The organism is Asticcacaulis sp. AC402 (genome assembly GCF_000495835.1).
In the GTDB taxonomy this organism is placed as follows: domain Bacteria; phylum Pseudomonadota; class Alphaproteobacteria; order Caulobacterales; family Caulobacteraceae; genus Asticcacaulis.
This window is the reverse complement of sequence record NZ_AWGC01000006.1, coordinates 1-57,456: the sequence shown is the minus strand read 5'-3', so window position 1 is coordinate 57,456 and position 57,456 is coordinate 1. Positions and strand designations below refer to the sequence as shown.

The following is a 57,456-nucleotide window of genomic DNA, read 5'->3' as shown; positions in this document are numbered from 1 at the left end:
TTTCGCCGACAAGATCGGCCTCATGCTGGCCCGCGACCTGTCGGCCATCTACCCGAACGCCACCTTTGTCGTCGACGTGAAATCCACAGGGCTTTATGCCACCGACGAGGTGCTGAAGGCCAATGGCGCGACCACCGTCTACTGGAAGACCGGCCACAGCTACATCAAGCGCAAGACCTCCGAACTGAAGGCCCTGGCCGGCTTCGAAAAGTCCGGCCACTTCTTCCTGGCCAGCCCGATCGGGCGTGGCTATGACGACGGTCTGGTCGCCGCCGAAGCCATTCTGTCGATGCTGGACCGCAATCCGGACAAGACCCTGTCGCAGCTCAAGGACGCCCTGCCCCCGGCCTTCACGTCGCTCACCATGTCACCCCATTGCGACGATGAGCTCAAGTACGAAGTTCTGGAGCGCATCGTCAAGGAATACGAGGCCCTGGGGGCGGCTGGCGGCGAGATCCTCGGCCGCAAGATCAAGGAAGTCATCACCGTCAACGGCGCCCGCGTCCATCTCGAAGACGGTTCGTGGGTCCTGGTCCGCGCCTCGTCCAATAAGCCGGAACTGGTGGTGGTGGTCGAGTCCCTGCGGTCGGAAGACGACATGCGCGACCTGTTCCGCAAGGAAGTGAAACCGCGCCTGGCGGCCTACCCCGAAATCGGCAGCTACAATCAGGAAATCTAGCAGGGCCTCGGGCCCTGCACCCGGCCTCGCGACAGCGTTTCCAGCGCGCAATCCCAAGTGATGACGTTATTCTCGCCCTATGTCTTCAATGGGGAGCGGGGTGGCCCGTGCCATCTTAACACACCCTGTGAGGCGCCAAGGTGCGGAAACTTGCTTCCTTTTTGCGCCTCAAACGCTCTCCATGCCCCACGGTACAGCAACTGGGGTCCATAAGGGGTCAGAAACAATTCTGCCCCCCTCCGGATCGCCCCCGCACCTCCAGTCACCACACCATATGGCTCAGCACATCGGCCTGGCTGGCGCCCACCACGGTGATCACATTGCCCCCACCGAAGTTGATCACGACATTCACGCCAGACTGAACCACCAGCCCCGCATTCGCCACGCCACCGGTATAGGCGTTGACATTGATCAGATCGCCATCCGTCGCATTGAAATCTTCGACCTGATCCGCACGGCTCCCCGCCTGGAACAGGAAGGTATCCGCCCCCGAGCCCCCGGTCAGGGTGTCATTGCCCCCTAGCCCATTCAGAACGTTCGCACCGGTATTGCCAATCAGCAGGTTGTTGACGCTGTTCCCCGACGCATCGATGTTCGCAGCCCCGGTGAGCCGCAACTCCTCAGCATAACGCCCCGTCAGCGTATAGGTCGCCGACGCGTAGATCACGTCATAGCCTTGTCCAAGGCTCTCAACCACCTTATCGCCGGTGCTTTGCACGTAGTAGCTATCGTCACCCAGCCCGCCGGTCAGCGTGTCATTCCCTGCCGCACCATCCAGAACGTTTTTGCCCGAATTGCCGTTCAGTTTGTTACCGACGCCATTGCCCGTTGCGTTGATATCCGCCGTGCCTGTCAGTGTCAGGTCCTCCACGACCGCTCCGGCCAGGGAATAGCTAACCGATGCAACGGCCAGGTCTGTGCCTTGACCGGCCAGTTCGACAATCTTGTCTCCGGAACTGTCGATATAGTAGGTGTCGTTGCCCAGCCCGCCGGTATGGGTATCGTTGCCAACCGCGCCGTCCAGGACATTGTTGCCGCTGTTGCCGGTCAGTACATTGTTCAATCCGTTGCCGGTTCCGGTGAGATTGGCCGCTCCGCTCAGCGTCAGGTTTTCGACGTTTGCGCCAAGCGTGTAGTCAAACGCGGCTTGCAGTGTGTCAGTGCCTTCGCCGGCCGCCTCCATGACGACGTCGGCCACGACATTGATAACGAAGGTGTCGTTACCCAGTCCGCCGATCACCGTATCGACGCCGCTGCCCCCATCCAGCAGGTTATTCCCAGTATTGCCGGTAATGTCATTGGAGAGCGAATTCCCCCAACCGGTGAGATTGTCCGTTCCGGCCAGAACCAGATGCTCGACCAGCTTTCCGACCATCGAGTACGAAATGGTCGAAATCACCGTATCGATGCCTGCACCCGAATTTTCGTTCACGGTATCCGCAACGGAATCGACGTAATAGGTGTCGTTGCCGAATCCGCCGGTCAGGTTGTCACTGCCGGCTCCGCCATCCAACTGGTCGTCACCGTCATCCGCACTAATCAAGTCATTGCCATCGCCCCCGCGGAGCGTGTTGTTGCCACTCCCGCCACCTAGTCGGTCGTCACCCGTGCCTCCATCAAGATCATCGTTGCCGGAATATCCATACAACGAATCGTTGCCGGCGCCGCCGCTAAGAATGGCGTTGCCAACGTAATTCACTTGAAGCGTGTTATTGAAGCTGTCGCCGATCAAAGTGACAAGGGCAGTAGCAATGTTTTCGTGGAAGTTGTCGGGATTAACGAACATTTCCGTTAGGTAAATATATACGTTTTCGACATTGAGAATGGTATTGGTGCCTGCACCAATGCTGAAAACCCCTGTGGCCAAATTAACGGTGATATCGCCGACCGGCGTAATACCCTCACCGAGAGCCGACGAAAAATAGGTTCGGTTGTAAATGTCCAACCGAAATGTATCAATTCCGCCTTTACCGTCAATCATATTGCCTGAAAGGTTCAGGCTAGTGTTCCCAGCCTGTCCGTCTTGCCCACGCGCGCCGTCCCGTTCTCCTGAATACCCCGGAGTGTCAGTACTGACGACACCGCCATCGTTCCCTCCTGCCGCCTTCGTTGACGTTAGCGTGAAGTTCAGCGTCAAAGCTTCCGACGCGGAGCCACCGATCAAACTGTTGGAATTGAAATTTATGGCGGCGGAGCCTGCATCTCCGCCGTCACCTCCTTTGCCGCCATATCCGAAACCCTCACTCCAGTCGGAGGCACCTCCCCCTCTTCCTCCCGCATAACCGTGACCGCCAGAAACCGACAAAGTATTCGTCGTGTTGAATTTCAGCGCAACGCTTTCAACCAGAATCGCCGCATCGCCCCCGTAACTACCTTTTCCACCAGCGCCCCCGGTGCCGCCGAGTCCACCTGTTCCGCCTGGTCCGCCCGAAAAATAGGGATAGGAAATGTTTTGGGCAGCAGCGTACAATGTCAGCGAACGAAATGTTGCGTCGATCACCTCAATTGAGGCGTTTCCCACTGCCCCACCGTCACCGCCGCGACCACCGTCACCGCCCCGCTGAGGTATGTATGCCCAAAAAACACCTGGGGCAGAATATGAGTCTCCGTTCTGTCCCGACGAGCCAGCGCCGCCACTACCACCCACGCCTGAGTAACCATGCGTAACGGAATAAAGGTAAAGGTCCTGCGTAGAGCTTAGCCCTGTAGCACGAATTCGGCTATCGCCGCTGGCGCCTCCGGTCCCGCCATCGCCGCCGTTACCCGATCCAGACATTTTCCAGACTTGGGCTGTAGAGATAATGTTACCGTCACTGTCGCGGGTGACTGAAACAATGTGTAAAACTGCGTTAGCACCGGCATTTCCGGCTGCGCCGCCTTTGCCACCAGGACCGGAAAGTTGGTAAATGCTGTCACTATTGCCGACCAGATCGGCGGGCGTTACGTTGGTGTCCAATGTCTGGCCTGCACCACCGACCTGACCGGCTTCACCGTCTTCCGCTGGGACAGACACAGAGATATCTACCCAGTCTCCCGGGGCGCCATTTTCGCCGGCCGCGCCATCTGCGCCCGCCAGCCCGGTGTAGTTTCGAATTGCCATGCCAGCTTCCTGTGAAAGTTTGCGCCCCAAGCGATGAGAGGCAAGCTGCGGATTTTGGATGAAAAATCTACCCTTGGGGGATTTTAATGGTTAATTTTGTAAGGAAGTTACACATTGGCAACACTCAGGCCATGTTCCCGCAGGGTCAGGCATTATCTGCGTTCAGAGCTTATTCGTCACAAGACAACATTTAGCCACGCAACCGCGCTTGAGCGCAATCCGATAAAGTGGACACCACCGCACGGGCGCTCCCGTTTTCGGATAAATTGCGCGACAAAACAAAAACTTAGAGCGGGGTTTTGATTCCACCAAGACACATCCCGCTCCAGGGCCGCCACTGGCGGAGAACAATCGCCCTCGTTGCGAATAGTCAGTTTTGAAGCGATATTTGACTATTTGGCAGGGCGATTGTCGAAAGAGATATCATCGATGAAAAAGCTGTTGTGCGTATCGGGACCGACAGTCAAGTCCAATTGAAGCTGGCTAACGACGCGTGGATTGAAGCCTTCGGACTCAATCAAATCCCGGAGAGGGATTCGGACTTCATGCCAGTGGCCGTCAAAAATGTTCGGCGCATAGGACAAAACGTCAACGCGCGCGGAGTGTTGTTCGGGCGTATCAAGTACAGTCCCGTTGCATTGCAAGTTTATCCTGAACTGCACGGGCTTGCCCTGGACCTTGATCCAGAAACTGAAAGTGCTCAGCCCCGTGACATCGGTACCTATGTCATCGCCGGTCTTGAAGTTGAACCAATTCCATCCCGCGCCGATCCATTCGCTGTTGCCGGAGAATTTCAACTCGAGCGCCGACGCCCCGCTATGGGCTTGCGATGTTTGCGCTGCAAAGGTTGACCGCGTCGGATTTACCCAACCGCTACCCACGTTTGCGGTTTCGCCATCCCAAACAACGACCCGCGCATCATGCGTGACTTGCGTCAACAGCGCTGGATCTTCAGCAAATGCCGGCGTGCTGGCCGCCACAGGACCCGCCCCCAAGACCAGGGCAAATGTCGCTGCGGCGGCGTAACTGTGCATCGTCATTTCGCGGGACACTCTGCACCTGACTTCGTCTCTGTCAGCCGGATATCCGCAATCGAGACATCCAGTGTACCGTTGGTCTCCATCCGCATAATGGTCGGTGTCGCTGCGAGATCCTGCGTCTTAAAGCATGACAGAGGGACAGCGACGGTAGCGTAACTACCTGCCGGGAGATCCTTCAAAACGCCGGTTATGGGTACGGTCGCCCGTCCTACCCCGAGCCTGACATCACCCGAGGGCACGCTGTTGACCCGGACACTTAACGACAAAAGCATGGCGCCATTGGCTTCTCTCGCGATATCCGACGGCTTGTCCGCCCCCATTTCAACCCACGCCAACGACTTGCCGTTCCAGACCAGATGCAAGGCCCCGTCGCCTTGTGGTTCGACCATCAAGGCCGCGGTACCGTAGAGCGTGGTCCTGGTCCCGACATAGTCCATACGCGGGGCATTGGAATCACCGATCCAGAGCTTGTAACCATTCCACGCCTCACCCTTGGTGTAATAGACGTTCTTTTCTCCGTAGCGGGTCGTATCGGCAACCTCAACCAGGGCCGGCGTTACCCGAGGCGACGCGTAAGTCAGGCCAAAGCCATAGGCAAATTGCGGATCGTAACCGGTATCGCCGACGTTAAGCGGTGTCTGGTCGGGGCGCCTGGGCCACGAAAAACTCAAACGACCGTGAAAATCATACTGCGGTGATCCATCGACTTTCGCGAGGAGAACGTCCGCGATTCCCGCCCCCTCAGAACCGGGTAACCAGGCCGCGACAAAGGCATCTGCCCCATTGATGTGCGGGTTCACATACAAGGGCCGCCCCGACATCATCACGGCAACAACCGGAATACCCTGGCTCTTGAGTTTTCGAATCAGTTCAAGGCTTTGCGCGCTCTTGTGTTGAAGTGCAACATCAGCCTGATCGCCCATAAACTCGGCATAGGGCTCTTCTCCAAAGACGACGATTGCGACGTCAGGCTTCTGAGGTGACGAACCGTCGGGACTGAGCCAAGCCTGTCCGCCGGCAGCCTCGATCTGGGCTTTCAGTCCCTCATAGATCGATGTCGCCCCGGGAAAATCATTCGGCCCGTTGTCAGCCCCCTGCCAGCTCAGGGTCCAGCCCCCCGACTGCATGGCGATGTTGTCGGCGCCGGTGCCGGCGACAAGAACCGTCGCACTGGGACGAATCGGCAGAACGTCATTGTTCTTGAGGAGTACCAGGGATTTACGCACCGCCTCGCGCGCGACCGCGCGATGCAGCGGCGTACCGATCGGCTTCAGGGTTGTTGCGCGCTTGGCAGGAGACGGTGCATCAAATGCGCCCATGCGAAACTTGACGCGCAGGATGCGACGGACGGCATCGTCCAGGCGGGCCATCGGAATCACGCCCGACTTCACCTGTTGCACCAGATTGCCGTGAAGCGCTTTCCAGTCCTGAGGCTGGTTGTAAATGTCCAGACCCGCATTGAAGGCCTGGGGACAATCCGAATTCGTACAGCCAGGAATTTGACCGTGCGCCAGCCAGTCACCCATGATGAATCCGTCGAATCCCATCCTGCCTTTGAGAACATCCGTCAGCAGGCCCTTGTTGGCATGCAGCTTGACGCCATGCCAGGAGTTGAAAGAGGCCATGACGGACTGCGTGCCGGTATTGATTGCATCGACATAGGGGGATCCGTGCAGGCGCGCCAGTTCACTTTCGGAAACCGTCGAATCGCCCTGGTCGCGACCGCCATCCGTGGCGCCATCCCCCAAAAAATGCTTCGCTGTCGCGATAACGTGGTTGGGACCAAGAAAGTCAGACCCCGTCCCCTGAATTCCCGCCACCATGGCGGCCGCATACTGCGAAGCGATGCGCGGATCTTCAGAGTAGCTTTCATAGGTGCGCCCCCAGCGGTCATCGCGCGCCACAGCGATGGTTGGCGCAAACGTCCAGTCCATGCCGGTCGAGCGTACCTCGGCCGCCGTCACCTCTCCGATCCTGCGCAGCAGATCAGGATCGCGGGCGGCTCCCAGGCCGATATTGTGCGGGAACAAGGTCGCGCCATAAACATTGTTATGACCGTGAACCGCGTCTGACGCATAGATCAGCGGAATGGTCACCTTCTTGCCGGGCACAACGGACGCCTGGTAGTAGGGCTCAATCAGGTCTACCCAGTCCTGGACGGTGGCGTGCTTATTGCCCCCAGGCACGGAGCCGCCACCATTCCCGATAGAACCGATATGATATTGCGTCACCTCTTCCGGCTTGATCGCTTTCCATTCGGGCTGAATGACCTGGCCGACCTTTTCCTCGACGCTCATTTGCGACAGCATGCGCGTTATTCTTGCCTCGACCGCCTTGTCGACGCCGAAAGGCGACATGGCCTTGGGCCACAGCTTGGGGTTAACGGCGGCATTACCGGCCTTGACCCGCCCGTCTGCAGCGGCGACGCCACTGGCAAGGGCCACAGATGATACCAGGGCCAGACAAAGCCATGCGCTGCGCCCCCGACCTTCCTTGCGCTTCAAAGCCATCCAATTTCCTCCTGAACTGCGCACCAAAGCGCATGGTAACGTTTTCATATTTTTAAACCATTGCATGCCGTTTTGGCAAGACATTTTATATTCCTTATCAGTTCTGAGCCGCAAAAAAAGTTGACATCGTTTCCATTTTTCAGTTAAGCGCTTGAAACGCAATCTGCAGGAAAACACGCACATGCAATCCAGCCTGGACCTTGGCGAAGACGAAGCACGACTGGCGATCGACGCCTGCGTCGCGGAACTGAAGGCACGCAAAAAAACAGGCAGTGTCGCGGTCGCCGACCGCCATGGCGAACTGGTCGGGCTGTTGCGCATGAATGGCGCCGGGCTTGCGACCGCGACCATTGCCACGAACAAGGTGTACACCTCATCCCGCCTGCGTCAAGCCAGTGGCGACCTGGGCCGCGCCGCTGCCGAAGGCGGCTGGGATGTCCACTATCATGGTGACGCGCGTTATCTGGGATGGGAAGGCGGGGCGCCCGTTTTCTACCGGGGCGACTGTGTTGGCTCTGTCGCCGTCAGCGGACTGACCGGCGAGGAAGACTTCGAAATCGCTCAGATCGGCGTCACCGCCATTCTCAATTCGCTGGACTGAAGACCTATGGCCTTTCCCCTCCCCTACACCGCCCAACCTTCGCGCTACGACACCATGCCCTACAGGCGCTGCGGCCGCAGCGGATTGAAACTGCCGGCAATTTCGCTTGGGCTGTGGCAGAACTTTGGTGGCGACGATGTCTTTGAAACGGGCCGCGCCATTCTGCGGCACGCCTTCGACAAGGGCATTACCCATTTTGATCTCGCCAACAACTATGGGCCGCCCTACGGGTCGGCGGAAGAGAACTTTGGCCGCGTGATGGCCACCGACTTCCGGTCGCATCGCGACGAACTGGTGATTTCGACCAAGGCGGGCTGGGATATGTGGCCGGGCCCCTATGGTGACGTGGGGGGCTCGCGAAAGTATCTGATCGCCTCGTGTGACCAGAGCCTCAAGCGCATGGGGCTGGACTATGTTGACATCTTTTATTCCCATCGCGTCGACGCAGAAACCCCGCTTGAGGAAACGATGGGCGCCCTGGCCACACTGCACAGGCAGGGCAAGGCCTTGTATGTTGGCATCTCTTCCTACTCGCCAGATCTGACAGCACAGGCGGCGGAGATCCTTGAATCCCACAAGGTGCCACTGCTGATCCATCAGCCGTCCTATTCGATGCTGAATCGCTGGATCGAAGCCGAGCTGCTCGAAACGCTCAGCGACCTGGGCGTCGGCTGTATTGCCTTTTCTCCGCTTGCTCAGGGCCTGCTGACCAAAAAGTACATCGACGGCGTCCCTTCGGATGCCCGGGCCGCCAAGGCCGGTTCCTTCAGCCCCGACCTCGTAACGCCCGAAAATCTGCATCGGATACGCGCCCTGAACGCCATCGCGGAAGGCCGGGGGCAAACCCTGGCCCAGATGGCCATCGCCTGGGTTCTTCGCGACCCACGGGTCACGTCAGCACTGGTCGGGGCCCGTACCGTGGCTCAGCTTGACGATACGATGCGCGCGTTAGACAATCTTGCCTTTAGCGAAGAGGAATTGGCCCGCATTGAGGTTTACGCCAGCGATGGCGGCCTTAACATATGGCGCGTTTCTTCAGACTTGTAATCTTTCGTCTGCACCTTCTCCGCCCGCCTAAAGTCATCGCCGCCTGATTGCCAACAGACCTACGCTTCGAGGACCACATGATGAGACGCAAACCTTACCTCCGCTCGTTCGCCTCCCTTGTTGCCCTTGCAGGACTTGCCATTACGCCCGTCGCAGCCTTGTCGGAGCCGGCGGTGACTGGCGCGCCGACACTCGCAAAATCCGCAGGCGCGCCCCCGGCGGCGCGTCCAATGACGCGGGCGGAAATCCTGCTTCTGGCCGAAAAGGTGGCTGATCACCAGATCGCCATGCTGGCCGCCGGCCAGGTGCACCCAAGAAATGCCGCCGATTCCACCGACCCCAGGGGTTGGGTCCAGGGCGCTTTCTTCATCGGACTGATGCACCTGGCTGATCGCAGCCAGAGCCCGCAGTATCGGGATTTTTTGATGGCCCGCGGCGAAAGCAATCGATGGGAACTGGGACGTCGCCTGTACCATGCCGATGACCACGCTGTCGGCCAGGCCTATCTGTGGGCCTCGCGACACGGCGCCGGGCCTGAGGCACTCGCCCCTATGCGTAAAGCCTTCGATCTCATCCTTGCCAATCCGCCGCATGCCGATTTTGCCTTTATCGAACGTCCGGCCGGCGCCGGGGATCCGCTTTGCTTTGATCGCTGGTGCTGGTGCGACGCACTGTTCATGTCGCCACCTGCCTTCATTGAACTGAGCCAGGTCACCGGGGATCCACGTTATACCGCCTTTGCCAAGGCTGAGTTCTGGGCGGCAACGGACTATCTCCTGGACACGGACAGCGGACTCTATTTCCGCGACAGCCGCTTTTTCGATCGGCGCGGCGAAAACGGAGAAAAGATTTTCTGGAGCCGGGGGAATGGCTGGGTTTTCGCAGGCCTGGCCAATATTCTGACTCACCTCCCCAAGGCCGACCCTGACCGCGCCAAATTCGAGGCGCTGTTCAAGACGATGGCGGCCAGGCTTATCTCCGTTCAGAAGCCCGACGGCTACTGGAATTCGTCTCTGCTGGGCGACCCCAAGGGATCCTTGCCGGAATCCAGCGGCACAGGCTTCTTTGTCTACGGACTGGCCTGGGGCATAGAGAACGGCCTGCTCGATCCCGCCGCCTACGGCCCCCATGTTGACCTGGGCTGGCAGGCCCTGACCCGCTCCGTCCACGATAACGGCAAGCTGGGCTGGGTGCAGCCGATCAGTGATCGCCCTGAACTCAACACATTTGACGACAGCCAGATCTATGGCGTCGGCGCCTTTCTCCTGGCGGCCACGGCCGTAGCAGATCTTCAGGAGAAGCCAGGCGCCCAACCCAAAACCCGGCGCAAGCGATAGACCGTGGTAAAGCCGATGCCGAAGGGCTTATGTGGAAGGCCGTACACGGGTTTGATCCACACCATGTCCCAACGCCGAACGAAGCCTCATGCAAGGATTGGCGCCGCAATGCTGGCGTTCATGGTCAGCCTTTGGGCTTACGGCCCCCAGCCAGCCCACGCCGCGGATGCGGTTTCCGCCTTTCGACACCCGGGGGCGCTGAACACGGAGTCCAGTCTCGACAGCGTAAGATCACGGATCGCACAGCATAAGTCACCTTGGGCCAGCGCCCTGATCGAGGTGAAACGCAAGGCTCAGCCGGCCGGCCCGGCCCTGACAGTCGTGGACGCCAGGGACCGGAACCAGGACTCAGCCTCCAGGCTAGAGGCGGAAAAAGCCTACGCCAATGCTCTGGCCTGGCGCCTCACCGGCGACCAGACCTATTCGCGCCAGGCCATTGCCATTCTGAACCGATGGGCGGATTTCCGAGGTTTCGTTGGTGGAACAGATCAGGACCGGTTACACGCGGGGTGGATGGGTGTGCTGTTTGGCGAAGCGGCCGAAATCATGCGATCATCACCCGACTGGACGTCTGACGACATAGCCGCTTTTCAGGCCATGTTTCGTCGCGCCTTCTACCCCCAACTCGCCGTCGCCAGCCGCTGGAACGGCAATGTCGACCTCACGCAGATCGACGCCCTGATGACTATTGCCGTGTTCAACGACGACAAGGTCGAATTTGAACGCGGCCTGCAACGGCTACAAACCCGCCTCCCCGCCTATATTTACCTCGAGACCGATTCCGCCATAGCGCCCATCGCTGGTGACGGGGGCAATGTCGACGTCTTCTGGTTCCGCCCGACAAAGTGGGTCGATGGCCTGACCCAGGAGACCTGCCGCGACAATGGTCACCACGCCCAGTTCGGCCTCGCCTCGGCCCTGCATGCGGCCGAGATCGCCTGGAATCAGGGCGTGGACGTCTATGCCACCCACGCAAAGCGGTTCACATCAGCCATGGAACTGATGTCCCGCCAACTGCTGACAGGTGATATGCAGGGGACGTGCGGAAACGCGACGGCGACAGCTGTGGTGTTTGACACCTTCGAAGTCGGTTTCAACCACTATCACAATCGGCTGGGCCATGCGCTTCCGTACACCGAACGGCTCATCATCGAGCGCGTGAGGCCGCATGGCCGTTCGGAATTGAACATTTTTTACGAATCTCTGACCCATGCGGGCCCCTCGGATACGACGCCAGTCCACATGGGGGAATCCGAGAGCGCAATCCGATAAAGTGGACGCCACCGCACGGGCGTTCCCGTTTTCGGAAAAATTGCGCTACAAAACAAACACTTATACCTATCAACGAAAAGATTGACACTTTGACAGTAGGTAGCCCCCTCCGCCTCGAGCCTCGCCGGCAGGCAGCGCTTCGCCCTTTGGGCTCGCTTGCTCGGCACCTCCCCATTTGAAATGGGGAGGAGAAGAAACCATTGAACATGTTCTTTTTTTCTCCTCCCCATCCCTTCGATGGGGAGCGGGGTGGCCCGTGCCATGGCGAGCAAGCGGAGATCGGAGATCGTAGCGCTGCCTGCCGGCGAGGCTCGAGACAGAGGGGGCCCCTTGCGGAAAGAATGTCAAAGTCAAAGTGGCTTGGTATTGGATCGGGACTTCTAAGCGTTGTTCACCGGCGTGGTGCGGTCGAATTGCGAATGACAAGCCGGTGTGGCAAGATCTCAGCCTTCACAGCGCTATCGTCGGGCGAATCTATCGCGCGCAGGAGCCGTTTGGCAGCGCTGATGCCGACATCCCGTGCCGGCTGAAGCACCGTCGAAAGCGGCGGATTGGCGATCGCTGCATATCGCGTATCGTCAAAACCCATTATGGAAAGATCTTCCGGAACCTTGATGCCGCGCCTTGTCGCGAAACTTAACACACCGAGCGCCATATCATCGTTGGCGCAAAAGATGGCCGTTGGCATATTGGTTCGGGCGCAAATCTCCATGCCCGCATTCACCCCGCCATTGGACGTCAGGTCGGAATGCAGGATGGCGCCTTCCTCAAGCTTTAGTCCGGCCGCTTGCATGGCGTCGGAAAATCCCACTTCGCGGTCCTTGGTGGCGTAGGAGTGCTTTGGCCCTGAAACAAATACGATATCGCTGTGACCAGAGGTGATCAGATACTGGGTGGCATCATGCGCGGCCTGGTAGTTGTTGATGTGGACGCTTGGAAACTGCCTGAGATCGTCACTGATGGGCTCCAGTCCGATAACGATCGGCAGGGTCTTCGACTTGTTGACCTCAATCAGCTTCTTGCTGAACGGCAAGGTCGAGCACAGGAGGATCACACCCTCAACCTGTTTGGCGACCAGCATGTCGATAAAGGAATTGGTGTCTGTGACCCCAGGGCGGGACTCGGTCAGCACAATAGAGTATCGGCTATCAAGGACGCCCCGGATACCTTCGAGAATTTCCGCAAACAGCGGATTTCCGATTTCATGAACGACAACCAGGATAATGTTGGTCTTGCCGCGCCGGAAGCTTTGGGCCAGCATGTTCGGGCTGAAATTGATCTCTTCGATGACCCGGCGAACCTTCGCAAGTGTCTTCTTTCCCACCTTTTCCGGCGCGTTCAGACATCTCGAAACAGTCGTGATGGAAACCCCGGAAAGCTTGGCCACCTCAACGATCGTAGGGTTTGTCAACAGGATCTCCCGAAAGCGCATGGACTAGAGCGGGATGAATTTTGATGAAATCAAAACCCCGCTCTAAGTTTTTGTTTTGTCGCGCAATTTATCCGAAAAGTACGACACACTTTATCGGATTGCGCTCTAGGGGCAACGCCATAAACCAAGTCGCCGCTCAAGAGAACCCCCGGCCGAGTCAAATGACCCACCGGGTATACTTCGCCAAGAGGTTTTTCACTGCGCGCCCCGTTCGGCCTTGGCCTCTGTCCAGTATTCAAGGTTATCGGCGATTTCCGCCTGGATTTCGGCATCCTGACACAGCGACTTATCCGCCTCCGACAAAGCCTCAGCCTCGAAGAAGCACTTTTGCGCCGCGATCCTCGCCCCGATCATATCGATCGGGTCAGCCGACCGGTCCTGGCGTGCGATGACCACTTGCAGGCGGCGCACGAAGTCGAGAAAGTACCAGATATCGAGCTTGCTTCTGTCCCCGAGCCTTTCAGCCTCGGCTTCCGTCGCCGGGAGCCCTTGCGCCAGTTTGGCCAGAGGTAGAGCCTCCAGCGCCGCCGTGGCGCCGGCGAAATCGCCTAGCTCCCGGCGGGCATTGGCCACCCGCACGGCGAGCATGCGCCAGGCCTCGTCTTCCGGCTGGGGCGGAAGAGCCGCAGCCGCAACAGCGAACTCCGCCTGATAACGCGCCTTCTGCCCCGAACCGTCCTCAGCCTCCCATGATGCCGTCAGCAGCATCCAGGCGTGGTTCTGGTTGGCGCCCGACAAAGCCTTCTCCAGCCACGCCGCGCGGTAATAGGGCATTTCGACGCCGGTCATGGCCTTGTAGTCCGCAGACTCGATCAAACCCTTGAGGCGGACGACCTCGTCCTTGGTGAATTCGCGGTAGACGACGAGGTGATTGTCCGGACATTCGGGGATAGGCCCGACCGGCGTCGGCGAATAGCGCTTGCCGTCTGGCCGCGCGCCCCAGGAGGAGTTGGACGCCATGGCCTGATAGCTGAATTTTTTGCCCCCGACCGGGCATTTCATCTCCGCTGGAACATAGGTGGTGGCGAAGGCCGGCACGGCCACCATCGCCAGCCCCATAGCCATCACACTCGCAGACAACCGTTTCATGATCTCGCCCTCCGTGGATAGGCAAGCATAGCCTTGCCACGTCAAAGCGTACAGGGTCGCTCCGAGATGAAGGAACAGCCCTTCACGCCAAGGCTTTGCGCGACAATAGCGGCATGGCTCCGTGCTCCGGGAAGCAGGCTCTGCGACGGATAGGTGTCCGTTTTTGACCACTTCGCAAGTACCCGGAATAAGGCTGACACCCTATGTATGAAAAACGCGGGGACAGGGCAATATTCCCCAACCGAGCGGTATCAAACTTGAAGTGCAACACCTGGTTCGGCGCTTAAGCGCCTGGTGTGGGCGCATTCCCTTCGCGCCTTTGCGTCTTCGCGTGAGACCTCTTGAAGGTCTTTGTCCACCGCCACAGGCTGTCCGAACTGTCCCAACATTTCACGCGAAGACGCGAAGAAGAAAGGAGCTAAAGCGGTCGGAATCATTAAACGACCAACCGCTTTGCTTATCACAAGCAACTTTCAGGACTTCCCACAGACGCCGTTTCTCCGCACCTCACCGGCACATGTGATATAGCACGATCCCGCTGGTTGTTGCCACATTCAGGCTGTCGAACCCGCCGTGCATATCGATCCGCACGGACATGCACGCCGCCACGACGTCCGGCGCCAATCCCGGTCCTTCAGTTCCAAACAGGAAGGCCGACCGTTCTGCCGGCACCACCGCATCGAGCACAACCGCCCCCGACGGACTCAAGGCATACGGGGTCAAGCCATGCGCCGACAAGGCCTGAACCAGGTTCGGCACCCGGACATGCGGCACCTGAAACACGCCGCCGACGCTGACGCGGATGGCCTTTCGGTACAACGGATCGCAGCAGGCCGCATCGAGAAGCACCGCGTCGACTCCGAAGGCCGCCGCATTGCGCATCAACCCGCCCATATTGTCGGTATTGGCAATCGCCGACAAAGCCAGCACCCGCGCACGACCCGGCTTCAACACCGACGACAGATCCGCAGGACCGGCATACCGCCCCAGTGCAAGGTAGCCGCGGTGAATGGCAAATCCGGCAATCGCATCCATCATCGCCTGCTCGACAACATAGACCACGACATCTCCGGCCTGCGAAATATCCAGCGTTTTCAATCGCTCCGGCGTCGTTAGCACACTTATACAAACGCACCAGGGCGAAACAAACAGACGTTCGATTACCACCTTGCCCTCGGCCATGAACAGTCCTTCCCGGCCGGTCAGGTCGCGGTCCCTGACGTCGCGATAGAGACGCATGCGCTCATCGCACGGGTCTGTTATCTCGATGATTTCTGCCATGGCTTGCCTGTCGTCTTTCGATCTGGCATATTGTGATCACAATCCTCACGATACTCCGGCAGCGAACTCTGCGGACCTTGGGTCGTATTTGGTTTTCCAAATGCTTGGCTGCCAAATGCTCGGAAGAGTGTCATGATCATCTTCACACCTGAGTCTCGAGATGAAAATGTCGCACGACAGCTATATGAAATCCAAGAACAAACGCCACAAGATGACGTTCGCCAAACGCGGCGCCCGTGACCTGGAAGAGGCCCGGGGCTGGCTGATGAACCAGAACATCGAAGAGATCGAATGCATGATCCCTGATCTGGCGGGTGTGGCGCGCGGCAAGATCATGCCGTCGAAAAAGTTCCTCAGCGCGCCTTACATGAACCTGCCCCTGGCGGTTTTCTACCAGACGATCACCGGCGATTACCCCGATCTGGAAGGCGTGGTCGGCACGGTTCAGTCGGACACTGACATCTTCCTGAAACCCGATTTCAACACCCTGGCCGCCGTGCCGTGGGCCCACGACCCGACGGCCCAGGTCATCCACGACGCCTACCATCCCGACGGCCGGCCGGTCGAGGAAAGCCCGCGCCAGGTGCTGCGCCGCGTCCTCAGCTATTACACGGCCAAGGGCTGGAAGCCGGTCATCGCGCCGGAACTCGAGTTTTACCTGGTCGAAAAGAATGTCGACCCGGACTATCCGCTGAAGCCCCCCATCGGACGCTCGGGAAGGCCGGAAACCGGCCGCCAGGGCTATTCGATCTCGGCGGTCAACGAGTTCGACGCCCTGTTCGAGGACATGTACGAATATTCCGAGAGCCAGGGCCTGGAGATCGACACCCTGATCCACGAATCCGGCGTCGCCCAGATGGAAATCAACCTGCGCCACGGCGATCCGCTGGAATTGGCCGACCAGGTGCTGATGTTCAAGCGCACGATCAAGGAAACCGCGCTCGAGCACGACATCTACGCCACCTTCATGGCCAAGCCCATGGCCCAGGAGCCCGGCTCGGCCATGCACATCCACCAGTCGATCGTCGACGCCAGGACCGGCCAGAACCTGTTTTCCGATCCCGCTACGGGCGAGCCGACCGAAGCCTTCTTCTCCTTCATCGCCGGCCAGCAGAAATACATGCCGGCCATCACCGCCTTGCTAGCGCCCTATGTCAACTCCTACCGCCGCCTCGCCAAGGGCTCGGGGGCGCCGGTCAATACCCAGTGGGGCTACGACAACCGCACCGCCGGCCTGCGCGTTCCGCCGGCCGACCCGGCCAACCGCCGCCTCGAAAACCGCATCCCGTCGTCGGACGCCAATCCCTACCTGGCCATCGCCGCCGTTCTGGCCTCGGGTTATCTTGGCATGGTCGACAAGCTCAAGCCCGCAGATCCGGTGGGCCATGACGCGTCGACCTTGCCGCAAGGCGACCTGCCCTACTCTCTGGTCCAGGCCATCATCAAGCTGGAACGCGCCCAGCCGATGATCGACATCCTCGGGCCGCAGTTCGTCACCGCCTATTCGCGCGTCAAGCTCTTTGAATACGAGACCTTCATGCAGACCATAAGCCCCTGGGAACGCGAATTCCTGCTGCTGAACGTGTGATGACGCTGAATACCGGTCACCCTGCCGGGTCATGGTATGCCGAGACGGTCGACCTGCCCACCTATCCTTGCGTCGAAGGCGAAGTCGAAACCGATGTCGCGATTGTCGGCGGTGGCTACACTGGTCTGGGCGCCGCCCTGGAACTGTCGCGCCTTGGTGTGGACTGCGCCGTTTTTGAGGGGGGACGAATCGCATCGGGTGCGTCAGGACGCAACGGCGGGCAGATCCATACCGGCCAAAGGATGGATCCCGAAGCGCTCGACAAGCTGTTCGGTTCAGACGTGGCGCGCCAGTTCTGGGACATGGCGATGGACGCCCGCGACCATCTCGATGGCCTGATCCGCCACCACCGCATCGACTGCGATCGCCGGCATGGCCTGATCCATGCCTGGCACAAGCCGCGTTTTGCTGCCGATGACCACGCCTATGCCGACTTCGTCCACCGCGCCTATGGCTACAACCAGTTGTCCCTGCTGAGCCAGGGCCAGGTGTCCCAGGAACTGGGTACCAATGTCTACCATGGCGGCCTGCTCGACCGCGGCGGCGGGCACCTCCACCCACTGAAACTGGCCCTGGGCATGGCGCTTGCGGCCGCCGGCCAAGGCGCCAAACTGTACGAGAACAGCCGTATCCTGCGCTTTGCGGCACACGGTGACGGCATACGCCTGTTTCTGTCAGGCGGCCACACGGTGACGGCCAAACGTCTTTTGCTCTGCGGCAACGGCTATATGGAAGGCCTGAGCGAACAGGTGGACGCCCGGGTCATGCCGATCAACAACTTCATCCTGGTAACCGCACCGCTGCCGGACAAGGCTGATCTGCCCCCCATCCTGCCGGATGGTCAAGCCGCCGCCGACTCGCGCTTTGTTGTCAACTACTGGCGCCGGACGACAGACAACCGGCTGTTGTTTGGTGGCGGTGAGAACTATACGCCCTGGTTCCCCAAGGATATCAAGGCCTTCGTCCGCCGCAACATGCTGAAAATCTATCCACAACTGGCGGATCTCGAAATCACCCATGGCTGGGGTGGCACCCTGGCCATCACCATGAGCCGGGCGCCGTTCGTGCGGCAACTGGCGCCCAATGTCTTCGTCAGCGCCGGTTACAGCGGCCAGGGCGTCGTTCTGGCGCCCTATTTCGGCAAGCTGCTGGCACGCGCCATCACCGGCGATGCCCGCGATATCGACCTGTTGAGCCGCCTGCCCACCCCGGCCTTCCCCGGCGGCCGCAGGTTGCGCTGGCCGGCCGTGGTGGCGGGCCTGAGCTACTACGCCCTGCGCGATCGACTTTGAACAGCGGCTTGCAAGAACAACGGCAGTTTGTTCCCGGCAACTACGAGCGACGGGCCAGCGCCACCAGGAGAGAACTCACAAGGAGTCCGAAGGCAACAGGCGCCCACAATAGCCGTTCTTCGGCACTGGGCGTTATCAGGTTTAGCCCAAAACTGAGCGCCATCAGAACAATGACGCCCCAGATCAGGCGCAGAAAAACCCTTGGCACCTCGATCACGCCGGCCCGGCCAAGTACGATGGCGATCATCAACCCAAACACGGCGGCCTGGGCGACGGCAGCTATTCGCATTTCGATCGGGAACACGCCGGGGTAGACGCCCGCCATAGCGAGGTGTCCCCAAGGCATACCAGCGGCCAGGGCCAGTTGAAAGGCGATGACAGTAACGCCAAGGCCGGTGAACAGCCAGGCTGACAGGCTGGCGACGCGCGTTGAGATCATGGCCTGGATGCCTCCACCTGGCGGGCAAAAGTCCTGACCTGATCGAGGAACCACGCGCGGGCGTCATTATGGACATAGTGCCCGCCTTTGGGCGCGACAACGCGTTGGGCGTTCGGGCAGCGATCGGCAAGTCGCTGCTGCTGAGCCCCCCAGAGGCCTTCAAATCCCGTCTTGTCCGGCCTGGCCGTCGATCGCACGACGACCAGGACCGGCACGGATGCACACCTGGCCTCTGCCGCCTGGTCCTCCGCCCGTTGGACATCCCGGGCTTCAGCACGCCCGCCACCGGGCAACAGGGCCTGGAGGAAAGGCGGAATGCGGCAGCTCTTCAAGGCTTGCTTCAAGCAGGCCTCGGTGAAGCCTGGCGGCCGGGCATCGATCAAAACGACGCCGGCGACGCGTTGCGGTTGAGTCGCCGCGTAATGGTAGGCATAGGTTCCACCCAGAGAATGGCCCACAACAAGAACCGGATCATGGATGTCGAGATGGTCGAGAACGGCCGTCATTTGCCTGCCGGCGGACCACGCGTCATGCGGCCCGGTGACCACCGGCGTAGAGCCATAGCCGGCGCGGTCGTACAGTATAACGCGAAATTCTGCCTCGAGCGTCCTGGCGATCGGGGCCATCGCTTCCATGTCGTCCCCCAGTCCGGTCAAGAGAACGATACGCGGTCCATGGTCGCCGTAGACGCGATACGCGACCTTCCCGGACGCATCCGATGTTGTGCCGGTCACCTCAGCCTGCGCAGGCGCCGCCAGGACGATCACCCCCAACAAGCCCAAAACCCAACCATGCATGAGAGTCCTCCCTTGTGCCTAATACCAAGCCTCATACAGAATGACCCTTGGTATTCGCATTTTTTCAGCTCAAACGCCGCGTGGCTCCTCGCAAAAGCTCGGGCGCGCAGTCGCGCTTGCCAACCCGCGATGAGTCAAGGTCTTCGAGGGTTGGTATAACACACTGACCATCACAAAGTGACAAGCTGACGACACTGCAGCGTGCAGTCACAGCCCGCAGCGACGCTATAACCTATGTTATCACCAACATCCCCCTCCCCAATGACCTTGACTTGCCTGGGGTTGGCAGGGGCGACTGCCTGCCCGAGCTTATGCGAGGCGCCACGGGGGGGGGGCTGGTCCGGCGTTTGAGCTTAAAAAAAGCGAATGCCAGGAGTCATTTTTTATGAGGCTTGGAATTCGTCCTTTTGGGCCTTGGTACAGGTGGCGAGCCGCGCGCTCCGTCGCTGGTTTTCACCTTTGGCTTCGGGCCGCGTTTTTGCGGCGTCACCGTGTAACCGAGCCTGTCTTCCAGTGCCCTGAGCCAGGTGGGCGAACCGACCGGGCGGCCAGTGACTTCCGACTTCAGGACGGCATTCCACAAGTCGTCAGTCTCATCAGCTGCCCCAAGGAAGTCGGCAAAGGCGCCGACACGGTCCAGTGCCGGTTCCACATCGACATACTTCGTGCTTTTGCCTGCAAGGTGAGCCCTGACACTTGACCACAGCCAGTCTTCTGCCGAGCCGACCAATTGTGCCATGACCGGCTTCAGGGCAACAGATCGCAAGGCGGCCAGGAGATGGTCTTCATCCATGGCGACAGAACTGAATCGGCCCTGAAACAGGTGGCCGGTCCAGCGATTGCGGCTGCCGATGAAAGAGGTATAGCGGCGATGCGCCTCTCCCAACGCCCGCGACAGACCTGTTTCGTCCGAGGGCGTAAGGATCAGGTGGACATGGTCCTTCATCAGGCAATAGGTCCAACAGGCAACGCCGCAGCGACGTAGCTGTTCTGCCAGCAGATCAAGGTAAATCTCCTGATCGCCAGCCTCAAAAAAAATCGCTTCGCGACGATTGCCGCGTTGCATGACGTGGTGTGGAACACCCGGGACCGTAATCCGCGCTCGCCGCGCCATGACGCCTCCTGCAAACCTGGAGCGCAATCCGGCAAAGTGGACGCCACCGCACGGACGTCCCCGTTTTCGGAAACATTGCGTGAAAAAACAATAACCTAGGGCGAGATGGCGATTCTACCGAAAGCCATTCCGCTCTGGGTTGCTGATACTACAGATCCCAAACAATTATGCAAATATTATCACGTCACCGTATTATACTCCGTCTGTTTCGGAGCAAAACAAATCATCTCCATTGACCTGACGAACGCCAAAAGATCACTATGAAACTGTCAGGTATGTCTCCGAACACCTGTCAGGCATGTCCCCGGTCCATACAAAGGGATGGGGAGGTGCCGAGCAAGCGAGCCCAAAGGGCGCAGCGCTGCCTGCCGGCGAGGCTCGAGGCGGAGGGGTCTACCCACTGTCGATGTGTCAATCTTTTCGTTGATAGGTATTAGACCCGATAAATGCGGCGCGCTTAACCGTATGGCGCCGAGGACCCGCTTTTCCAGAATTGGAAGCGCTCAAGGCCGGAAGACACCGTCGTCATGTCGACCCCCAGGAAACCCGTTATGGCCAGCATGATCGGCATGATAATGCGGTAGCCGAAAAAGAACACCAGCAGCAACAGGCCAATCATGATCACGACGCCAGCCCTGGGTGGGATTGCCCTGCGTACATATTCCGGAAGATAGGGGCTGATGGCGGCAAAACCGTCAAGACCCGGGATCGGCAACATATTGAGGACGAAGGCCATGAGCAGGAAGAAAAACAACGCCATCAGGGCCTGGAACAATTCCGGAAGGCCAGCCAGGCTAAGCGCCACAATGTAGACAAGAACGGCGCAGACCAGAGTCGCTGCCGGTCCAGCCAGGGCGATGGCGGAATGCTGCCATGCCTTGCGGACCAGGTCTGTCCGAATCATGACCGCGCCACCGGGCAGGGCAATTCCGCCCAGGGCCAGGGCGATGACCGGCAGGATCAGCGAGGTCGGGCCATGAAAATAGTGCCGCGGATCCAGGGTCAGATAGCCGCTGCCGGCCACGGTGTAGTCGCCGAACCTCGACGCGGTTGCCGCATGGGCATATTCGTGCAGGCACAGGCTGACAACCCAGCCCAGCAGCACACACATGAAGGTCAGAGGCGCGAAATCCGGCCCCGTAGCAAGGACGAAACCTGTTGCGGCGAAGGCTGCGAACAGGCCGATAAACAGCCAACTGATCTCGTTTTTCATAAGCCCAAGATGACCTGTCGGCCCTGCCGATGCAAGTGCCTACAGTGCTCGCAGAACCGGCTCTCCCTCGTTCAGGGACTTCAGAATGATGTCGATCATACGGTCAATCTCCGCCTCGGTGACGATCAGCGGCGGACACATGACCAGGCTATCGCGGATACCGCGCACCATCAGACCGTTCTTGATGCAGACGTCGCGAACGATTGGGCCGGCCGTACCTTCCTTGCCAGTAAAACGCTTGTTTGTACCAGGCTCCGAGACAATCTCGACGGCGCCGATCAGCCCAAGCGAGCGCGCCTCGCCGACCAGAGGATGCCCCGTCAACCGTTCCAGGGCCTTCGCCAGATAAGGTCCTGTCACGGTTCGCGTGCTCTCGATCAGGTTCTCGTTTTCGATGATCTCGATATTGGCCAGGGCCACCGCGCAACAGGTTGGATGGCCACTGTAGGTATAGCCATGGGCGAAATCGCCACCCTTTTCGACGAGAGCGTCAACGATCTCTTTCGAGACGCCAACCGCCGAAATCGGCAGATAACCGGAGGACAGGCCCTTGGCCATGGCGATCAGGTCGGGCTTTATGCCCCAGTGTTGATGGCCGAACCAGTGACCCAAACGGCCAAAGCCGCAAATGACTTCGTCGCAGATCAACAAAATGCCGTATTTGCGGCAAATGGCCTCGACCTTGGGCCAGTAGTTGTCAGGCGGAATGATGACGCCGCCGGCGCCCTGGACGGGCTCACCGATAAATGCGGCGACATTTTCGGCACCGACACTCAGGATGCGCTCCTCGATCGAATTGGCGACTCGGGTCGCGAAGGCGTCCGGATCTTCACCGAAGCCCTCGTTAAAAGCGTAAGGTTGCAACACATGTTCAACACCGGGAATCGGCAGGTCACCCTGTTCGTGCATGAAGGTCATGCCGCCCAGCGAAGCGCTGGCAACCGTCGAACCGTGATAGGCGTTCTTGCGCGAAATGAAGATCTTGCGCTTTGGTTCGCCCTTCACCGCCCAATAGTGGCGTACCAGACGGAAGATGGTATCGTTAGCTTCGGAGCCAGAAGAATTAAAAAAGACGTGGGTCAGGGCCGGATTGGAGGCCTGCATCTTCTCGGCGATCTTGGCCGCCAGACGTACCGGCGGCGGGGTCGCGGTCTTGAAGAAGGTGTTATAGTAAGGCAGCTCCAGCATCTGCTCGTAGGCGACGCGCGCCAGTTCATCGCGGCCGTAGCCGACATTGACGCACCACAGCCCCGCCATACCATCGAGCAGAGACTTGCCCTCGGCATCGGTAATGGTGCAGCCCTCCGCGCGGGTAATCATGCGCGATCCGCCCAGTTCATGTTGCAACTTGTAATCCGACTGCGCGGGCAAATGATGCGCCAGGTCGAGACGGCGCAGTTCGGCGACGTCGTAGTTGCGGATCGGCTTTTGTACGGGAAGGGTCATGACACGCTCATCTGAAAATCGCGGCCAATCTGTTGCAAAAACTGGCCAAAGTCAAATATTGTGATCACAATTATGCGTGTACTTCGGCCGGCATGGCAATCGATTCGCCGCGCAGGGCCTTGCCCATCAGCCGAAAGAATGTCTGACTCTGCGGGTAGCGTTCGACCTGCCATTCGGGATGCCACTGCACCGCCAGCACCTGGCAGCCGCCGATATTGGCGCTGAACGCCTCGACCAGCTTATCATCGGATCGGGCTTCGACGGAAAGCCCGTCACCCAACTTATCAATACCTTGATAATGAACAGAATTAACCCGGATACGGTCAGCGCCGAAGACGGCGCGCAATACGCCCCCCGATGTCAGGGAAACCTCATGGCCATGGTCGAACATGCCATCGAAAGAGACTTCATCGGGTGCGTGGTGGGCGATCATGTCGTTACCGCCATAGCCAACATCGGTCCGCAGGGTGCCCCCAAGAACGACATTGATTTCCTGGAAGCCACGGCAAATCCCGAACACCGGCTTGCCGATTGTGATCATGCATTCGATCATGGCCAACGACACTGCGTCACGGCCGGTGTCAAACGGTCCGGCGCACGAATCCGAGCCATAGAGGTGCGGTTGCAGGTTGGACGGCGACCCCGTCAGCATCAGGCCATCAAGGCGGCGTGTCAGACCGCGTGCGCCCCCCTGCCCGATCGGTGGAATCAGCAAGGCATGGCAATTACCATAGTCGGTGGCAGCGCGGACATAGCGCTCCATCACAGCGTGGGCGTTTTCCACCCCCACCATGCGGTTGCAGGCCATGATGCCAATAACAGGCTTGTCCGTCATGCGCTCAGGTCCAGGCGATAAAAAATGTCGTCCGGCGGCATCACCGGAAACCCGCACGGTACCGCATGATGGGGGATTTGGACATAGCCATTTTTCGCGTAAAAGCCGAGTGCACGGTCAAATTTCGCTACCGTGCCCAGAATAATGTCTTCCAGATTGCGCAAACGCGCCTCTGCCACCAATCTGTCCATAAGCGCCTGGCCCACACCGAAGGCGGAGCCGCGCCGGTCGGCGACCACGAACATCCGCCGCAAAGCGCCCTGACGGTCGCCATAGACCAACAAGGCAACCGTACCAACAATTCGGCCATGGTCGTCGCCCACCCACAAACCCTCACCATAGGCATTGAATTCAACGTCATCGACGTCTGCGCGCGTGACAGGAAAATCGAACTCATCGTTCAGGATAGCCCGGATCAGTTCAGCCGCGACCGGACCGTCGTCCGGTTGCCAGTGCCGCACCAGCATTAACTTAACAAAACCGCCGGCGAGCAGGCGTGGAACGAGAGCCACACCTTTTCATCGAGGGCGAAGTCTTCCTGGTCCCAGCGGGTCAGGTTGGGTCGCACTACCTTGACCAGGGCCCCACCATTGATCTCGATCTCATAGATGGTTTCGCTGCCGAGATAAACGAGATGCTTCACCGTGCCGGCAATGACATTGTAGCCTTCGGGCGCATCTTCGACCTTGGGTGGTTTGTCGGTGCGCTTGTGAATCTCGATCTTTTCCGGCCGCACAGCTGCCCACACGGTCGTGCCGGTACCACCGGTGACACCGTGGTCGAGGTAGATCGGCCCGACATCCTTGGTGTTAATGATCGCGTGGTCGGGCTCGTCGACGTCCAGTGTCCCTTCGAACATATTGACGCTGCCGATGAAGTCGGCAACGAAGCGAGAATTGGGGAATTCGTACAGGTCCGACGGGCTCGCCACCTGCTGCAGGATACCGCGGTTCATGACGGCGCAACGTGTCGCCATGGCCAGGGCCTCGTCCTGGTCGTGGGTGACCATGATAAAGGTGATTCCGACTTTTTCCTGCAAGGTCGTCAGTTCGGTACGCATCTGGTCGCGCAGCTTGGCGTCCAGGGCCGACAGGGGTTCGTCCAGCAGCAGCACGCGCGGCTTTTTGACCAGGGCTCGCGCCAGGGCAACGCGCTGGCGCTGACCGCCCGACAACTGGTCCGGCTTGCGGGGACCGTAGCCATCCAGTTTGACCAGAGCGAGTGCCGCCTCGGCGCGGCGGCGGCGTTCGTCGCCCGGCACGCCGTCCATCTTCAGCCCATAGGCAACATTATCGAGGACGGTCATATGCGGAAAGACGGCATAGGACTGGAACACCATATTGACCGGGCGCTGGTTGGGCGGCGTGGTCGAAACATCCTTGCCGTCGATCAGAACCCGGCCTTCGGTCGGCATCTCAAAACCTGCCAGCATGCGCAAAAGCGTTGTCTTGCCGCAGCCCGATGGCCCCAGCAGCGAGAAGAACTCGCCTTCGTTGATGGTCAGGGTGACGTTGTCGACCGCTGACACCTTGCCGAAGCGTTTGGAGACATTCTCAAATTGGATAATTGGATTAGCCATGGCCTTATTTCTTCTCGGCTGCGCCGCCATCATGACCGGCGGTCAGGGCGCTTGAGCCCTGGAATTTAAGGGCGAGGAAAGTCAGCAGAACGGTGACAACGATCAGAATGGTCGAAGCGGCATTGACTTCCGGCGTCACCGAGAACCGTACCATCGAATAGACCTTGACCGGGAAGGTCACGGTGTCCGGTCCCGCCGTAAAGAAGGTGATGACGAAGTCGTCCAGCGATAAGGTAAAGGCCAGAAGTGCGCCGGCGATCAGCGATGGCTGGACATGGGGAACAACCACGTCCATCAGCGCGCGGAAATCCGACGCCCCCAAGTCCTTGGCCGCTTCTTCCTGTTCACGGTTAAAGCTGGCCAACCTGGCGCGGACAACCACAGCGACGAAGGGAAAGCTGAACGAAACGTGGGCGATAATGATGGCGCCCAGGTTTAGTGGCCAGGGCAGGTCCTGAGGCCACGGCATAACCTTGGCGAAGAAGACCAGCATGCCGACGCCCATGCAAATTTCCGGCACCACGATGGGAATCGCCAGACCGGCATTGAACAGGCTTTTCCCGGCAAAGCGGAAACGCCACAGCACGATCGCCGCCATGGCCCCTACCACGACCGAGATTAGGGTCGAGAAAAAGGCGATAGTCAGCGAATTGCCAAAAGCCTCGATCAGGCTCGAATTGTTGAAGGCCTTTTCATAGTATTTCAGCGTAAAGCCGCGCCAGACCACATTGGCCTTGGAGTCGTTAAAACTGAACACCATCAGGCTTAGCAACGGTCCGTAAAGGAAGACCGTGACCACGACCATCCATGCACGCAGAGGCCAACGGCGGAAATATTCCAGCGGCGCCGGCGGTGTCTTTTTGACCGATGCCGTCATGACCTGCTCCCCGCGGGTTTACGCTCGATAAGGCCCTGCACGGCAATGGCGATAAAGGTCATATAGACCAGCAGGAAACTCAGCGCCGCCCCAAACGGCCAGTTGTTGGCCCGCTTGAACTGGGCCTCGATGACATTAGCGATCATCAGGGCATCTGCACCGCCCAGCAGATCCGGCGTCAGGTACGAGCCCAGGGCGGGAATGAACGTGATCAGAATGCCGGAAGCAATACCAGCCCCGGCCATCGGCACCACGACATTGAACAGGGTGCGGATGTGCCCCGCCCCCAAGTCCAGCGACGCCTCCAGCAGCGAACGATCGAGGCGATCCAGCGTCGAATAGAGCGGCAGGATCATGAACGGCAGGTTGACGAAGACCAGGCCGAAAACCACGGCGAAATTGTTGTACATCAGCGGCAGGGCGTGAAACTCTCCAAGGGCACCACCGGTCAGGCCGTTGACGATGTCAAAGCCCCAGTGATAGCCCATATTGATGTAGCCCTGCTCCCGCAACACCGCGATCAGGGCGTAGGTGCGGATCAGCAGATTGGTCCAGAACGGCAGCATGATCAGCAGAAGCAACCACGGCTTGACCTTTTCGGGTGCGAAAGTGATGGCCAGCGCGACCGGAAAGCCTATGACCAGGCAAAGTGCCGTGGTAATCGCGGCTATGCCGATGGATTTCAGGAAGATGGCCAGATTGTCCCATTCCAGCGCCCGGGCATAGTTCGACCAGGTACCGGTAAAGGCGATATCGACCAGCCCCCGGTTTTCGCCAAAGGAATACAGCCACACGATGCCCAGCGGCACCATGAAAAACACCACCAACCAGAAGAGCGGTACGCTCAACATGGCGGCGAACATACTCTTGGCCTGACGCCAGCTCTGTTCCATAACCCCTCCAAAAACGGCGGCCCCGTTTCGGGAGCCGCCGGTCAGATTATCAGGCTTTCACGCGGGTCATGGCCGCATCGTACAGTTGCGCCTTTTCGGCGCCCTGGAACGCGGCATATTCACATTTCGCCATCACGTCGGCCGGCGGGAAGATGTTGGGATTGTTCTGATACTCGGGCGAAGTCAGGGCTTTGGCTGCCAAATTCGGCGTGGCATAGCCGATGAACTCGGCGATCTGGGCGCCGACCTGGGGTTCCATGATGTAGTTGAGGAACTTGTGCGCGTTGTCAGGACGCGGCGCGTCGACGGGGATACACAGGCAGTCGGCATTCAACTGCGTGCCTTCCTTGGGCACGATATAGGCCAAGTCCTTGTCCTTGTCGTCGGCAATCGCCTGCATCATGTCGCCATTGTACTCGATTACCAGGTCGACATCGCCGGCGATCAACATGTCCTGGCCATTGTCGCTGTGGAAGGCCTTGATATTGGGCTTCTGCTTCTTGAGCATGGCCTCGACCTGGGCGACGACCTCGGGCGTGACCGCATTGACGCTGTAGCCCAGGTATTTGGCGCCCAGACGAACCAGGTCACCCGATTCCGACAGCAGCGCGATACGCCCCTTGAACATGTCGGAGTCGAAGACATATTTCCACGAGTCCGGGACGAAACCCTTGGGCATCTTCGACTTGCGGTAGCCCAGCCCCAGGGTCAGCCAGGTATAGGGCACGGAATATTTGCGGTCCGGATCATAGTCAGGGCTCATGACGCCCGGATCGATGTTCTTGAAGTTCGGCAGCTTTGCCTTGTCCAGCGGCAGCAGCAGGTTGGCCTGCGCCAGCTGGGTGACGAAATCGTTGGACGGCACGATGACGTCGTAACCTGTTTTACCGGTCTTCATCTTGGCGAACAATTCGTCATTGGTCGCGAAATTGGTCATGGAGACCTTGATGCCCGACGCCTTTTCGAAGTCGCCCAAGGTGTTCTCGGCGATGTAGGTGTCCCAGTTGTAGAAGTTCAGCTTGGGCTCTTCGGCGCCGGCAGCGGCCTTTTTACCCTGACTGCAGGCCGACAGCCCGCCGAAGCTGATCCCTATGGCAGCAGCCCCTGTGGCGGCCAGAAGCGAACGACGCGATTTGTTGAAACCGTTGGCACTCATGGACCTGTCTCCTTGTGAAGCTGTAGCCGAAATCCGCCTAAGACGATACGCCAGAGGAATACGGGATTAACAACCTGTCAATCCCTTAATGTGATCACAACACGGACGAAATGTATTTTCTCGCATTTGCGTGCTTTATGCGTTGCGCAGATACCAGTCGTAGTCGAGCGATGTGATCTCCTCATAGAAGCGCGCCTGTTCGGTGCGCTTGACCTTGACATACATGTCGACAAAGCGGTTACCGAGGTAGTCGCGCAGAACCGCCGACTTGTCGAGATAATCGACCGCGGCGAACCAGTTGGTCGGCAGCGTCGCCCCTGTTTCCGCCGCCACCGCATAACCATTGCCGACCACGGCCGGGCCGGGATCGGTCTTTTTGGAAATGCCGTAGTGGGCGCAGGCCAGGATCGCGGCCAGGACCAGGTATGGATTGCCATCGGCGCCGGCGACGCGATGCTCGACGTGACGGGTATGGGCCGGGCCGGCCGTGACGCGCAAGCTCACCGTGCGGTTATTGACACCCCAGGTCAGGCCCACGGGTGCATAGGAGTTGGCCTTGAAGCGCTTGTAGCTGTTGGCGCCGGGCGCCAGTATCCCCATGACGTCGGCAAGGTGGTCCTTCATGCCACCGATCATGTTCAGCAGCAATGGCGAGCCCTGCGGATCGGCATCGGCGCACAGGTTCTTACCGTCCTTGTCGGCGACGCTGATATGGACGTGGAAGCCCGACCCCGCCCGATCAGCCCACGGCTTGGCCATGAAGGTCGCCTCAATCCCCAGCGACAGGGCGACGCCCTTGGCCAGGCGCTTGTACATCACCGCATCGTCGGCGGCCCTTAAGGCATCGGGCTTATGCTTCAGGGTCAGTTCGACCTGACCGGGGGCGAATTCGGAGATCGCGCCTTCCAGCGGGATGTTCTGGATATCGGCGGTCTCCCATAACTGGCGGAAGAAATCGCCGTGGGCCTCGATCTCGGGCAGGCCATAGACCTGGATGCCCTTGGGGGTTTCGCCCGTCGTAAAGCTCGTCGCCGGTAAAAGTTCGCCGTCACGGCCACGCTCGATGTCGACCAGGTAGTATTCCAGTTCGCACGCCACTACCGGGGTCAGTCCGTCGGCGGCATAGCGATCCAGCACCCGTTGCAGGACATGGCGCGGATCGAGGTCGTTGGGCGTGCCGTCCAGTTCGTACAGCGAGAGCATGACCTGGCCGACATCGTCGCCCAGCCATGGCGCCGGCACCAGGGTGCCGGGCACCGGCCGCGCCACGCGGTCGGCGTCGCCGTCTTCCCAGACAAGCCCTGTGTCCTCGCAATCGGCCCCCAGAGTGTCGACCACCAGGATCGAGCCCGGCAGGAAGCGGCCATATTCATAAATTGGCAGCAGTTCGTGGCGGCGCAGGCGCTTGCCGCGCGGCACGCCGGTCATCGAGGTGAACAGGATCTCGAAATAGACGATGTGCGGATGGGCATCGAGGAAGGCCTTGGCTTCATCGGGTGTGGCTACCATGGGGTGCGGTGGCAGGCTCATGAGAATTCCCTGTATTGGTGCGCAAAGGCGTCGACGGCATCGACCAGCCGGTCGATTCCTTCCGTCTCGGTCTGCGGCGAGATAAGCATCATATTGTGGAACGGCGCAATCAGCACGCCGCGGTTGATCAAAAAGAGATGAAAGGCGTCCAGCAGATCGTGATCCAGGAAGCGGCGCATCTCTTCGGCGTTACGCGGCGGTTGGGGTGCAAAAACCAGCTCGACCCGGGCGCCGACATGAACCGTGCACCACGGCAGTCCGGCAATCACGCGATTCAGGCCGGCAACAAGATACTCAGCTCCGGAAAGCATGTGATCATAGGCCGGCTGCGTAGCGATCTGCGTCAGCACCGTATGGATGGCCCGCATCACGAGAGCGTTGCCGGACAAAGTCGTGCCAATGCCAGATTGTCCGGGACCAATCCGCGCCTGGGCTTCGTCCATTCGCGCGCCCACCTCAGGCGTCACGCCCCAGACAGCCGCTGGAATACCGCCAGCGATGGCCTTGCCGACGACGAACATGTCAGGCTTCAGGCCATGCACCAGGCAGTACCCACCTGGCGCCGACGAGAGGGTATGGGTCTCGTCCATCACCAGCAACGCGCCGTGACGCGTGCACAGCTCGCGCAGGGCCTCCAGATACCCGGCGTCGGGCCGGATCATGCCGCAGTTGGTCATGACCGGCTCGGCCAGGACGGCTGCAATATCGCCGGTCGCGAGGGCCGCTTCCAGTGCCGGCAGATCGTTGAACGGGATAACCGTCGTGGTTTGCGTCTGGTCATGAATCTGACCAATCAGGCCCTTCTTGTTGGCAGCCACGCCGTCATAAAGGGCGACGAAACAATCCTCGACCATGCCATGATAACAGCCGTCGAAGACCAGGATTTGGTCGCGGCCGGTAATGGCACGACACCAGCGAATCACCGCCCGATTGGCGTCCGACGCCGTCGTCGCTACCTGCCACTTGTCCATGCCGAAGCGTTCGCGCAACAGATCGCCAACCACATTGGTCAGAGGCATGGGCAGCATGTAGCCGACGCCTTGCGCCATTTGTTCGGCTATCGCTGCGGCCAGTTCGGACCGGGCGTGCCCGAACATCGACGGCGTGTCGCCCAGGCAAAAATCGTCATAGGTAACACCGTCGACATCGGTCAATTTCGCGCCTGAGGCGAATTTCACAAATATCGGAAATGGTGTTGCCCAGTCACGCATCCAATGCATGGGCACGCCACCGCGCCACGCCGAAGCCTTTTCTGACAAGGCTTTGGATTGCGGATGGGCCCGCAAAAATACTTCGCGTTGCTGCGAAATGAAATCAGATAACGTCAAATGTCCCCCAGTCCGCCGTAGGAGATGTATTTGATGTTGAGGTATTCCTCCATGCCTTCGATGGCGCCTTCCCGGCCAATGCCAGACTCCTTGACGCCGCCAAAAGGCGTGACCTCGGTCGAGATAATCCCGTCGTTCATGCCGACCATGCCGTAGTCGAGGTGCGCCGCCACCCGCATGGCGCGGCCGATGTCGCGCGTATAGGCATAGGCCGCCAGACCGAACGGCGTGTCATTGGCCAGTTGAATGGCCTCCTCCTCGGTTTCGAACCTAAACAACGGCGCGACGGGTCCGAAGATCTCGACGTCGAAAATCTCCATATCGCGAGTCACACCGGTGAGAACGCTTCCCTCATAGAACAGGTCGTGCGCCTTGCCGCCGGTTTCAACCCTGGCACCCTTGGCGACGGCGGCGTCGACCAGGTGCTGGACCTTGTCGATGGCCTTCTGGTTGATCAGCGGCCCGAGCGTCGCATCCTCCTGCCAGCCTGGCTCAAGCCGCATCGCCTTGACCTTGGCGACCAGCGCCGCCGCAAACCGGTCATAGATACCGGCCTGGACCAGGATACGGTTGGCGCAGACGCAGGTCTGGCCGGAATTGCGGTATTTCGACGCCAGAACGCCTTCGACCGCCGCATCGATATCGGCGTCGTCGAAAACCAGGAACGGCGCATTGCCGCCCAGCTCCATCGACACCTTCTTCATGGTTGGTGCACAGGCGGCGTAAAGCACTTTGCCGACCGGCGTAGAGCCCGTGAAGCTCAGCTTCTTGACGCGCGGATCCGACGTCATGACCTCGCCGACCTCCCTCGCCCTGACCGAGGTGATCATCGAGATCACACCGTCGGGAATGCCGGCCTGCTTGGCCAGGACCAGCAGTACCAGGGCTGATAGCGGCGTCTCCTCCGAGGGTTTGATGACCACGGTGCAACCGGCGGCCAGGGCCGGCGCGACCTTGCGGGTGATCATCGAGATCGGAAAGTTCCATGGCGTGATGGCCGCGCAGACCCCGACCGGCTGGCGGATGGTCTGCAGGTGCTTGCCCGGCAGGGTCGCCGGAATGGTGCGGCCATAGGCGCGCTTGGCCTCTTCGGCAAACCATTCGATAAACGAGGCGCCGTAGATAACCTCGCCACGCGTTTCCCTGATCACCCTGCCCTGTTCCAGCGTCACCAGTATCGCCATCTCTTCGAGATGGGTCAGGACAAGATCATTCCACTTCTTGAGAAGGATCGATCTTTCCTTGGCCGGGCGGCGCGACCAGGCCACAAGGGCGTCGGTCGCGGCGCCGATGGCGGCGCGCGTCTCAGTGGCGCCCTGGGCCTGGACGTAGGCCAGCGGCTTTCCGGTGGCGGGGTTGAGCACAGCGAAGCGGTCGGCCGCCTGCTCCATGAAAATGAGATCGCCCAAAAGCGCGCGGTGTTTGTCGCTGAGTTGCATAGGTCAGGCCTTGAAGCTGATGCTGACCGCCTTGAGGTCGGCATATTTGTACAGCGCGTGCAGCGACCGGTCGCGGCCGAAGCCCGACTGCTTCACACCGCCGAACGGCGAAGTGATGTCGCAGGCATCCCAGCCATTGACCCAGACCAGCCCGGACTTCAAGGCTGCCGCCGCCCGCATCGCCTTGTTTATATTGGCCGTCCATACTCCGGAAGCGAGACCGTAGATGGTGTCATTGGCGATTTTATAGGCTTCGGCCTCGTCCTTGAAGGTGAGTACCGACAGAACCGGCCCGAACACCTCTTCCTGGGCCAGGACATTGGCCGGCGTGATGGCGTCCAAAAGGGCCGGTTCAACATAGAAGCCACCGCTGTCGGCATGAATCTGCTGTCCGCCCATCAGCAACCGCCCGCCTTCGGCCTGGCCGCGTTCGATATACTCCAATGCCGTATGCATCTGGCGCGACGAGATCATGGCGCCGAACTGTGTCTTCGGGTCGAACGGATCGCCGACCCGGATCGACTTGGCGACGGCCGCGACCTTGGCGACAAAGGCGTCCTTGATGCTCTCCTCGACCAGCAGGCGCGACGCCGCCGTGCATACCTGGCCCTGATTGTAGAAAACGCCCCAGGCGGCATTCGACGCAGCCGCATCGAGGTCGTCGCAATCGGCAAAGACGATCTGGGGCGACTTGCCGCCCAGTTCCAGCGAGACGCGCTTCAGGTTACTGTCGGCAGAAGCGCGCATCAGGGTCCGCCCCACCGGTCCCGAGCCAGTAAAGGTAATCATGTCGACGTCCATGTGCAGGGCCAGGGCCTGACCGGCTTCGTGGCCCAACCCCGTCACGACGTTCCACACACCGGGGGGAACGCCGGCCTCCAGCGCCAGTTGCGCGGTGTACAACGCCGTCATGGTCGAAAGTTCGGCCGGCTTCAGCACCACGCTGTTGCCCATGGCCAGGGCGGGCGCGACCTTCCACATCGCCATGTGCAACGGAAAGTTCCACGGCACGATGGCGGCGACGACGCCCAACGGTTCATGGACAACGTAGGATAGACGGTCGGCCGGGGTCGGTGCGACCTCACCATAGACCTTATCGATCGCCTCGGCATAGTAGCGCGTGCTCTGGATGGCCAGGGGGATGTCGACATTGCGGGCGTCTGTGATCGGCTTTCCGGTGTCGAGACTTTCCAACAGAGCCAGATTTTCGGCATGCTCGGCCATCAGGTCGGCCAGGCGATGGAGGATCTTTTTTTTCGCCTTCGGCGCCAGTTTGCGCCAGCGGCCGTCCTCGAAGGCTTTGCGCGCCGACACGACGGCGCGGTCGACATCACGGCTGTCGCAGGCGGCGATTCGGTTGATCAGTGTGCCGTCACTTGACGACCGGTTGTCAAAGGTCCGCCCCGACGCCGAGGCCACGTCCTGCCCTTCGATCAACGCCTTATCCGGCTTGGCGATGGCCGCAACGGCCGCCAGCACACCGTCGAGCGAATCAGCAGGGGTTTGCGGAGCGGAAACGGGCATGGCGAAATCCTTGGCTTGTGATCACAATTTACACACCGCCAGCCGCAGCAAAGTCAAGCCGCATCGGCGCGGTTTTCCTGTCATCACCATCATGTTAGGGCTGTTTGCGCCGTTTTCGGGATTATGGACAGTGGGATGAAGATCAAGATTTTGCGACAAGGCGACGAAGACCTGTTCGAGCGAGTCGCCGACGACCTGTTCGACAACCCTATCGACCCTGCGCTGGTAAGGGAATTCCTGGCCGATCCGCGGCACCATATCGCGGTCGCGGTCGACGGCCCTGCCATTGTCGGTTTCGCCTCCGGTGTGCATTACGTTCATCCCGATAAGCCAGCCCAGCTGTTCATCAATGAGGTTGCCGTCGCCGACCACCATCAAAGACGGGGCCACGGTAGCGCCCTGTTGCAGGCTTTGCTGGCCGAGGGGCGTGCATTGGGCTGCCACGAGGCCTGGGTGCTCACCAACATCGATAACGCCGCCGCCAACCGCCTGTACCGCGCAGCGGGCGGCAGCGACGGCGCTGATGACTCGGAGTCGCCGATCGTCGGCTACAGTTTCAAGCTGATACCCTGACGCTTAACGCACCCGTCGGCGTTTGGGTTCCGGTTCAGCGCGTGTCCGGATAACGTCCAGCATCATCGCCATGCCTTCGCGGACGTCGGCCTGCATCGAAGCCCGTGCCGCCTCGGCATCGCCACGCTCAAAAGCAGCGATCATGTCCTGATGGTGGTCCTTGGGCAGTTGAACCGTCCCCAGCCGACCAAAGACGACGCGCATGAACGGCCCGACCTGCAGCCACAGGGTCCGCGCCATGTCGTAAAAGAGGTCGGCGTCGGCGCAGCTGTAGATACAGAAGTGAAAATCCTGGTTGGCCTGCATATAGCCACCGACATCACCGCTGCTGAGCGCTTTCATCAGCTTGGTGTCGTCGTCGCGCAGCCGGCGGATGGCGTCCCTTGTCATAAGGGGTGTAGCCAGCGCAGCCAGTTCGGGCTCGACCCATTCGCGCGCCTTCATCAACTGCAGAACGCGTTTTTCCGTAAGGTCCGGCACCCGTAAACGCTTGTTAGACGCTTGCAATTCCAACGCATTCTCGGCAATAAGGCGCCGAACAGCTTCGCGGACCGGCATGGGCGAGACGCCGAGATTGGCTGCCAGCGTACGCAGAGACACCGGGTTTAACGGCGGTATCTGCCCCTTGATCAGGGCGTCGGCCAGGGCGTCATAAACCTGATCGTGGACCTTGGCGTCACTGAGACCATCGCCCATGGCGCCTTCGAGGTTCACAGCCGCCATTTCCTTTGTTCCGCCTCTTGTATCGCTCTTGCTCATGTGATCACAATATAGGTACAATTTCCCCTAAAGAGAACCACCATGAACGCTCCGGTGCTTGATAATTTCTGGATGCCATTTACGCCGAACAAGGTGTTCAAGGCAAAGCCCAAGCTGCTGACCGCGGCCAGGGGCATGTTTTACACCGACAGCGAAGGGCGTGAGATCCTGGATAGCGCCTCGGGGCTGTGGTGCGTCAATGCCGGCCATGGCCGCGACCGGATCACCCAGGCCATTCAGAAGCAGGCGGCGGAGATGGATTTCGCGCCGAACTTCAACATGGCGCACCCCCTGGCCTTTCAGTTCGCCCATGAACTGGCCAAGATCCTGCCCTACGATCTGAAGCGGGTCTTCTATACCAATTCCGGCTCGGAATCGGCCGACACGGCGCTGAAGATCGCCCTGGCCTATCAGCGTTTGCGCGGTCAAGGTGCCCGGACGCGGCTGATCGGACGTGAACGCGGCTATCACGGCGTCGGTTTCGGCGGCATTTCCGTCGGTGGTATCGTCCGCAACCGCATGTATTTCGGCAGTCTGTTGACCGGCGTTGACCACCTGCCCCATACCCATGGCGTCGACGGTAATCTGTTCGCCAAGGGGCAACCCGAGCATGGCGCCGATCTGGCCGACAATCTGGAACGTATCGTCGCGCTGCACGATGCCTCGACGATTGCCGCCGTCATCGTTGAACCCGTCGCGGGATCGACCGGTGTTCTGATCCCGCCCAAGGGTTATCTGGAACGGCTGCGCGCCATTTGCGACAAGCACGATATTTTGCTTATTTTCGACGAGGTCATTACCGGATTCGGCCGGTTGGGTACGGCCTTTGGCTCCCACTATTTCGGCGTCAGACCGGACATCATGTGCCTGGCCAAGGGCATCACGAATGCTGCCGTGCCTATGGGGGCTGTGGCGGTGTCGACGCGTATCTACGACAGCTTTATGCAGACGTCGGAAACACCGATCGAGTTCTTCCACGGCTATACCTTTTCCGGCCATCCGCTCGCCTGCGCTGCCGGCCTGGCAACCCTGGAAGTCTATCGCGAAGACGACCTGTTTGCCCGGGCGGCGTCACTTGCACCGTATTGGGAAGAGGCGATTCATAGCCTGCGCGACGCCAGGCACGTCATCGATATCCGCAATCTGGGTCTTATCGGCGGGATCGAACTGGCGTCACGACCAGGGGCTGCGACGGTGCGGGCCCTGGAAGTCTTCGACCGCTGTTTCGACAAGGGCCTGATGATCCGGGTGACCGGCGACATCATCGCCCTGTCGCCGCCACTGATCCTGGAGAAGGCGCATATCGACCGGATCGTCGAAACCCTGCGCGCGGCCCTAAGCGAAGTCGAATAGGCATTCACCACGAACCGATACGAACATCACGAACTTCAGGATCGATCTGAACCCGCCGCGTGGCGGCACTCGACATCAAGTGCGTCCGCAGATTTCAGTTTCCGCTGCGCGAAGAATTAAGATCAATCCCAAACTTCGTGACGTTCATGGTCAAAAATCTTACGCCACGCCGGTCATACCCTTCATCATCAGAACGGCAATAAAGGCGAAAAACGCCATGCAGCCGATCACATTGAACACTGGCGGTTTGAGAACCCTGGGCACCAGAAGGACCCGCGCCAGCACCACCGCCGCCACAAAGCCAAGCGTCACCTGGCCGATCAAGGGCGCCTTGGCCAGTTGGGTGATCCCGGCCAGCAGGAACATAACCACCATCAGCCAGAACAAACCGGTTGCCACTACGCGCAGCGAATGCCACATCGCCTTCAAAAACAACACCTTCGACCTCGCTTTTTTGCGTTCCGGCAAGAGAGCCTTAAACCTATTGTCCTTTTATAAGCGCGGCGTCTAGAGTTGGATGCGTGATTTCGGAGACCGGGCATGTTCAATTTGTCGCAGCATATAGATGCCCTCAAACAGTCATTGGTGGGCTATGTGCTGATGCTGGCGGCGGCCATAATCGGCCTGATCTGGATCAGTTTCGGCATATACAATTGGGCCACCGCCATGCTTGGCCCGGTCTGGGGCCCTTTGGCCATAGGCGCGGCCTTCATGCTGCCAGTCGCCGTCTACCTCATGGCCAAAGCCTTTCAGCCCGACGACAAACGGTCGAAACAGCAACGCATGTTCGATCAAGCCTTCGCCGCCTCTCCAGTGGGATCGCTGTCGAAGATGATCGAGACCATGTCGGTGCATTCACCCTTCCTGGCGGCCGTCACCGCGATCATCGGTGGCTTCGTCGCTGCGCGCTTCCCGCAATTCCTGTCGATCCTGTCGGAGTTTGTCATCGCCGGCGGAGAAGAACTGACGCGCTGGAAAACCGGCCGGGCCGAGCGTGCCGCCCATAAGGCGTCTGACTACGAACGCAAGGGCGCGCCGCCACCACCGCCCGACGTCGAGCCGACGCGCAAACGCCGCGGCAAAAAGGTCGATGCGGACTTTGACATGTACGGAAGTTGAAAAAAGCGCCGGATGATCCGGCGCTTTCTTAAACTTAGAAATCGGTCAGGCTGAGCCGAAAAGGGCTGGTTTCGAGAACCGGAGCGGAGCGTACCGTGCTCAAAGAGCGGAGCGTTAGCACCACTCAAAACGCAGTACGTGAGCACCGGAAGCGCAGAAAACGGCGCTTTGCAGGCCAGCATCACCGATTTTAGAGGTCTTCCTTAAGGATGGCCATTTCGAAGAGGTAAGACCCGGCCTCGTCTTCGTCGACATAGACCACGCCGACAAACTCTTCGCCAATGAAGACCTCGGCCGAATCCTTCTGCTTGCGCGGCTTGATTTCGAGGCCGTTGGTTCCGAACGTCCGTGTGAGATAGTCCTGTACCTTGGTGATTTCAGCAGGGGTCATGTGGTGTGGCTCTCATGATGGCCCGGAGGTCTTGTCCTGGTCCGCCCCCGGCTTATCGGGCGACTAAACCACAAATTCCCCTGGGCGGGGATAAACTTTTCTGTGACAGGAGCCTTAGCGTTCAACGCCTTAACGGGCAAATGCTTATCGCGCTTATCCACAAGGCGGGTGTCGACTCACGGACACGAACCGGTTGGCCTCAGATCGAATAGTCGTAATCGATATCCGGCATGGTGTGGTCCATCTGACGGGCCGGATCTTCGCAAGTCTTGCAGTTGACCAGCCTGGCCGGCACGCCCGCCGCCGTGCAATGCGCCGGCACGGGCTTTAAGACCACCGAACCCGAGGCGATCTTGGCATAATCACCGACGGTAATATTGCCCAGCACATTGGCGCCGGCGCCCAAAAGGACACCGCGGCCGATCTTGGGGTGACGGTCGCCACGTTCCGCGCCAGTCCCGCCCAGGGTCACGCCCTGGAGGATGGAGCAATCATCGCCGACCACCGCCGTTTCGCCGATCACGATGCCGGTGCCATGGTCGAGGAAGACGCCCTTGCCGATGCGGGCGGCCGGGTTGATATCGATCTGGAAGAGCTCCGACACCCGGCTTTGCAGGAAGTGCGCCATCGTCGATCGCCCCTGGTTCCACAGCCAGTGCGACACACGGTAGATTTGCAGACTGAGGAAGCCCTTAAAGAACATGAAGGCCTGGAGGTAGCCCTTGGCCGCCGGGTCGCGCTCATAAACCGCCTGCAGGTCGGCCATGGCGGCCACGACCAGGGATGGATCGGCGGCATAGGCCCTCTGCGCCAGTTCACGCAGGGTCATGCCGCGAAGGGTGTCGTCGGCCATCTTGCGGGCAATGTGATAGGACAGACTGGACGCAAGGTCATCATGCGACAGGATGGTCGAATGCAGCAGGGACGCCAGGGCCGGTTCGGCCGCCAGGGTATCCTGGGCTTCCTGGCGCAGGTTGAGCCAGATCGGCTTGTCGTCCGGCGTGATGACTTCGAAAACCTGAGCCATGTTATCCTACTTCAGAACAGCTTCCGCCAGATGCGCCGGCAACTCACCGCTGACCGCCATATGGTGGACCCGTAATACACTTGCAACGGTTAACCCGTCGCGAACCTGGCCCATAATAACAGCTTTGAGCAGTTGCGAAAAGGGAACTCGCGCCGCGACCAGGTTTTCGGTCTCGTCCGGTTCGGTTTCGCCGGGTTTAAGTCCGGTCGCCAGATACAGCACTGCAACCTCATCGGTTACCGAATTGGACATATCGAAGCGCAGGATTTCCTGCCAGTGGTCGGCGGTATATCCGGTCTCCTCGCGCAGTTCACGCTTGGCGCCATCGAGTGTATCCTCCCCTGCCGGCACGCCGCCTTCCGGCATTTCCCAGCTAAAGGTGCCGAGCGCAAACCGCGCCTGACCGACCAGGGCCACCGTGCCGTCGTCGAACAAAGGCAGGACCCCGACGGCGCGGTTGGCGAAGCGAACCAGGCCGTAGTGGCATTCGCGGCCGGTCGGCGCGATGACATCGTGGCTTTCGATACGGAGCCACGGATTTTCAAACACCACCTGGTGCCGCAGGCTTTTCCAGTTCGCCCGCTTGGCGGCGGCAGCTTCATCGTCCCACGGCGGGAGAAGTTCGGTCATGACGAGCTTTCAGAAAGATGGAAACCGCGAATGAACGCGAATGAACGCAAACAACGAGACGTGGCTTTCGCGAAGGTCAGTCGAAAAATCGTCACTTCAGCAAAAATATTCGCGTTCATTCGCGTTCATTCGCGGTTCCAAACCTATATAGTCGCAGACAGACTCAGCAAGGACTTTCCATGCCCCTAAGCGACCGCTCTCTGGCCCTCTTCGACACGCCCGCGCCGGAATTCGGCCAGCCCCTGCCGCAGAAACCCTCTGCAGACATGCTGGAAGCCCTGTTCTTTCGCCGCAGTGCCTCGGCGCCGACCCTGCGCGCCCCTGGACCGTCCCCTGAGGAAATGGACCTCCTGATCCGCCTCGGCTTGCGCGTTCCCGATCACGGCAAGATCGGCCCCTGGCGCCTTGTGCGCTTTACACCACAAAGCAAAACGGCACTGGTCGAAAAGCTCAAACCCCTCGCCGTTTCCCAGCCGGAACCGGCCAAGGCCCTGGCGGCGTTGCAGAAGTTGGCAATCCCGCCAGAAGCCCTGCTGGTCGTCTCCTCACCGCTCCAGCCGCACAAAATTCCGCTCTGGGAACAACAACTCTCGGCAGCCGCCGTGTGCCAGACCCTGCTGATCGCCGCCGGCGCCCTGGGCTACGGCGCCAACTGGATCACCGACTGGTACAGCTACGATGCCGTAGCCAAGGCACTTCTCGGTTTGGCGGAACATGAAAATGTCGCCGGTTTCATTTATCTCGGCACGCCATCGGAAGCGCCGCTGGAGCGCGATCGACCGAACTTTAATGAGCGCATAAGCTATTGGACGGCGGGAGATTAGTCGGCCGCTCTTAAAATCAAAACGCGTCCGTCATGCTCGCGTCGCGTCGCGCCACGCGGGCTGCCAACGACTTCAACCACGACCAAGTGACGTACCACGCTGCCAGGGCGGCCGCCACGCTGCCCGCCGCATAGGCCACCATCAGGCCTGGCCACTCGGGCAAAGGGCTGAAAACCAATACGGGTCCGTAGACCGCGTAGAAGGTAACGACAAAAGCCAGGTAACTACGCATCGGCAGAAACTGCTTTCTCCACAGGCCCCACATCTCCGCGATCAGCCAGTACGGCGCCAGGATGAGATGGCCGTAGCCGCCGATAAGGCCGAACGGGCCGGTGATTTCAAGCGCCTCGCCGCCGGTCGTGTACACCAGGACGCCGGCAACGAGGCCGTTGGCCAGCGGCGGAACCAGAAAGGCAACGGCGGTCCGCGCCGCCATGGTCCGCCACAGATTGATCATCCGCGCCCCCGATAGGTGGCGACGCCGAAGTCGGGAATCAGCACGCCCTTCGGCGGTTCGGCTGTTTGCCAGAATACATCGATCGGAATACCGCCGCGAGGATACCAGAAGCCGCCGATACGCAGCCAGCGCGGGTCGAGAAGGTCGCGCAGACGCTTGGCGATGTGCATCGTGCAGTCTTCGTGGAAGGCGCCATGGTTGCGAAAACTCGTCAGAAACAGTTTCAGCGACTTGGACTCGACCAGCCACGCGCCCGGCACATAGTCGATAACCAGGTGGGCAAAGTCCGGCTGACCGGTAACCGGGCACAGTGACGTAAACTCCGGCACGGTAAAGCGCGCGAGATAGTCGACGTCGGCATGCGGATTGGGCACGCGTTCCAGTACGGCCTGGGCAGGGTCGTCGACCGGTCGCGCCTCTCCGCCCAGTTGGGTCAGGTTATCGGTATAATGGCTCATAGGTCCCTATTTATACCCAACGGCCTTAAGCGCAAGGGGGCGTGTATGATCATGAAATTTGCCTTTACGTTCACGTCAATTTCTGGCTAAGTTAAGAAAAAAGGAACGCCGCATGATCCCCGCCGCCCTCACCCGTAACCTGCGTTTTCCCGCCATTGCCGCGCCCATGTTCCTGGTGTCTGGCCCGGAGCTGGTGATCGCCACCTGCAAATCCGGCATGATCGGAAGCTTTCCGGCCCTGAACCAGCGGACCACCGAAGGCTACGAGGACTGGCTGAACACCATCGAGGCTGCGCTGGGGCCCGACGATGCGGCGTTTGGCGTCAATATGATCGTCCACCCGACCAACTCGCGTCTGCTGGCTGACATGCAGGTAACGGTCAAGCACAAGGTGCCTCTTGTCATCACCTCGCTGGGGGCTGTGAAGGATGTGGTCGATGCCGTGCACAGCTACGGTGGCGCGGTTTTTCATGACATCATCAATGCCCGCCACGCCCGCAAGGCCATGGAAGCCGGGGTCGATGGCCTTATCCTGGTCTCGGCCGGGGCCGGCGGCCATGCCGGCAACCAGCACCCGTTCGCCCTGCTCAACGAAATCCGCCAGTTCTTCAACGGTACCATCATCCTGTCGGGCGCCTTGTCGACCGGCCAGGACGTAGCCGGCGCCCTTATGGCCGGCGCCGACCTGGGCTACATGGGGACGCGGTTTATCGCCACCACCGAAGCCGAGGCCGATGCCGGCTACAAGCAGATGCTCATCGACACAACCGCCAAGGACATCACCTATACCGACGCCATTTCCGGCATCAATGCCAACTTCCTGACACCGTCCCTGATCGCCAACGGCCTCGACCCCGCTGCTGCCAAGGATCCGCACCACAAGATCGACATGGCAGAGGAACTGGACCCAGAAGCCAAGGCATGGAAGACCATCTGGTCCGCCGGCCAGGGTGTCGGTTCAATTCACGAGGTGCTGCCGGTAGCAGAGCTCGTTTCACGGCTGCAGCAGGAATTTACAACCGCATTTAAGGCCTTTGCGCCCAAGACCTGTGGTCTGGTTTAGACTGGCAGGCCCATGCCGACGGGCATTGCGAAGGTCCGAAGTCGTCTCTGACGCTGGGCCGCCTTCTTCAGGCAAACACCTTCAGAGCCTGCTCGATATCGGCAATCAGGTCTTCGGCGTCCTCCAGACCAACATAGAACCGTATCGACGATCCCGCCAGGTAAGGATCGGGCTCGTCACTCAGTTTCGGCCGGCCGCGGACCTGCGGTTCGCAATTGACCGCCAGGCTCTCAAAACCACCCCAACTGAAACCAAGACCGAACAGCTTGAGTCTGTTCAGGAAGGCCTGGGACTGGCGCTCATTGTTCCCGTCTTTGGCCCCCTTGAACAGCACCATGAACAGGCCGTTTGAGCCGCTAAAGTCGCGGGCAAACATGTCGTGGTCGGGATGCGATGCCAAACCAGGATGAACCACGCGCAGCACTTCCGGCCGCCCCTCCAGCCAGCGCGCGATCTTCAGCGCACTGTCACCACTCTGTTTCAGCCGCAGGTGCAAGGTGCGAAGACCCCGCGTCGCCAGGTAGCTTTCGTCCGCCGATGTGAAGAAGCCAAACGCCTTGATCGTCTTGTAAAGCGTTGCCGCCAGGTTTTTGTCGGCAACGCTGATCGAACCGATCAAGACGTCGCTGTGACCGCCGACATACTTGGTCAGTGCCTGCATGCTGAGATCGACGCCATGGGCCAGGGGCTTGAACAGGACACCGCTGCCGTAGGTATTGTCACACAGGGTCAATATCCCGCGCGCCCTGGCCAGGGCCGCGATGCCAGGGATATCCTGCATGTCGAAGGTCAGTGAGCCAGGACTTTCGACGTAAATCATCTTGGTCGACGGCGTCGCCAGGGCCAGGACCTCGGCCGGCGTCAGGCGCGCTTCGTAATAGCGCGCCACAACGCCGTAGCGCTTGAGCTGAGTCTCAACGAAACGCCGCACTGGAGCATAGCAGGAATTGACTACCAGTATCTCATCGCCAGCCTGGAGGAAGGCGAAGATCGGCACGGTCAGGGCGGCCAGACCGCTGGGCAGGATAAAACTGTCGCAAGCGCCTTCCAGATCTATAAGCAGCCGGCGCAATTCGTCCTGGGTCGACAGTCCGTCGGTGCCATAGGTTGGACGAACGTCGTCGTTATAGAGCATCTCAGCATTTTCGAACAACACCGTCGAGCCGCGTTCGACGCCGGTATTGACGGCGCGGCGGCTGTTGGCGCGGCCCAGGGTGGCCGAGGTCAGGCGGGTGATGTCTTTCATGGCAGGTCTCCTGCCTCGCTTGAACCGTGAAACGGATTTGGTTTCAAGCGATAAGACCTATCTGAAATCGTCAGACCCGCTGATCATGCATCGAGGCCATGCCGTTGCAGGAACACCAAAGCCTCCTGTCCCCACGGCAGAAGCTGGCCGTCCTTGCCACGCAACGGGAAGCCATGGGTGTTGCCTTCCCACAGGTGCAGTTCCGCCGGCACCCTGGCCGCCTTTAGGGCCTGGTACATCAGTATCCCGTTCTGCGCCGGGACGGACGGATCGTCGGTCGTGCCACCGATAAAGCACGGCACGCCATCCGCCGGCACATGTTTTTCCAGCGATGAATGATCAATCTGCGCCGCGGTTGGGTTGTCGCCGAACATCTGTTTCCGCGAGCCTTTATGGGCGTGCTCGCCCATAGTGATGACCGGGTACATCAGAGCCGCGGCCGCCGGCTTGGCGGACAACCGGTCGGCCGCATCGATCGGGACGTAGCTCTGTTCGGCAAAGCGCGTTGCCAGCAGGCCCGCGACATGGCCGCCGGCGGAAAAGCCCATAATCGCCACACGGCTGGGGTCGAGCCCGAACTGGGCAGCCTGCGACCGGATCAGCCGAATGGCGCGCTGGGCGTCCTGCAACGCGACATCCGGCCCGGCGGCCCAGCCATCGGCCGGCAGGCGGTAGGTCATGGTGAAAACGGTATAGCCCAGACCGGCCAGCCAGGAATCGATCTCCCCGCCAGCCTTCGAGACGGCAATCCGGACATAGCCGCCGCCAGGCATAAGCAGGACCGCACCACCGTTGGGCTTGTCGGGCCGCCGCATCGACAGCCAGGGTTTGGTGATGTTGTAAAAAGCCGTATCGTTCGGATCGCCGCCGGGCTTGCGCAGGACGACGCTTTGCGTGACCGTGACTTTCTCACCACCCGGCGCCGCCCCCGGCCAGATGTCCTGCATCGGCAAGGCCGGCTTCAGGGTCATCGAAGCCTGGGTCGGCAGGCCTTCCTGCGCGCTGGCCTGGGCATTCGTTTGGGCCTGAGCACGCGCCGCGGAGGGGCCGGCTCCCAGCACGGCGGCGGTCAGCCCGAGAAGGGAACGGCGATCCATGGGCGATCCTCTGCTGCGCGCATCTTCGCTTAGCTTAACTCAGATGCGCGCGGAAGGCACGTGGAGAAACGTGGCTCTACAGATTGCGCAGATTTCAGATTAAAGCTTCGCGCTGGTTACCTGCAAGGCAGGTGCGACACCGCAATCTGTGAAATCTGTGCAATCTGTGGATTTAAGTTTTGCCGAGTTTCGCTCCCGTTTTTAAGCCGCTTTCTCGACCTTTGTCTTGCCAAAACGGCCGTAGAAGGTCTCGCCCTTGGCCGCCATGTCGCGCAGCAATTGCGGCGGGGCAAAGCGGTCGCCATAGGCCGCGGTCATGCGGTCCAGTTCGGCCACAAAGGTCGCCACGCCGATCGAGTCGATCAGCGATACGATCCCGCCCGACCACGGCGCAAAGCCCCAGCCGAGGATCGAACCGACATCGGCTTCGCGCGGATCTGTGATGACGCCGTCCTCGAAACAACGCGCAGCGGTCACCGCCTGGACGTACAGCATGCGCTTCTTCAGTTCTTCGACCAGCGCCGGATCGGCTTCCAGTATGGTTGGCTGGAACTTGTCGGCCAGGCCAGGCCACAGGGTCTTGGTCGCCGTTTTCTCGGCCGGATAGTCGTAGAAGCCCTTGTTGCTCTTGCGGCCCAGGCGACCGTCGGCGACCATGGCGGCGACTTCCTTTTCACCGGGGATGGGCACATAGGCATCACCCTCGGCCTTGGCCGTTTCCGACGTGATCTTGACCAGCAGGTCCAGCGCGACGTCGTCCATCATTTCCAGCGGCCCGCGCGGCATGCCGGTCATACGGCCGGCATTGTCGATGATGGCCGGGCTGTAGCCCTCGGCCCACAGGTGCAGGCCTTCGGCGGTGAACGGAATAAAGCAGCGGTTGGCGAAGAAGTAGCGCGAATCGTTGACGACGATCGGCGTCTTCCTGATCTTCAGGACGTAGTCGATGGACTTGGCCAGGGTCTCGTCCGAGGTCTCCTTGCCCATAATGATTTCGACCAGCATCATCTTGTCGACCGGCGAGAAGAAGTGAATGCCGATATAGTTCTTCGGCCGCGCCGACGCCTTGGCGAGGTCGCTGATCGGAATGGTCGACGTGTTGGAACCGAAGACGGCCGTCTCGGCCAGATGGGCTTCGGCGGCCTTGGTGACCGTCGCCTTCAGGTCGCTGCTTTCGAACACAGCCTCGACGACCAGGTCGGAACCGGCAATCAGGCTGTAGTCGGGCGTCGCCGTGATCAGGTCGAGTGTCGCCTGGCCGGCTTCCGGCGTCAGCTTGCCGCGCGTGACCTGCTTCTTGATCAGGTCCGCGCAGTGCGCCTTGCCCTTGTCGGCCGACTCCTGGTCGCGGTCAATCAGGACGGTCTTGATGCCGGCCATCGCCTGGACGTAGGCGATACCCGCCCCCATCATGCCGGCGCCCAGAACGGCAACCTGCGTGAATTCGGTTTTCGCATAGCCTTCCGGCCGGCCGGAGCCCTTGCCGATGGCCTGCATCGAGAAGAAGAAGGTCCGCATCATGGCCTTGGCCTGCGGCGTCATCAGGGTCTTGGAGAAATAGCGCGTTTCGATCTTCAGCGCCGTATCGAACGGAACCTGCAGGCCTTCATAGACGGCATGCATCAGATTCACCACGGCCGGATAATTGCCGTACGACTGCTTGCGCAGCATGGCATTGCCCATGATGAAGACCTGGGATCCGGCCGGATGGTAAGGACCACCGCCTGGGATCTTGAAATCCTTCTTGTCCCAAGGCGCGACCGGGTCACCCTTGGTCTTGATCCACGCCTTGGCGGCCTCGACCTCTTTGCCGGCCTCGACCACTTCGTGGACGATGCCCATGCCCAGGGCTTCCTGCGGCTTGAACGACTTGCCCTCGGACATGGCCAGCAGGGCGGCCTGGGTGCCGATCAGGCGCGGCAGGCGCTGCGAGCCGCCGCCGCCGGGGAAGATGCCGATCTTGATTTCCGGCAGGCCGACCTGGGTCTTGGGGCCATTGCCGATGACGCGGTAGTGGCAGGCCATGGACAGTTCCAGGCCGCCACCCAGCGCCAGGCCGTTAATCGCCACGGCCACCGGCTTGCCGCAGGTTTCGAGCAGGCGGTAGATGCGGTTCATCTCAAAGGCCAGGTCGAACGTTTGCTTCAGAGCCTGTTCACCCGTCCCTGAAACCTCCCAGCCGCCGCCGAATAGTTCTTCCAGGTCGGCGCCGGCGCAAAAGCCGGTCGTCTTGCCCGAGGTAATGACCACACCCTTGATCTCGGCTTCGGTCCTGGCGCGGTTGGCGATGGTCTCGACATCGGCCAGGGCGCCCTTAGTGAAGGTATTCATCGTCTTGCCGGGCACATCGAAGGTGCAGAGCAGAATGCCATCGGCGTCGAGGTCGGTTTTGAAGTTTTCCATGGGTATCATTTCCTCTTAGACGCGTTCGATCACGGTAGCGGTGGCCATGCCGCCGCCGACGCACAGTACCGCCAGGCCAGTCGACTTGCCGGTCCGTTCCAATTCATCCACCAGCGTGCCCAGGATCATCGCCCCGGTTGCGCCCAGCGGGTGGCCCATGGCGATGGCGCCGCCGCAGACATTGATCTTGTCGTGCGGAATCTCCAAAGCCTGCATGTAGCGCAGAACCACAGCGGCAAAGGCCTCATTCAGCTCGTAGAGATCGATGTCCGTCGTCTTCATTCCCAGCTTCTTGAGCAGCTTTTCCGTAACATAGGACGGACCGGTGAGCATGATCGATGGCTCAGAGCCAATCGAAGCCGTGCCGACGATGCGGGCGCGCGGCTTGATGCCGGTCAGTTCGCCAGCCTGGCGGGAACCGACCAGGACCGCGGCGGCGCCGTCAACGATCGACGACGAATTGCCCGGGGTGTGGACGTGGTTGACGCGTTCCACCTCGGGGTAACGCTGCTGGATGACGGCGTCGAAGGCCATTTCACCAAAGGCGGCGAACGACGGGTTCAGGCCGCCCAGGGTCTGCATATCGGTGTTGGGGCGCACGCTTTCGTCGTGGTCCAGGGCCGTGATTCCCAACTGGTCCTTGATGGCCAGGACCGACTTCTTGAAGCGGCCCTCCTGCCACGACTGGGCCGAGCGCTTGTGGGATTCGACGGCGTAGGCATCAACATCTGTGCGCGAAAAGCCCCACTTGGAGGCAATCATATCGGCGGACACGCCCTGCGGGACGAAATAGGCCGGAAACGCTGCGGCGATGTCAATCGCCCAGGCGCCACCGTCGGAGCCCATGGGGATGCGGCTCATGCATTCGACGCCACCACCAATGGCCATGGTCGCTTCGCCCGAAACCACCTTGGCGGCGGCGATATTGACGGCTTCCAGGCCCGAGGCACAGAAGCGGTTGACCTGAGCGCCGGCCGTCAGTTGCGAATAGCCGGCGGCCAGAACGGCGGCGCGGGCAATGTCTCCGCCCTGTTCGCCCACGGGGGTCACGCAGCCCCAGGTGCAGTCGTCGACCAGAGCGGTGTCCAGGCTGTTACGGTCGCGAAGCCCGGCCAGAACCTGGGCCGAAAGGTCCAGAGCGGTGATCTGGTGCAGGCTGCCATCCTTCTTGCCCTTGCCGCGCGGCGAGCGAACATGGTCGTAAATGTAGGCGGAATTCTCTGGGGTCGGCATCCGGTAGGTCCTCCACGCATGCGGCGCATTTTTCGGCGCTTGTTTTGACGCCCGGATACATGCGCTTTGTTTACGCGAACGTCAAGATAATCGGGAAAATTTTCTCCGCCGTGGCGTAAACCTGTTTCTTAATCGTCTAAATTATCATACAATATATTGACCTCACGCGCTGGCAGTATTAGGCACTCACCTTATGGACACTTCACCCGCCCTCACCTCCACCGTCGCAACCGCCAAGCGCATTGCCAGGATCGAAACCTTTGCCGTGCCGCCGCGCTGGCTGTTTGTGCGTATCGAAGACTGCGAAGGCGCCGTCGGTTGGGGCGAAGCCTCGCTCGAAGGCCATACCGAAGCCACGCAAGCGACCTTTGCCGAGATCCGCGAACGCTTTATCGGCCATGACCCCGAACGCATAGAAGACATGTGGCAGGTCTTCTACCGCCTGGGCTTCTACCGCGGCGGACCGGTGCTGATGTCGGCCCTGTCGGGTTTTGACCAGGCCCTGTGGGACCTGAAGGCGCGGCGTCTCGGCGTACCCGTATGGCAACTGCTGGGCGGCCGGGTCCGCGACCGCGTCCAGGTCTATGCCTGGATCGGCGGCGACCGCCCCTCCGATGTGGTCGATGCCGCCAGGGCCCGTCTCGATCAGGGCTTCACAGCCGTAAAGATGAACGCCTCGGAAGATATGGGCTGGCTCGATTCGCCCAGGGTCATCGACGACGTGCTGCAACGTGCCACCTCGGTTCAGGCCCTGGGCCTCGACGTCGGGCTCGACTTCCACGGCCGGATACACAAGCCGATGGCCAAGCAACTGGCCCACGCCCTGGAACCTATCCGTCCGCTGTTTATCGAGGAACCCCTGCTCAGCGAGCACATCGAAGCCATCGAACAACTGTCGAAGCTGACAACCACCCCGATCGCCCTGGGCGAGCGTCTCTACAGCCGTTGGGAGTTCAAGCCCTTCCTTGAGCGCGCCTGCGTCGACATCATCCAGCCGGATCTGTCCCATGCCGGCGGCATATCAGAGGTGCGCCGCATCGCCGCCATGGCCGAAGCCTACGACGTCGCCCTGGCGCCGCACTGCCCGCTTGGGCCGCTGGCGCTCGGCGCCTGCCTGCAGTTGGCGATTGCGACGCCGAACCATGTCATCCAGGAAATGTCGCTGGGCATACATTACAACACCAATGGCCACGACCTCCTGTCCTATATGAAAAATCCGGAAGTGTTTGATGTCGCCAACGGCTATGTCGAAGCCTTGACGGGGCCAGGCCTGGGCGTCGAAATTGACGAAGACAAGGTTCGGGAGATGTCGAAGGATTGTCCGCCCTGGCGCAATCCGGCATGGCGCGGACCTGACGGATATGTCAGGGAATGGTGAGAAAGCGATCTGAGCGGCTGCAAACCGTCATCTTGTTGCGCTCCGGTGCTCACGTACAAACTGACGGATATGTCAGGGAATGGTAGATTAAGAGGTCCACAGATTACACAGATTTCACAGATTATCGGCGCTGCGCGCCCTCTCTGTGATCACCGTCTCAGGTTTCAGCAGAACTCCTAATCTGTGAAATCTGTGTAATCTGTGGATCCCCTTGCAAAGCAACGCCACGACAATAACAGGGAACACTATGCCCCAGGACATCATCCGCCGCACGGAACCGGGCGCGCTTTTGGGCGAAGGGCCGCTGTGGTCCCGCCGCGACCAGTGCGTCTACTGGGTCGATATCCTCTCCCATAAGCTGAACGCCTGGTACCTCGATGGCCGGCAACAGACCTGGAGTTTCGACTGCCCCGTCTGCTGGGTGATCGAGCGCGAAAAAGGCGGCTTTATCGCGGGGCTCATGACCGGTTTTGCCGAGTTGTCGCTTGATCCGTTCGTGGTCCGCCATATCGTCAACCCTTACCCGCACGAGCCGGAAAACCGCCTCAACGACGCCAAGGCGGATGACCGCGGCCGCATCTGGGCCGGCTCCATGCACAAGCCGATCACCAGGACGTCGGGTGGCTGGCACCGCTTGAACACCGACAAGTCCGTCACCCATGTCGACGGCCCCTATACCATCCCCAATGGTCCGGCTTTCAGCGCCGACCACCGTCAGGTCTTTCATACCGATACCGACCTGCGCCAGGTCTTCCTGTTCGACATCGACGCCGAGGGCGAACTGGCTGGCAAGCGGCCATGGCTGACCTTCCCGGAAGACTGGGGCTATCCTGACGGCATGACCATGGACGCCCAGGGCGGTCTTTGGATCGCCCACTGGGGTGCTGCGCGCATCACCCGTTTCAAAATGGACGCCACCCCGGACTTCCATATCGACCTGCCGGCCAAACAGATCACCTCGATGGCTTTTGCCGGCAACGACCTGAACCGCCTGTTCGTCACCTCGGCGGCCATAGATCTGCCCGACGACCGTGAAGCCGGGACATTGTTCGAAATCCCAAGTGAAAGCTTGCGCGGCCATACCGGCCTTGAACCGCAGAAGTTCAAGGGGTAAACCCGGCCCGTCACTGAAAAGAGAATCCATCATGTCCGCCGAACCGCCCGCCCTGCTTGCTGCCGACTGGGGCACGACCAATTTCCGTCTGTTCCTGTTCTCGGCCGATGGCGAAATCATCGCCCGCCACACCGCCAATATCGGCCTGAAGAACCTGGGGGTTCTCACCTTCGAACAGGCCCTGACCTCGGTGATGAAGGAAGACTTCGCCCGTCCGGACCTGCCGATCCTGCTGTCGGGCATGGTTGGCTCGCGCCAGGGGTGGCGCGAAGCGCCTTACGTCGCCTGCCCGGCCGGTCTCGACGATGTCGTCAAGGGCCTGGTCGCCGCGCCGGCGGCTAAGCTGAAGGTCAAAATCGTGCCAGGCCTGTCCGGAGAGGCCGACCATCCGGGCCTGATCAATGTCATGCGCGGTGAAGAAACCCAGATCTTCGGCGTGTCGTACAAGACCGGGGAAGGCGTATACGTCCTGCCCGGCACCCACAGCAAGTGGGCCTCGGTCGAGGGCGGCCGCATTACCGGCTTCTCGTCCTACATGACGGGCGAAATGTTTTCGGTCCTCAAGCGCCATTCCATCCTGGGCGACCTGATGGACAATGATATCGACGACGATGCTGCCTTCAGGCTGGGCATCGACCGGGCGATGAACGACAAATCTTTCCTGTCGCTGATCTTCTCAGTGCGCACCGAAGCCCTGTTTGGCCACATCAAGCCAGAAAGCCTGTCGTCCTATCTTTCGGGCTTGCTGATCGGATCGGAAATCCGCGCCGAAAGCATTCGTCACGGCATTCGTCCGGTAACGGTGATCGGCGACGGCACCCTGATTGGCCTCTACGAGCGCGCCCTGAAACACACCGGGTTCACCGACGTTACCCGCCAAAATGGCGACGACGCCTCCGCCGCCGGCCTGTGGGCCATCGCCCAGCAAGGACGCCTGATATGAAGCCCGAACTGGCTGCCCGCTGGCGCGACGCCCTCGCCACCCTGCCGCTAGTCGCCATCCTTCGCGGTTTGCGTCCGTCCGAAGCACTGGCGGTCGGTGAAATGCTGGTCGAGGCCGGATTCAAGGTGCTGGAAGTCCCGCTCAACTCGCCGGAACCGTTCGAATCGATTCGAATCCTGGCGGAGTCCCTGGGCAAGCGCGCCATCGTCGGCGCCGGCACGGTACTCAAGGTCGCGGATGTCGATACCCTGGCCTCCGTCGGCGGAGAAATCTGCATCTCACCCAACGCCAACCCTGACGTCATCCGCCGCGCAAAATCGCTCGGCCTGATTTCCTTCCCGGCCTTCTTCACCGCCACCGAAGCCTTTTCGGCGGTCGATGCCGGCGCCGATGCCCTGAAGCTGTTCCCCGCGGAACTGGCTGGCCCCAAGGGGCTGAAGGCGCTTAAGGCGGTCCTGCCCAAGGCCATGCCGGTCTTTCCCGTCGGCGGGGTCGAACCCGGCAATATGACGGAGTACCTCGAGGTCGGCGCCGCCGGTTTCGGCATCGGTTCGTCGGTCTACAAGCCCGGCGACACGCCGGAGATTGTCTATGGTAAGGCGAAAGCGTTCACCGACGCCTGGGCCGCACTCGCGAACCAGAGCGCAATCCGATAAAGTGTGACGCCACTGCACGGGCGTCCCCGTTTTCGGATTGCGCTATAGAACTAAACCTTGATGACCATGACTCATCTCGACAAGGCCAGGACTGCGATAGACGCGGCCCTTGTGAGACGCTATTTGGGGGGCATGCAGATTGTTCCCGTTGCGCCGGCCCACGTCGCCATCCTGTCTTCCCTGGCCCGCGACTGTTTCAGCGAGAACTTCGGCCACCTCTATCCGCCGCACGACCTGATGGCATTTCTGGCCGACTCCTATGCCGAAGCCAAGCTTGCAGAAGAAACCGCGGATCCGGCCCAGTTCTGGCGGATCGTCCTCGATGACAAAGGTGAGACCGCCGGCTATCTGCACTGTGGTCCGGCCACCCTGCCGCACACCGACGCCAACCCGGCCTGCCATGGTGAACTAAAGCGCATCTATGTCCGCATGTCGCACCAGGGCCAGGGACTGGGTAAGCAACTGCTGACGACGGCCCTGACCTGGCTGGCCGAAACCTACGGCGATGCGCCGCAATGGCTCGGCGTGTGGAGCGGCAATCTCCGCGCCCAGGCTTTTTACGCCACTTACGGATTCGAACGTGCCGGTGACTACAAGTTCCCGGTCGGCAACACTCTGGACGACGAGTTCATTTTGCGACGCCAGCCGCGCATTTTGGGCGCAGTCCGATAACGCGTGTAACATTGTTTTGATAAATTGCGCAAAGAAAACAAAATTTTAGACGGAAATGTGACTCCGTAAATCCCTATCCCGCACTGATCTCGCGCTCCGGAAGGTTACCTGCTTCGTATCGCCCACGAAGACAGAACAGCGCAAAAATTGAACATCGTTCACAAACATATTGAACGATGTTCAAGACGTGGTATGCTCGCGTCGCCCGGCGCCCCGCCGGGTCCAACGGGACCTCCCCAAGGCTATTCTCCCAAGGCTTTTTTCCATGTCCGAAACTACACCCGACACCCCACAACCCCATCGCGGCATGATCAGCCGCAGCAAGGGTACCAAGCTTCTGATCGTCTGCGTCCTGGCCGTGCTGATGTCGATCCCCGCGGCATGCGTCTTCCTGCTGCTGATGGACCGCACCAACCGCGCTGAACAGGTCGCTGCCGAAATCGGCGGACTGATGGGCGGACCCCAGACCTTCCTCGGTCCGGTCATCTCCGTGCCCCATACCCTGCCCGCCCGGACGGAGACCGACGCCCAGGGCAACAAGACCCTCATTCCGGCCTCGACCACCAACCTGATCGTCTTCCCGGTCACCGGTGAGGCCGTTGCGGCCAGCAAGAGCGAAGTACGCGCGCGCTCCCTGTTCCGCGTCCCGGTCTACACCACCGATCTCACCTTCAAGGCCCATTTCGACCTGACAAACGTGGCGCCCCCCAAGGGTGGGACACTGGACTGGAGCCGGGCGCAACTGTTGTCCGGGGCCTCGGATTCGCGCGGCGCCCGCAAGGACATTCTTGCCTCGATCGACGGGACGACCTTTGCCCTGGCGCCTGCGACCGAAGGCACCCAGAGCATCGGCACCGACCAGGGCCAGGCCCGCCTGGATCTGTTTTCGGCGCCGCTTGCCGGCCTCGATCCCACGACACCCCACGACATCACCCTCGAGATGAGCTTCACCGGCGCTCAGAAGATCGGCATCCTGGCCTATGCCAAATCGTCAAGGGTGACCATCGCCGGCGACTGGAACACGCCGTCGTTCGGCGGCGGGTTCCTGCCGTCCGAACGCGCCTTTCCGCACGGCCGTGACACACCCCTGACCAAGGGCGAGACCGACCTGAAGTCGGGTTTCAAGGCGTCGTGGTCGGTGCCTTTCATTGCCCGCGGCCTGCCCGCCGTCATCAGTTTCGACAACCTGGCCAGCCTCGGCAAGTCGGAATTGTCGGTGACCTTCGTCGAGAACACCAACCCCTATCAGAATGTTGGCCGGTCGCTGAAATACGCCCTGCTGTTCGTCGGCCTGGTGTTTCTCACCTATTTCGTGTTCGAAAGCACCAGCCGCCGCGAACTGCACCCGGCGCAATACATCCTCATTGGCCTGGCCCAGATTACCTTTTACCTGTTGCTGTTGTCCCTGGCCGAGCGCATCGGCTTCGATGCCGCCTTCGCAGCCGCTGCCGCGGCTACGGTCGGCCTGATTTCGGCCTATGCCGGCATGGTGTTCAAGAGCCTGTTTCGCGGCCTGGCAGCGCTGGGGGTGTTCGCGCTTCTGTATGGCATGATCTACACGCTGATGCGCATGGAAGACTACGCCCTCCTCATCGGTGCGGTCTGCGCCTTCCTTGTCATCGCCACGGTGATGATCCTGACCCGGAACGTCAATTGGTACGGCACACCTCAGCCTTCAGGGGCGTAACAGAAGCGGAGCGGAGACCGTCAACGCGTCTCCGTTCCATCCATTTTAGTCATTCCACCGCAGCCACAACACAATAAGACATTGCGAAATTCCGGTTAAATTACAACGACCTAATTGTTTCTATAATGCCCTGGACGCGCGGGCAGTTTAGAATATCGGACCTCGATCCAATTATCTCGACTGCGGCCTAGTCTTTATGAAATTTTTGCGACTCATCATCCTACGTCAAGCAATTCTCAACCTCCAGACTGCGGTATGACCTCACAGGTATGCGCAAAATAAACCTACGAATCTCCGATCGTTAGAGGCACGGCCGTGCCAGCACCCCATCCCAGCGCCCGCCGCTCAGGCTAAGGCCCTTCGTGCCCCGCAGCTTGAATTTCCGCGCCATAGGTGTTGACTCCCCCCGCCGTTAGCGCGAACCTAACAGTGTTACGGGTTGGTGGCTTTTATTATACCAAAGTCAAGGGCGTTCGGGATTGCCTCGACGGCAGACCCGCAGGGTTGTCTACAGTTCTAGGTTCAGTTCCGCGTAAGCGTCGCGGCCACAGTCGTTGTCGGCATACGGCATGACGGTATGTGCCTTGAGACCAGTTGCGTTCAAAAAAAAACGACACACAGGGTTGGAGGATTGCCATGGGACGGCATGAAAAGCTGACGCGCGGCGTGCGCGATCTGTTGGGTTTGACCGCTATCAGCGGCATTATTGCCCTGAACCAGGCACAGGCCCAGACCGAACCGGGGACCGACTATGTCGCCCTGTCGGAGATCGAAGGCATAGACTCCTACGAGCTTCTCGCCGATGGCTCCGTTCAGATCGTGATGAAGGATGGCGGTACCGTCACGATCGCCGCCGACCAGGTCTCTGTTCTCAACGGCCAGGTCAATGTCGCGCGCGACGCTTTGATCAGCGCTGGCGTCCTCGAAGGCCCCTTCCTCGGCATCGGCGTGCAGACCCTTGCCGTCGGCGCAGTGGCGGCGGTCGCCCTGACCCAGGAGTCGAATGAAGCGCCGCAATTCACCTCGGTCGGGTCGGTCAGCACACCCGAAAATACCGTCGCCACGGGCTATACGGCGGCGGCCTCCGATCCCGACGGCGACGATCTGACCTATGCCATTGACGGTGGCGCCGACGCCGCCGCCTTCACCATCAATTCCCAGACCGGACAGCTCAGCTTCGCCTCACCGCGGGACTTCGAGACGCCGGGAACCAGCGGCAATATCTATCACGTCAGGATCAGCGTCAGCGATGGTGAGGAAACCGTCACCCAGGACGTCACGGTCACCGTCACCAATGTCAATGACGTAGCGCCGGTCTTTACTTCGGGGACAGCCGTATCGGTCGCCGAGAACCTGACGGCGACCGGCTACGTCGCCGCGGCGACAGATGCTGAAAACGACGCCCTGACCTACAGCATCGCCGGCGGGGCCGATGCCGCCCTGTTCGGCATTGACGCCGCGACGGGAGCCCTCAGCTTCCTGGCCGCACCGAACTTCGAAGCGCCGGGTGATGCCGGCAGCAACAATGTCTATGACGTCACCCTCCGCGTCAGCGATGGTGTTCATACGGTCGACCGCGCCGTCATGGTCACCGTTACCAATGTTAACGATATAGCGCCCGTCTTTACCTCGGGGACGGCCGTATCCGTCGCCGAGAACCTGACGGCGACCGGCTACGTCGCCGCGGCGACAGATGCTGAAAACGAAGCCCTGACCTACAACATCGCCGGCGGGGCCGATGCCGCCCTGTTCGGCCTAGACGCCGCGACGGGAGCCCTCAGCTTCCTGGCCGCACCGAACTTCGAAGCGCCGTTTGATGCCGGCGGCAACAATGTCTATGACGTCACCCTTCGCGTCAGTGATGGTGTTCATACGGTCGACCGCGCCGTCACGGTCACCGTCACCAATGTCAACGATGTGGCGCCGGTCTTTACG

Annotated in this window: 52 protein-coding genes (1 of these 52 only partly in view); 20 read left to right on the top strand and 32 right to left on the bottom strand. The window is 60.4% G+C overall.

Annotated elements, in window-relative coordinates:
• A protein-coding gene (locus tag ABAC402_RS23785; protein ID WP_023448159.1) for a phosphomannomutase/phosphoglucomutase crosses the window boundary here: on the top strand, positions 1-679 show its 3' portion. 824 nt of this gene lie to the left of the window's left edge; only the last 679 of its 1,503 coding nucleotides appear in the window; the start codon falls outside the window, past its left edge; the stop codon is at positions 677-679.
• A gap of 262 nt (positions 680-941) precedes the next feature.
• Here the strand turns inward: ABAC402_RS23785 and ABAC402_RS41180 are convergent, their stop codons facing one another.
• Positions 942-2,660, bottom strand: coding sequence for a calcium-binding protein (locus ABAC402_RS41180; protein WP_023448158.1), 1,719 nt, complete (start codon positions 2,658-2,660; stop codon positions 942-944).
• Positions 2,661-3,578: 918 nt separating this feature from the next.
• On the opposite strand from ABAC402_RS41180, the gene ABAC402_RS23775 reads away from it, so the two are divergent.
• Positions 3,579-3,794 (top strand): hypothetical protein, encoded by a 216-nt coding sequence (locus tag ABAC402_RS23775; protein WP_023448156.1) that lies wholly within the window; start codon positions 3,579-3,581, stop codon positions 3,792-3,794.
• Between the two features lie 377 nt (positions 3,795-4,171).
• On the opposite strand, the gene ABAC402_RS23770 is transcribed toward ABAC402_RS23775, so the two are convergent.
• Both ABAC402_RS23770 and ABAC402_RS23765 read right to left on the bottom strand, forming a co-directional pair.
• Positions 4,172-4,831: a hypothetical protein gene (locus ABAC402_RS23770; protein ID WP_155847296.1), complete on the bottom strand. Its 660-nt coding sequence runs from the start codon at positions 4,829-4,831 to the stop codon at positions 4,172-4,174.
• Entirely contained in the window at positions 4,816-7,329 is a 2,514-nt protein-coding gene (locus ABAC402_RS23765; protein WP_023448154.1) for a glycoside hydrolase family 3 protein, read from the bottom strand. Before ABAC402_RS23765 ends, ABAC402_RS23770 begins: the two co-directional genes overlap by 16 nt.
• Positions 7,330-7,510: 181 nt before the next feature.
• On the opposite strand from ABAC402_RS23765, the gene ABAC402_RS23760 reads away from it, so the two are divergent.
• The 4 genes from ABAC402_RS23760 (at position 7,511) to ABAC402_RS23745 (ending at position 11,586) form a co-directional block, all read left to right on the top strand.
• Complete coding sequence (locus tag ABAC402_RS23760) at positions 7,511-7,930, top strand: heme-binding protein (protein ID WP_023448153.1); 420 nt, start codon at positions 7,511-7,513, stop codon at positions 7,928-7,930.
• Between the two features lie 6 nt (positions 7,931-7,936).
• Positions 7,937-8,977: an L-glyceraldehyde 3-phosphate reductase gene (mgrA, locus tag ABAC402_RS23755; protein ID WP_023448152.1), complete on the top strand. Its 1,041-nt coding sequence runs from the start codon at positions 7,937-7,939 to the stop codon at positions 8,975-8,977.
• A gap of 80 nt (positions 8,978-9,057) precedes the next feature.
• On the top strand, positions 9,058-10,314 hold the full coding sequence (locus tag ABAC402_RS23750; protein ID WP_082179837.1) for a glycoside hydrolase family 105 protein: 1,257 nt from the start codon (positions 9,058-9,060) through the stop codon (positions 10,312-10,314).
• 108 nt (positions 10,315-10,422) lie between these two features.
• Positions 10,423-11,586, top strand: coding sequence for an alginate lyase family protein (locus ABAC402_RS23745; RefSeq protein ID WP_023448150.1), 1,164 nt, complete (start codon positions 10,423-10,425; stop codon positions 11,584-11,586).
• A 391-nt stretch (positions 11,587-11,977) separates the two neighbouring features.
• On the opposite strand, the gene ABAC402_RS23740 is transcribed toward ABAC402_RS23745, so the two are convergent.
• From ABAC402_RS23740 to ABAC402_RS23730, 3 genes are all read right to left on the bottom strand, one after another.
• On the bottom strand, positions 11,978-12,997 hold the full coding sequence (locus tag ABAC402_RS23740; protein WP_031235129.1) for a LacI family DNA-binding transcriptional regulator: 1,020 nt from the start codon (positions 12,995-12,997) through the stop codon (positions 11,978-11,980).
• A gap of 216 nt (positions 12,998-13,213) precedes the next feature.
• Complete coding sequence (locus ABAC402_RS23735) at positions 13,214-14,107, bottom strand: hypothetical protein (protein ID WP_155847294.1); 894 nt, start codon at positions 14,105-14,107, stop codon at positions 13,214-13,216.
• 507 nt (positions 14,108-14,614) lie between these two features.
• Positions 14,615-15,388 (bottom strand): RNA methyltransferase, encoded by a 774-nt coding sequence (locus tag ABAC402_RS23730; protein WP_023448147.1) that lies wholly within the window; start codon positions 15,386-15,388, stop codon positions 14,615-14,617.
• A 184-nt stretch (positions 15,389-15,572) separates the two neighbouring features.
• On the opposite strand from ABAC402_RS23730, the gene ABAC402_RS23725 reads away from it, so the two are divergent.
• Positions 15,573-16,976, top strand: coding sequence for a glutamine synthetase family protein (locus ABAC402_RS23725; RefSeq protein ID WP_031235128.1), 1,404 nt, complete (start codon positions 15,573-15,575; stop codon positions 16,974-16,976).
• Positions 16,976-18,268, top strand: a complete 1,293-nt coding sequence (locus tag ABAC402_RS23720) for an FAD-binding oxidoreductase (protein WP_023448145.1) — start codon at positions 16,976-16,978, stop codon at positions 18,266-18,268. The genes ABAC402_RS23725 and ABAC402_RS23720 overlap by 1 nt, the downstream gene beginning before the upstream one ends.
• Before the next feature lie 40 nt (positions 18,269-18,308).
• Here the strand turns inward: ABAC402_RS23720 and ABAC402_RS23715 are convergent, their stop codons facing one another.
• From ABAC402_RS23715 to ABAC402_RS23645, 15 genes are all read right to left on the bottom strand, one after another.
• Positions 18,309-18,707 (bottom strand): hypothetical protein, encoded by a 399-nt coding sequence (locus ABAC402_RS23715; protein WP_023448144.1) that lies wholly within the window; start codon positions 18,705-18,707, stop codon positions 18,309-18,311.
• The gene (locus ABAC402_RS23710; RefSeq protein ID WP_023448143.1) at positions 18,704-19,504 is read right to left on the bottom strand and encodes an alpha/beta fold hydrolase; all 801 of its coding nucleotides are present in this window, start codon (positions 19,502-19,504) and stop codon (positions 18,704-18,706) included. Before ABAC402_RS23710 ends, ABAC402_RS23715 begins: the two co-directional genes overlap by 4 nt.
• 376 nt (positions 19,505-19,880) lie before the next feature.
• Positions 19,881-20,618: a transposase gene (locus ABAC402_RS23705; RefSeq protein ID WP_235079900.1), complete on the bottom strand. Its 738-nt coding sequence runs from the start codon at positions 20,616-20,618 to the stop codon at positions 19,881-19,883.
• 457 nt (positions 20,619-21,075) lie between these two features.
• On the bottom strand, positions 21,076-21,831 hold the full coding sequence (locus tag ABAC402_RS23700; RefSeq protein WP_023448141.1) for a site-2 protease family protein: 756 nt from the start codon (positions 21,829-21,831) through the stop codon (positions 21,076-21,078).
• A gap of 39 nt (positions 21,832-21,870) precedes the next feature.
• Positions 21,871-23,277, bottom strand: coding sequence for an aspartate aminotransferase family protein (locus ABAC402_RS23695; RefSeq protein WP_023448140.1), 1,407 nt, complete (start codon positions 23,275-23,277; stop codon positions 21,871-21,873).
• 70 nt (positions 23,278-23,347) lie between these two features.
• Positions 23,348-24,112 carry a gamma-glutamyl-gamma-aminobutyrate hydrolase family protein gene (locus ABAC402_RS23690; protein ID WP_023448139.1) on the bottom strand — a complete coding sequence of 255 codons (765 nt, stop codon included), beginning with the start codon at positions 24,110-24,112 and terminating at the stop codon, positions 23,348-23,350.
• Positions 24,109-24,579, bottom strand: coding sequence for a GNAT family N-acetyltransferase (locus tag ABAC402_RS23685; RefSeq protein WP_023448138.1), 471 nt, complete (start codon positions 24,577-24,579; stop codon positions 24,109-24,111). Before ABAC402_RS23685 ends, ABAC402_RS23690 begins: the two co-directional genes overlap by 4 nt.
• On the bottom strand, positions 24,579-25,691 hold the full coding sequence (locus tag ABAC402_RS23680) for an ABC transporter ATP-binding protein (protein WP_023448137.1): 1,113 nt from the start codon (positions 25,689-25,691) through the stop codon (positions 24,579-24,581). Before ABAC402_RS23680 ends, ABAC402_RS23685 begins: the two co-directional genes overlap by 1 nt.
• 4 nt (positions 25,692-25,695) lie before the next feature.
• Complete coding sequence (locus ABAC402_RS23675) at positions 25,696-26,568, bottom strand: ABC transporter permease (RefSeq protein WP_023448136.1); 873 nt, start codon at positions 26,566-26,568, stop codon at positions 25,696-25,698.
• Positions 26,565-27,461, bottom strand: coding sequence for an ABC transporter permease (locus tag ABAC402_RS23670; protein WP_023448135.1), 897 nt, complete (start codon positions 27,459-27,461; stop codon positions 26,565-26,567). Before ABAC402_RS23670 ends, ABAC402_RS23675 begins: the two co-directional genes overlap by 4 nt.
• A gap of 49 nt (positions 27,462-27,510) precedes the next feature.
• Positions 27,511-28,617 (bottom strand): PotD/PotF family extracellular solute-binding protein, encoded by a 1,107-nt coding sequence (locus ABAC402_RS23665; RefSeq protein ID WP_023448134.1) that lies wholly within the window; start codon positions 28,615-28,617, stop codon positions 27,511-27,513.
• 135 nt (positions 28,618-28,752) lie between these two features.
• A complete protein-coding gene (locus tag ABAC402_RS23660) occupies positions 28,753-30,126 on the bottom strand; it encodes a glutamine synthetase family protein (RefSeq protein ID WP_040409800.1) in 1,374 nt (457 codons plus the stop codon).
• A 17-nt stretch (positions 30,127-30,143) separates the two neighbouring features.
• Positions 30,144-31,475 (bottom strand): aspartate aminotransferase family protein, encoded by a 1,332-nt coding sequence (locus tag ABAC402_RS23655; protein WP_023448132.1) that lies wholly within the window; start codon positions 31,473-31,475, stop codon positions 30,144-30,146.
• A complete protein-coding gene (locus ABAC402_RS23650; protein ID WP_023448131.1) occupies positions 31,472-32,914 on the bottom strand; it encodes an NAD-dependent succinate-semialdehyde dehydrogenase in 1,443 nt (480 codons plus the stop codon). The genes ABAC402_RS23655 and ABAC402_RS23650 overlap by 4 nt, the downstream gene beginning before the upstream one ends.
• Before the next feature lie 3 nt (positions 32,915-32,917).
• Positions 32,918-34,438, bottom strand: coding sequence for an aldehyde dehydrogenase (locus ABAC402_RS23645; protein ID WP_023448130.1), 1,521 nt, complete (start codon positions 34,436-34,438; stop codon positions 32,918-32,920).
• A 135-nt stretch (positions 34,439-34,573) separates the two neighbouring features.
• Here ABAC402_RS23645 and ABAC402_RS23640 point away from each other — a divergent pair, with 135 nt between their 5' ends.
• On the top strand, positions 34,574-35,011 hold the full coding sequence (locus tag ABAC402_RS23640; RefSeq protein ID WP_023448129.1) for a GNAT family N-acetyltransferase: 438 nt from the start codon (positions 34,574-34,576) through the stop codon (positions 35,009-35,011).
• 3 nt (positions 35,012-35,014) lie between these two features.
• Here the strand turns inward: ABAC402_RS23640 and ABAC402_RS23635 are convergent, their stop codons facing one another.
• Positions 35,015-35,734, bottom strand: coding sequence for a GntR family transcriptional regulator (locus ABAC402_RS23635; RefSeq protein ID WP_023448128.1), 720 nt, complete (start codon positions 35,732-35,734; stop codon positions 35,015-35,017).
• Between the two features lie 78 nt (positions 35,735-35,812).
• Here ABAC402_RS23635 and ABAC402_RS23630 point away from each other — a divergent pair, with 78 nt between their 5' ends.
• Positions 35,813-37,123 carry an aspartate aminotransferase family protein gene (locus ABAC402_RS23630; protein ID WP_023448127.1) on the top strand — a complete coding sequence of 437 codons (1,311 nt, stop codon included), beginning with the start codon at positions 35,813-35,815 and terminating at the stop codon, positions 37,121-37,123.
• Between the two features lie 159 nt (positions 37,124-37,282).
• Here ABAC402_RS23630 and ABAC402_RS23625 read toward each other — a convergent pair whose 3' ends face one another.
• A complete protein-coding gene (locus ABAC402_RS23625; protein ID WP_155847292.1) occupies positions 37,283-37,561 on the bottom strand; it encodes a hypothetical protein in 279 nt (92 codons plus the stop codon).
• Positions 37,562-37,663: 102 nt separating this feature from the next.
• On the opposite strand from ABAC402_RS23625, the gene ABAC402_RS23620 reads away from it, so the two are divergent.
• The gene (locus ABAC402_RS23620) at positions 37,664-38,242 is read left to right on the top strand and encodes a hypothetical protein (protein ID WP_023448125.1); all 579 of its coding nucleotides are present in this window, start codon (positions 37,664-37,666) and stop codon (positions 38,240-38,242) included.
• Positions 38,243-38,432: 190 nt separating this feature from the next.
• Here ABAC402_RS23620 and ABAC402_RS23615 read toward each other — a convergent pair whose 3' ends face one another.
• From ABAC402_RS23615 to ABAC402_RS23605, 3 genes are all read right to left on the bottom strand, one after another.
• On the bottom strand, positions 38,433-38,633 hold the full coding sequence (locus ABAC402_RS23615; protein WP_023448124.1) for a DUF3126 family protein: 201 nt from the start codon (positions 38,631-38,633) through the stop codon (positions 38,433-38,435).
• 199 nt (positions 38,634-38,832) lie between these two features.
• Positions 38,833-39,660 (bottom strand): serine O-acetyltransferase, encoded by an 828-nt coding sequence (cysE, locus tag ABAC402_RS23610; RefSeq protein WP_023448123.1) that lies wholly within the window; start codon positions 39,658-39,660, stop codon positions 38,833-38,835.
• A 6-nt stretch (positions 39,661-39,666) separates the two neighbouring features.
• Complete coding sequence (locus tag ABAC402_RS23605) at positions 39,667-40,290, bottom strand: NUDIX hydrolase (protein ID WP_023448122.1); 624 nt, start codon at positions 40,288-40,290, stop codon at positions 39,667-39,669.
• Between the two features lie 179 nt (positions 40,291-40,469).
• Here ABAC402_RS23605 and ABAC402_RS23600 point away from each other — a divergent pair, with 179 nt between their 5' ends.
• Positions 40,470-41,114: a nitroreductase gene (locus tag ABAC402_RS23600; RefSeq protein ID WP_023448121.1), complete on the top strand. Its 645-nt coding sequence runs from the start codon at positions 40,470-40,472 to the stop codon at positions 41,112-41,114.
• A gap of 16 nt (positions 41,115-41,130) precedes the next feature.
• Here the strand turns inward: ABAC402_RS23600 and ABAC402_RS23595 are convergent, their stop codons facing one another.
• Together ABAC402_RS23595 and queF are read right to left on the bottom strand one after the other, a co-directional pair.
• Positions 41,131-41,571: a hypothetical protein gene (locus ABAC402_RS23595; RefSeq protein WP_023448120.1), complete on the bottom strand. Its 441-nt coding sequence runs from the start codon at positions 41,569-41,571 to the stop codon at positions 41,131-41,133.
• Complete coding sequence (gene queF, locus ABAC402_RS23590) at positions 41,568-42,029, bottom strand: preQ(1) synthase (protein WP_023448119.1); 462 nt, start codon at positions 42,027-42,029, stop codon at positions 41,568-41,570. The genes ABAC402_RS23595 and queF overlap by 4 nt, the downstream gene beginning before the upstream one ends.
• 112 nt (positions 42,030-42,141) lie before the next feature.
• Between queF and ABAC402_RS23585 the strand changes: the two genes are divergently transcribed.
• Complete coding sequence (locus ABAC402_RS23585; protein ID WP_023448118.1) at positions 42,142-43,092, top strand: nitronate monooxygenase family protein; 951 nt, start codon at positions 42,142-42,144, stop codon at positions 43,090-43,092.
• A 67-nt stretch (positions 43,093-43,159) separates the two neighbouring features.
• Here the strand turns inward: ABAC402_RS23585 and metC are convergent, their stop codons facing one another.
• The 4 genes from metC to ABAC402_RS23565 form a co-directional block, all read right to left on the bottom strand.
• Entirely contained in the window at positions 43,160-44,338 is a 1,179-nt protein-coding gene (metC, locus tag ABAC402_RS23580) for a cystathionine beta-lyase (protein WP_023448117.1), read from the bottom strand.
• Positions 44,339-44,421: 83 nt separating this feature from the next.
• Positions 44,422-45,435 carry an alpha/beta hydrolase gene (locus ABAC402_RS23575; protein ID WP_023448116.1) on the bottom strand — a complete coding sequence of 338 codons (1,014 nt, stop codon included), beginning with the start codon at positions 45,433-45,435 and terminating at the stop codon, positions 44,422-44,424.
• A gap of 201 nt (positions 45,436-45,636) precedes the next feature.
• Positions 45,637-47,838 carry a 3-hydroxyacyl-CoA dehydrogenase NAD-binding domain-containing protein gene (locus ABAC402_RS23570; protein ID WP_023448115.1) on the bottom strand — a complete coding sequence of 734 codons (2,202 nt, stop codon included), beginning with the start codon at positions 47,836-47,838 and terminating at the stop codon, positions 45,637-45,639.
• Positions 47,839-47,853: 15 nt separating this feature from the next.
• Complete coding sequence (locus tag ABAC402_RS23565) at positions 47,854-49,071, bottom strand: acetyl-CoA C-acetyltransferase (RefSeq protein WP_023448114.1); 1,218 nt, start codon at positions 49,069-49,071, stop codon at positions 47,854-47,856.
• A 193-nt stretch (positions 49,072-49,264) separates the two neighbouring features.
• On the opposite strand from ABAC402_RS23565, the gene dgoD reads away from it, so the two are divergent.
• The 7 genes from dgoD to ABAC402_RS0119720 form a co-directional block, all read left to right on the top strand.
• Positions 49,265-50,449, top strand: a complete 1,185-nt coding sequence (gene dgoD, locus ABAC402_RS23560) for a galactonate dehydratase (RefSeq protein WP_023448113.1) — start codon at positions 49,265-49,267, stop codon at positions 50,447-50,449.
• A gap of 247 nt (positions 50,450-50,696) precedes the next feature.
• Complete coding sequence (locus tag ABAC402_RS23555; RefSeq protein WP_023448112.1) at positions 50,697-51,563, top strand: SMP-30/gluconolactonase/LRE family protein; 867 nt, start codon at positions 50,697-50,699, stop codon at positions 51,561-51,563.
• Between the two features lie 31 nt (positions 51,564-51,594).
• Positions 51,595-52,506, top strand: a complete 912-nt coding sequence (locus ABAC402_RS23550; RefSeq protein ID WP_023448111.1) for a 2-dehydro-3-deoxygalactonokinase — start codon at positions 51,595-51,597, stop codon at positions 52,504-52,506.
• Positions 52,503-53,162, top strand: coding sequence for a 2-dehydro-3-deoxy-6-phosphogalactonate aldolase (locus ABAC402_RS23545; protein WP_023448110.1), 660 nt, complete (start codon positions 52,503-52,505; stop codon positions 53,160-53,162). Before ABAC402_RS23550 ends, ABAC402_RS23545 begins: the two co-directional genes overlap by 4 nt.
• Positions 53,163-53,294: 132 nt before the next feature.
• Positions 53,295-53,834, top strand: a complete 540-nt coding sequence (locus ABAC402_RS23540) for a GNAT family N-acetyltransferase (RefSeq protein WP_023448109.1) — start codon at positions 53,295-53,297, stop codon at positions 53,832-53,834.
• Positions 53,835-54,099: 265 nt separating this feature from the next.
• A complete protein-coding gene (gene creD / locus ABAC402_RS23535) occupies positions 54,100-55,521 on the top strand; it encodes a cell envelope integrity protein CreD (protein ID WP_040409796.1) in 1,422 nt (473 codons plus the stop codon).
• Between the two features lie 636 nt (positions 55,522-56,157).
• Positions 56,158-57,456, top strand: a 1,299-nt coding sequence (locus ABAC402_RS0119720; protein ID WP_031235122.1) for a cadherin domain-containing protein, incomplete at its 3' end; no start/stop codon positions are given.

What these genes read in the sequence shown, in the direction of transcription:
- ABAC402_RS41180 (WP_023448158.1), bottom strand. Translation starts at nt 2,660, where the DNA reads ATGATTGACGGTAAAGGCGGAATTGATACATTTCGGTTGGACATTTAC.
- ABAC402_RS23765 (WP_023448154.1), bottom strand. Translation starts at nt 7,329, where the DNA reads ATGGCTTTGAAGCGCAAGGAAGGTCGGGGGCGCAGCGCATGGCTTTGT.
- ABAC402_RS23760 (WP_023448153.1), top strand. Translation starts at nt 7,511, where the DNA reads ATGCAATCCAGCCTGGACCTTGGCGAAGACGAAGCACGACTGGCGATC.
- mgrA (WP_023448152.1), top strand. Translation starts at nt 7,937, where the DNA reads ATGGCCTTTCCCCTCCCCTACACCGCCCAACCTTCGCGCTACGACACC.
- ABAC402_RS23750 (WP_082179837.1), top strand. Translation starts at nt 9,058, where the DNA reads ATGAGACGCAAACCTTACCTCCGCTCGTTCGCCTCCCTTGTTGCCCTT.
- ABAC402_RS23745 (WP_023448150.1), top strand. Translation starts at nt 10,423, where the DNA reads ATGCTGGCGTTCATGGTCAGCCTTTGGGCTTACGGCCCCCAGCCAGCC.
- ABAC402_RS23735 (WP_155847294.1), bottom strand. Translation starts at nt 14,107, where the DNA reads ATGAAACGGTTGTCTGCGAGTGTGATGGCTATGGGGCTGGCGATGGTG.
- ABAC402_RS23730 (WP_023448147.1), bottom strand. Translation starts at nt 15,388, where the DNA reads ATGGCAGAAATCATCGAGATAACAGACCCGTGCGATGAGCGCATGCGT.
- ABAC402_RS23725 (WP_031235128.1), top strand. Translation starts at nt 15,573, where the DNA reads ATGAAATCCAAGAACAAACGCCACAAGATGACGTTCGCCAAACGCGGC.
- ABAC402_RS23720 (WP_023448145.1), top strand. Translation starts at nt 16,976, where the DNA reads ATGACGCTGAATACCGGTCACCCTGCCGGGTCATGGTATGCCGAGACG.
- ABAC402_RS23715 (WP_023448144.1), bottom strand. Translation starts at nt 18,707, where the DNA reads ATGATCTCAACGCGCGTCGCCAGCCTGTCAGCCTGGCTGTTCACCGGC.
- ABAC402_RS23710 (WP_023448143.1), bottom strand. Translation starts at nt 19,504, where the DNA reads ATGCATGGTTGGGTTTTGGGCTTGTTGGGGGTGATCGTCCTGGCGGCG.
- ABAC402_RS23705 (WP_235079900.1), bottom strand. Translation starts at nt 20,618, where the DNA reads ATGGCGCGGCGAGCGCGGATTACGGTCCCGGGTGTTCCACACCACGTC.
- ABAC402_RS23700 (WP_023448141.1), bottom strand. Translation starts at nt 21,831, where the DNA reads ATGAAAAACGAGATCAGTTGGCTGTTTATCGGCCTGTTCGCAGCCTTC.
- ABAC402_RS23695 (WP_023448140.1), bottom strand. Translation starts at nt 23,277, where the DNA reads ATGACCCTTCCCGTACAAAAGCCGATCCGCAACTACGACGTCGCCGAA.
- ABAC402_RS23690 (WP_023448139.1), bottom strand. Translation starts at nt 24,112, where the DNA reads ATGACGGACAAGCCTGTTATTGGCATCATGGCCTGCAACCGCATGGTG.
- ABAC402_RS23685 (WP_023448138.1), bottom strand. Translation starts at nt 24,579, where the DNA reads ATGCTGGTGCGGCACTGGCAACCGGACGACGGTCCGGTCGCGGCTGAA.
- ABAC402_RS23680 (WP_023448137.1), bottom strand. Translation starts at nt 25,691, where the DNA reads ATGGCTAATCCAATTATCCAATTTGAGAATGTCTCCAAACGCTTCGGC.
- ABAC402_RS23675 (WP_023448136.1), bottom strand. Translation starts at nt 26,568, where the DNA reads ATGACGGCATCGGTCAAAAAGACACCGCCGGCGCCGCTGGAATATTTC.
- ABAC402_RS23670 (WP_023448135.1), bottom strand. Translation starts at nt 27,461, where the DNA reads ATGGAACAGAGCTGGCGTCAGGCCAAGAGTATGTTCGCCGCCATGTTG.
- ABAC402_RS23665 (WP_023448134.1), bottom strand. Translation starts at nt 28,617, where the DNA reads ATGAGTGCCAACGGTTTCAACAAATCGCGTCGTTCGCTTCTGGCCGCC.
- ABAC402_RS23660 (WP_040409800.1), bottom strand. Translation starts at nt 30,126, where the DNA reads ATGGTAGCCACACCCGATGAAGCCAAGGCCTTCCTCGATGCCCATCCG.
- ABAC402_RS23650 (WP_023448131.1), bottom strand. Translation starts at nt 32,914, where the DNA reads ATGCAACTCAGCGACAAACACCGCGCGCTTTTGGGCGATCTCATTTTC.
- ABAC402_RS23645 (WP_023448130.1), bottom strand. Translation starts at nt 34,438, where the DNA reads ATGCCCGTTTCCGCTCCGCAAACCCCTGCTGATTCGCTCGACGGTGTG.
- ABAC402_RS23640 (WP_023448129.1), top strand. Translation starts at nt 34,574, where the DNA reads ATGAAGATCAAGATTTTGCGACAAGGCGACGAAGACCTGTTCGAGCGA.
- ABAC402_RS23635 (WP_023448128.1), bottom strand. Translation starts at nt 35,734, where the DNA reads ATGGCGGCTGTGAACCTCGAAGGCGCCATGGGCGATGGTCTCAGTGAC.
- ABAC402_RS23630 (WP_023448127.1), top strand. Translation starts at nt 35,813, where the DNA reads ATGAACGCTCCGGTGCTTGATAATTTCTGGATGCCATTTACGCCGAAC.
- ABAC402_RS23620 (WP_023448125.1), top strand. Translation starts at nt 37,664, where the DNA reads ATGTTCAATTTGTCGCAGCATATAGATGCCCTCAAACAGTCATTGGTG.
- ABAC402_RS23615 (WP_023448124.1), bottom strand. Translation starts at nt 38,633, where the DNA reads ATGACCCCTGCTGAAATCACCAAGGTACAGGACTATCTCACACGGACG.
- cysE (WP_023448123.1), bottom strand. Translation starts at nt 39,660, where the DNA reads ATGGCTCAGGTTTTCGAAGTCATCACGCCGGACGACAAGCCGATCTGG.
- ABAC402_RS23605 (WP_023448122.1), bottom strand. Translation starts at nt 40,290, where the DNA reads ATGACCGAACTTCTCCCGCCGTGGGACGATGAAGCTGCCGCCGCCAAG.
- ABAC402_RS23600 (WP_023448121.1), top strand. Translation starts at nt 40,470, where the DNA reads ATGCCCCTAAGCGACCGCTCTCTGGCCCTCTTCGACACGCCCGCGCCG.
- ABAC402_RS23595 (WP_023448120.1), bottom strand. Translation starts at nt 41,571, where the DNA reads ATGATCAATCTGTGGCGGACCATGGCGGCGCGGACCGCCGTTGCCTTT.
- queF (WP_023448119.1), bottom strand. Translation starts at nt 42,029, where the DNA reads ATGAGCCATTATACCGATAACCTGACCCAACTGGGCGGAGAGGCGCGA.
- ABAC402_RS23585 (WP_023448118.1), top strand. Translation starts at nt 42,142, where the DNA reads ATGATCCCCGCCGCCCTCACCCGTAACCTGCGTTTTCCCGCCATTGCC.
- metC (WP_023448117.1), bottom strand. Translation starts at nt 44,338, where the DNA reads ATGAAAGACATCACCCGCCTGACCTCGGCCACCCTGGGCCGCGCCAAC.
- ABAC402_RS23575 (WP_023448116.1), bottom strand. Translation starts at nt 45,435, where the DNA reads ATGGATCGCCGTTCCCTTCTCGGGCTGACCGCCGCCGTGCTGGGAGCC.
- ABAC402_RS23570 (WP_023448115.1), bottom strand. Translation starts at nt 47,838, where the DNA reads ATGGAAAACTTCAAAACCGACCTCGACGCCGATGGCATTCTGCTCTGC.
- ABAC402_RS23565 (WP_023448114.1), bottom strand. Translation starts at nt 49,071, where the DNA reads ATGCCGACCCCAGAGAATTCCGCCTACATTTACGACCATGTTCGCTCG.
- dgoD (WP_023448113.1), top strand. Translation starts at nt 49,265, where the DNA reads ATGGACACTTCACCCGCCCTCACCTCCACCGTCGCAACCGCCAAGCGC.
- ABAC402_RS23555 (WP_023448112.1), top strand. Translation starts at nt 50,697, where the DNA reads ATGCCCCAGGACATCATCCGCCGCACGGAACCGGGCGCGCTTTTGGGC.
- ABAC402_RS23550 (WP_023448111.1), top strand. Translation starts at nt 51,595, where the DNA reads ATGTCCGCCGAACCGCCCGCCCTGCTTGCTGCCGACTGGGGCACGACC.
- ABAC402_RS23545 (WP_023448110.1), top strand. Translation starts at nt 52,503, where the DNA reads ATGAAGCCCGAACTGGCTGCCCGCTGGCGCGACGCCCTCGCCACCCTG.
- ABAC402_RS23540 (WP_023448109.1), top strand. Translation starts at nt 53,295, where the DNA reads ATGCAGATTGTTCCCGTTGCGCCGGCCCACGTCGCCATCCTGTCTTCC.
- creD (WP_040409796.1), top strand. Translation starts at nt 54,100, where the DNA reads ATGTCCGAAACTACACCCGACACCCCACAACCCCATCGCGGCATGATC.